At 71.3% G+C, this 57,671-nt stretch carries 45 protein-coding genes (2 of these 45 running past the window's edge); 15 read left to right on the forward strand and 30 right to left on the reverse strand.

What is annotated here, in order from left to right:
• From ABH920_RS13490 to ABH920_RS13525, 8 genes are all read right to left on the reverse strand, one after another.
• Positions 1-8,449, reverse strand: the 5' portion of a protein-coding gene (locus ABH920_RS13490) for a hypothetical protein (RefSeq protein ID WP_370349274.1). Its footprint begins 6,596 nt before the window's first position; the window shows 8,449 of its 15,045 coding nt (coding positions 1-8,449); it begins with the start codon at positions 8,447-8,449; its stop codon lies beyond the left edge, outside the window.
• Between the two features lies 1 nt (position 8,450).
• On the reverse strand, positions 8,451-8,837 hold the full coding sequence (locus ABH920_RS13495; RefSeq protein ID WP_370349275.1) for a WXG100 family type VII secretion target: 387 nt from the start codon (positions 8,835-8,837) through the stop codon (positions 8,451-8,453).
• On the reverse strand, positions 8,834-9,247 hold the full coding sequence (locus ABH920_RS13500; protein WP_370349276.1) for a YbaB/EbfC family nucleoid-associated protein: 414 nt from the start codon (positions 9,245-9,247) through the stop codon (positions 8,834-8,836). The genes ABH920_RS13495 and ABH920_RS13500 overlap by 4 nt, the downstream gene beginning before the upstream one ends.
• 466 nt (positions 9,248-9,713) lie before the next feature.
• Positions 9,714-10,604 carry a hypothetical protein gene (locus ABH920_RS13505; RefSeq protein ID WP_370349277.1) on the reverse strand — a complete coding sequence of 297 codons (891 nt, stop codon included), beginning with the start codon at positions 10,602-10,604 and terminating at the stop codon, positions 9,714-9,716.
• 2 nt (positions 10,605-10,606) lie between these two features.
• On the reverse strand, positions 10,607-11,302 hold the full coding sequence (locus ABH920_RS13510) for a hypothetical protein (protein ID WP_370349278.1): 696 nt from the start codon (positions 11,300-11,302) through the stop codon (positions 10,607-10,609).
• Entirely contained in the window at positions 11,302-11,928 is a 627-nt protein-coding gene (locus ABH920_RS13515) for a hypothetical protein (RefSeq protein WP_370349279.1), read from the reverse strand. The genes ABH920_RS13510 and ABH920_RS13515 overlap by 1 nt, the downstream gene beginning before the upstream one ends.
• Positions 11,929-11,978: 50 nt before the next feature.
• A complete protein-coding gene (locus tag ABH920_RS13520) occupies positions 11,979-12,275 on the reverse strand; it encodes a WXG100 family type VII secretion target (protein WP_194921713.1) in 297 nt (98 codons plus the stop codon).
• A gap of 76 nt (positions 12,276-12,351) precedes the next feature.
• Entirely contained in the window at positions 12,352-12,696 is a 345-nt protein-coding gene (locus ABH920_RS13525; RefSeq protein ID WP_370349280.1) for a WXG100 family type VII secretion target, read from the reverse strand.
• Between the two features lie 128 nt (positions 12,697-12,824).
• On the opposite strand from ABH920_RS13525, the gene ABH920_RS13530 reads away from it, so the two are divergent.
• Positions 12,825-13,520: a response regulator transcription factor gene (locus ABH920_RS13530; RefSeq protein ID WP_370349281.1), complete on the forward strand. Its 696-nt coding sequence runs from the start codon at positions 12,825-12,827 to the stop codon at positions 13,518-13,520.
• 82 nt (positions 13,521-13,602) lie between these two features.
• On the opposite strand, the gene ABH920_RS13535 is transcribed toward ABH920_RS13530, so the two are convergent.
• Genes ABH920_RS13535 through eccD form a run of 3 tightly spaced genes read right to left on the reverse strand, consistent with a single transcriptional unit; the run spans position 13,603 to position 17,902 of the window.
• Positions 13,603-14,886 carry a hypothetical protein gene (locus ABH920_RS13535; RefSeq protein WP_370349282.1) on the reverse strand — a complete coding sequence of 428 codons (1,284 nt, stop codon included), beginning with the start codon at positions 14,884-14,886 and terminating at the stop codon, positions 13,603-13,605.
• Positions 14,887-14,917: 31 nt separating this feature from the next.
• On the reverse strand, positions 14,918-16,324 hold the full coding sequence (gene eccB, locus ABH920_RS13540; protein WP_370349283.1) for a type VII secretion protein EccB: 1,407 nt from the start codon (positions 16,322-16,324) through the stop codon (positions 14,918-14,920).
• 3 nt (positions 16,325-16,327) lie between these two features.
• Complete coding sequence (gene eccD, locus ABH920_RS13545) at positions 16,328-17,902, reverse strand: type VII secretion integral membrane protein EccD (RefSeq protein WP_370349284.1); 1,575 nt, start codon at positions 17,900-17,902, stop codon at positions 16,328-16,330.
• Between eccD and eccCa the strand changes: the two genes are divergently transcribed.
• The 3 genes from eccCa (at position 17,895) to ABH920_RS13560 (ending at position 26,731) form a co-directional block, all read left to right on the forward strand.
• The gene (eccCa, locus tag ABH920_RS13550) at positions 17,895-22,046 is read left to right on the forward strand and encodes a type VII secretion protein EccCa (protein WP_370349285.1); all 4,152 of its coding nucleotides are present in this window, start codon (positions 17,895-17,897) and stop codon (positions 22,044-22,046) included. The two genes, eccD and eccCa, sit on opposite strands and share 8 nt — an antisense overlap.
• 11 nt (positions 22,047-22,057) lie before the next feature.
• Entirely contained in the window at positions 22,058-23,326 is a 1,269-nt protein-coding gene (locus tag ABH920_RS13555) for a S8 family serine peptidase (protein ID WP_370349286.1), read from the forward strand.
• Positions 23,327-23,392: 66 nt separating this feature from the next.
• A complete protein-coding gene (locus ABH920_RS13560; RefSeq protein WP_370349287.1) occupies positions 23,393-26,731 on the forward strand; it encodes a protein kinase in 3,339 nt (1,112 codons plus the stop codon).
• A gap of 43 nt (positions 26,732-26,774) precedes the next feature.
• On the opposite strand, the gene ABH920_RS13565 is transcribed toward ABH920_RS13560, so the two are convergent.
• The 3 genes from ABH920_RS13565 to ABH920_RS13575 form a co-directional block, all read right to left on the reverse strand.
• A complete protein-coding gene (locus tag ABH920_RS13565) occupies positions 26,775-27,338 on the reverse strand; it encodes an ArsR/SmtB family transcription factor (protein ID WP_370349288.1) in 564 nt (187 codons plus the stop codon).
• Between the two features lie 129 nt (positions 27,339-27,467).
• Positions 27,468-27,728: a DUF397 domain-containing protein gene (locus tag ABH920_RS13570; protein WP_370349289.1), complete on the reverse strand. Its 261-nt coding sequence runs from the start codon at positions 27,726-27,728 to the stop codon at positions 27,468-27,470.
• Positions 27,729-28,748 (reverse strand): helix-turn-helix domain-containing protein, encoded by a 1,020-nt coding sequence (locus tag ABH920_RS13575; RefSeq protein WP_370349290.1) that lies wholly within the window; start codon positions 28,746-28,748, stop codon positions 27,729-27,731.
• 168 nt (positions 28,749-28,916) lie between these two features.
• Here ABH920_RS13575 and ABH920_RS13580 point away from each other — a divergent pair, with 168 nt between their 5' ends.
• Entirely contained in the window at positions 28,917-29,624 is a 708-nt protein-coding gene (locus ABH920_RS13580) for an ATP-binding protein (protein WP_370349291.1), read from the forward strand.
• Here the strand turns inward: ABH920_RS13580 and ABH920_RS13585 are convergent.
• The 4 genes from ABH920_RS13585 to ABH920_RS13600 all read right to left on the reverse strand — a co-directional run bounded on the left by ABH920_RS13585 (position 29,621) and on the right by ABH920_RS13600 (position 34,797).
• A complete protein-coding gene (locus ABH920_RS13585; protein ID WP_370349292.1) occupies positions 29,621-31,255 on the reverse strand; it encodes an alpha-amylase family glycosyl hydrolase in 1,635 nt (544 codons plus the stop codon). The genes ABH920_RS13580 and ABH920_RS13585 overlap by 4 nt on opposite strands.
• Positions 31,256-31,363: 108 nt before the next feature.
• Positions 31,364-32,308 (reverse strand): carbohydrate ABC transporter permease, encoded by a 945-nt coding sequence (locus ABH920_RS13590; protein WP_370349293.1) that lies wholly within the window; start codon positions 32,306-32,308, stop codon positions 31,364-31,366.
• 3 nt (positions 32,309-32,311) lie between these two features.
• Positions 32,312-33,256 carry a carbohydrate ABC transporter permease gene (locus ABH920_RS13595; RefSeq protein ID WP_370349294.1) on the reverse strand — a complete coding sequence of 315 codons (945 nt, stop codon included), beginning with the start codon at positions 33,254-33,256 and terminating at the stop codon, positions 32,312-32,314.
• 98 nt (positions 33,257-33,354) lie between these two features.
• Positions 33,355-34,797 (reverse strand): extracellular solute-binding protein, encoded by a 1,443-nt coding sequence (locus ABH920_RS13600; protein ID WP_370349295.1) that lies wholly within the window; start codon positions 34,795-34,797, stop codon positions 33,355-33,357.
• A gap of 258 nt (positions 34,798-35,055) precedes the next feature.
• On the opposite strand from ABH920_RS13600, the gene ABH920_RS13605 reads away from it, so the two are divergent.
• Positions 35,056-36,117 carry a LacI family DNA-binding transcriptional regulator gene (locus ABH920_RS13605; RefSeq protein WP_370349296.1) on the forward strand — a complete coding sequence of 354 codons (1,062 nt, stop codon included), beginning with the start codon at positions 35,056-35,058 and terminating at the stop codon, positions 36,115-36,117.
• 2 nt (positions 36,118-36,119) lie between these two features.
• Here ABH920_RS13605 and ABH920_RS13610 read toward each other — a convergent pair whose 3' ends face one another.
• Positions 36,120-36,359 (reverse strand): type II toxin-antitoxin system RelE/ParE family toxin, encoded by a 240-nt coding sequence (locus ABH920_RS13610; protein WP_370349297.1) that lies wholly within the window; start codon positions 36,357-36,359, stop codon positions 36,120-36,122.
• Positions 36,356-36,655, reverse strand: a complete 300-nt coding sequence (locus tag ABH920_RS13615) for a type II toxin-antitoxin system Phd/YefM family antitoxin (RefSeq protein ID WP_370349298.1) — start codon at positions 36,653-36,655, stop codon at positions 36,356-36,358. The genes ABH920_RS13610 and ABH920_RS13615 overlap by 4 nt, the downstream gene beginning before the upstream one ends.
• A 121-nt stretch (positions 36,656-36,776) precedes the next feature.
• On the opposite strand from ABH920_RS13615, the gene ABH920_RS13620 reads away from it, so the two are divergent.
• Complete coding sequence (locus ABH920_RS13620) at positions 36,777-37,433, forward strand: GntR family transcriptional regulator (protein ID WP_370349299.1); 657 nt, start codon at positions 36,777-36,779, stop codon at positions 37,431-37,433.
• On the opposite strand, the gene ABH920_RS13625 is transcribed toward ABH920_RS13620, so the two are convergent.
• The gene (locus ABH920_RS13625; protein WP_370349301.1) at positions 37,430-38,623 is read right to left on the reverse strand and encodes a CaiB/BaiF CoA transferase family protein; all 1,194 of its coding nucleotides are present in this window, start codon (positions 38,621-38,623) and stop codon (positions 37,430-37,432) included. The two genes, ABH920_RS13620 and ABH920_RS13625, sit on opposite strands and share 4 nt — an antisense overlap.
• A gap of 49 nt (positions 38,624-38,672) precedes the next feature.
• On the opposite strand from ABH920_RS13625, the gene ABH920_RS13630 reads away from it, so the two are divergent.
• Positions 38,673-39,848, forward strand: a complete 1,176-nt coding sequence (locus ABH920_RS13630) for an acyl-CoA dehydrogenase family protein (protein WP_370349302.1) — start codon at positions 38,673-38,675, stop codon at positions 39,846-39,848.
• Positions 39,849-40,066: 218 nt separating this feature from the next.
• Positions 40,067-41,275 (forward strand): D-alanyl-D-alanine carboxypeptidase family protein, encoded by a 1,209-nt coding sequence (locus tag ABH920_RS13635; RefSeq protein ID WP_370349303.1) that lies wholly within the window; start codon positions 40,067-40,069, stop codon positions 41,273-41,275.
• A gap of 51 nt (positions 41,276-41,326) precedes the next feature.
• Here the strand turns inward: ABH920_RS13635 and msrB are convergent, their stop codons facing one another.
• The 9 genes from msrB to ABH920_RS13680 all read right to left on the reverse strand — a co-directional run bounded on the left by msrB (position 41,327) and on the right by ABH920_RS13680 (position 52,552).
• Positions 41,327-41,770, reverse strand: coding sequence for a peptide-methionine (R)-S-oxide reductase MsrB (gene msrB, locus ABH920_RS13640; RefSeq protein WP_370349304.1), 444 nt, complete (start codon positions 41,768-41,770; stop codon positions 41,327-41,329).
• A gap of 388 nt (positions 41,771-42,158) precedes the next feature.
• Positions 42,159-43,619 (reverse strand): polysaccharide biosynthesis protein, encoded by a 1,461-nt coding sequence (locus tag ABH920_RS13645; RefSeq protein ID WP_370349305.1) that lies wholly within the window; start codon positions 43,617-43,619, stop codon positions 42,159-42,161.
• A 25-nt stretch (positions 43,620-43,644) separates the two neighbouring features.
• Positions 43,645-44,367 carry a response regulator gene (locus ABH920_RS13650; protein WP_370349306.1) on the reverse strand — a complete coding sequence of 241 codons (723 nt, stop codon included), beginning with the start codon at positions 44,365-44,367 and terminating at the stop codon, positions 43,645-43,647.
• A gap of 116 nt (positions 44,368-44,483) precedes the next feature.
• Positions 44,484-45,230, reverse strand: coding sequence for a LuxR C-terminal-related transcriptional regulator (locus tag ABH920_RS13655; RefSeq protein ID WP_370349307.1), 747 nt, complete (start codon positions 45,228-45,230; stop codon positions 44,484-44,486).
• Positions 45,230-47,353: a sensor histidine kinase gene (locus ABH920_RS13660; RefSeq protein WP_370349308.1), complete on the reverse strand. Its 2,124-nt coding sequence runs from the start codon at positions 47,351-47,353 to the stop codon at positions 45,230-45,232. Before ABH920_RS13660 ends, ABH920_RS13655 begins: the two co-directional genes overlap by 1 nt.
• Positions 47,354-47,674: 321 nt before the next feature.
• Positions 47,675-49,492, reverse strand: coding sequence for an ABC-F family ATP-binding cassette domain-containing protein (locus ABH920_RS13665; RefSeq protein WP_370349309.1), 1,818 nt, complete (start codon positions 49,490-49,492; stop codon positions 47,675-47,677).
• Positions 49,493-49,554: 62 nt separating this feature from the next.
• A complete protein-coding gene (locus ABH920_RS13670) occupies positions 49,555-49,860 on the reverse strand; it encodes a hypothetical protein (RefSeq protein ID WP_370349310.1) in 306 nt (101 codons plus the stop codon).
• Positions 49,857-50,066: a hypothetical protein gene (locus ABH920_RS13675; RefSeq protein ID WP_370349311.1), complete on the reverse strand. Its 210-nt coding sequence runs from the start codon at positions 50,064-50,066 to the stop codon at positions 49,857-49,859. The genes ABH920_RS13670 and ABH920_RS13675 overlap by 4 nt, the downstream gene beginning before the upstream one ends.
• Before the next feature lie 71 nt (positions 50,067-50,137).
• Positions 50,138-52,552: a DEAD/DEAH box helicase gene (locus ABH920_RS13680; protein ID WP_370349312.1), complete on the reverse strand. Its 2,415-nt coding sequence runs from the start codon at positions 52,550-52,552 to the stop codon at positions 50,138-50,140.
• Between the two features lie 296 nt (positions 52,553-52,848).
• Here ABH920_RS13680 and ABH920_RS13685 point away from each other — a divergent pair, with 296 nt between their 5' ends.
• The 6 genes from ABH920_RS13685 to ABH920_RS13710 all read left to right on the forward strand — a co-directional run.
• Entirely contained in the window at positions 52,849-53,190 is a 342-nt protein-coding gene (locus ABH920_RS13685; RefSeq protein WP_015796998.1) for an anti-sigma factor antagonist, read from the forward strand.
• 99 nt (positions 53,191-53,289) lie between these two features.
• The gene (locus ABH920_RS13690; protein ID WP_370349313.1) at positions 53,290-53,841 is read left to right on the forward strand and encodes an ATP-binding protein; all 552 of its coding nucleotides are present in this window, start codon (positions 53,290-53,292) and stop codon (positions 53,839-53,841) included.
• Positions 53,842-54,138: 297 nt separating this feature from the next.
• A complete protein-coding gene (locus ABH920_RS13695) occupies positions 54,139-56,577 on the forward strand; it encodes a sodium-translocating pyrophosphatase (protein ID WP_370349315.1) in 2,439 nt (812 codons plus the stop codon).
• Positions 56,578-56,696: 119 nt separating this feature from the next.
• Positions 56,697-57,191 (forward strand): hypothetical protein, encoded by a 495-nt coding sequence (locus ABH920_RS13700; protein WP_370349316.1) that lies wholly within the window; start codon positions 56,697-56,699, stop codon positions 57,189-57,191.
• Complete coding sequence (locus tag ABH920_RS13705; RefSeq protein WP_370349317.1) at positions 57,188-57,541, forward strand: hypothetical protein; 354 nt, start codon at positions 57,188-57,190, stop codon at positions 57,539-57,541. The genes ABH920_RS13700 and ABH920_RS13705 overlap by 4 nt, the downstream gene beginning before the upstream one ends.
• A gap of 57 nt (positions 57,542-57,598) precedes the next feature.
• On the forward strand, positions 57,599-57,671 hold the beginning of the coding sequence (locus tag ABH920_RS13710; RefSeq protein WP_370349318.1) for a methyltransferase. It continues 1,418 nt past the right edge of the window; 73 of the gene's 1,491 nt are visible here — the first part of the coding sequence; the start codon lies at positions 57,599-57,601; its stop codon lies beyond the right edge, outside the window.

Genomic DNA, 57,671 nt, shown 5'->3' on the forward strand with positions numbered 1-57,671 from the left:
TGAACGCCGATTCCAGGCTCGCGGCCTCGGTGCGCGTGCTGTTGCCGCTGCCGGTGATGCCGACGCTGGCCGAGCCCTCGGGGGATTTCGCAGTGCCGACCAGGCTGGACGGCAGGCCGCCGCCGCGACCGGTGGTGACGCCCTGCTTCACGGTGTGGCGCGCGACGGTGTCCATCTTCAGGCCGGCGCGGGAAGTGCTCGCCTGGGTCAGGGTCTTGGCTTCGGCGTGGGCGCCGAGGGTCAGGGTGACCGTGGCGCCGTCGTGGTCCTTGGCGGTGATCGACATGCTGAGCCCGGCTCGCCGCAGCGGGTCGGAGCTGTGCAGGGCCGCCACGTTGTGCGGCGAGGACAGCTCGCTGAAGTAGGCGTCCACCTCACCGCGGGCCTTCTCGTCGAGCGTCAGGCCCTTGTCATGCAGGCCGGTGAGGAATCCGTGCTTCAGCTCGTCGCCGTACCCGGTCCGCTCGCCGAGCAGGTGGTCGACGGAGGGGTCGTCCAGCGGCTTGGTGACGGCGTGCGGGGTCGCGTCGAAGCCCTCGGTGGCGGTCAGGTGGTCCTGGATCCGCAGCTCGACGGTGTGGGAGGGGCCGTCGGCGGCGGGCACGTCCTGGACCCAGTGGCCGGTCGCGGAGTCCGTGACCTCTATGTGCACGTGGGTCTCGACGGTGTGCCGCCGGGTGCCGTCGGAGGGGTCGAGGTAGATGTCGCCGCCGAACGCCTCCGAGGAGGTCAGCTCCCGGCTGCGGATGCGGGACGTGCCGGTGTTCGCGCCGATGCTCAACGGGCCGAAGCCGGCCTTGACGCCGCCGTCGACGGTCAGCGTGCGGCTGGTGCTGTGGCTGCCGCCGCCGTCGTCGCCGGTGCGGAACATCCGGCTCTCGTTCTTGGCGGTGGCCGCCGAGTCCTCGACCGGCTCCGGCGCGGACTTGAGCAGGGCTTTGAGACGCACGTCGTAGGCGTGGCCGTCGCGGGTCACGCGCAGCGTCAGGCCGCCGTCGGTCATCGCGCCGAAGCCCTCGCGCAGCTCGGTCGGCAGGCCGACCTCGAAGTGCAGCGGGCCGCGGCCGGGGATCAGGGCCCGAAGCCGGGTCTCGATCTGCTCGTGGCCGCCGAAGTCGGTCGGGGTGAACAGACCGGGGAGCTTCTTCGCGAGCGTGCGCGAGGTCGCGATGTGCTCGGCCGGGAGGTCGTGGCCGAGGGGCGGGCGCGGGGTGTCGACGCCGTGCAGCCGGCCGTGCATCGGCCCGGCGAGGAAGTCCGGGTTCTGATACCTGCCGTCGCCGTTGCCGGCCGCGGACAGGAGCCGCTTGAAGGAGTCGGCGGGAGCGCCGACGTCATTCCCGAGCGGACGCAGGCGATCGCCGAGCTGCTTGTAGAACGCCTCGGGGTCGGCCTGGCCGCGCCGGTCATAGGAGGAGTGCGCGAGCTTGGCGACCTGCATGGCGCGGCGCATGTTCCGGGTGGTGCGGGCGTCCGGGTTCACCGGCGCGTGCTCGCCGAAGGCGTGGTAGTAGAGCAGGGCGGCGTCGCGCTCGATGGCGTGCCGGTCGGACCACGGGACGTACGCCTCGTAGCGGACCCGCGACCAGGGTGCGCGGACGAAGTCGCCGTCGTCGTGGACCAGTGCGCCGTCCAGCGCGCTCAGGCTGCCGGTCTTGCGGGCCCGGGTTGCCGCCGCCGCGAGGGTCGCCACGCCGGTCTGGACGTCGTGCTCGGGGCCGAGGAGCTGGTGCACGATGTCGGTGAAGTTAGAGAGCTGAGGTTCGCGGCGCGGATCGGTGAAGTCCGGGAACTTCTTGAGATTGACCGCGGCGAGCTTCTTCAGGCCCTCGGGCGGAACGTAGCCGCCGAGGCTGTCGGACAGGGCCTTGGCCTGGTCGTCGGTGAGCTCGGTGCGGGGCGGCAGCGGGGTGGTGCGCGCGGGACGCGGCGCCGATGTGGTGGCTGTGGTGGCGGCGTCGCGGGACTCGAGGTGGCGTGTCATGGCGGACGCGGACAGCTGCTCGTGCGGGTGCGCCGCCTGGAAAGATCCGAGGTCGGTGCTGAGGCGCTGGACGAATTCGAGCTGGGACTCGTCGCCCGCGCGGTGCAGGCCGAGCTGGCGGCCGAGGTCTTCCAGGTCGGAGTAGCGGATCGGGCGCTCCAGCGCGGCAGCGTGCGCGGGGAGCACTTGGCGGTGGGTCTCGACCGCCTTCCACAGGGCGCTGAGTTCGGTGAGGTGCGTGCCTGGCGAGGCGAAATCGGGGTGGAGGCCGATCTCGTCGGCGACGGCGAGGACATTGGTCCAGGTGTCCGCCTCGCGCTCGGTCGGCGTGCGGTCCGCGATGAACGAGTGCGGGGCCGGCGTGACCGTGGTGGCTTCCCGGTCGATGCGCGACGGCTGTACGACCTCGTGCGTCTGGTGGGCCGAGGCGGACGCGCTGTCGGAGTAGGCCGAGTCGTCCGAGCGGCTGCGCGGATACGCGATCCCCGGCGGCTGCTGGTCCCGTCCGCCGTGCTGCGAGCGCAGCCGCGAACCGGACAGCACATGAAGAGCCTGATTCACCTCGGTGCCGGCCGGGGCGTGCTGGAACATCCACTGGACGGTGTCCGGGGTGAGCACCTTGTCGAGCGCCTCGCGGGCCGTCTCCGACACCTCGAACGCCTTCTCGCTGTCCCCGCCGGTCTGGCCCATCAGGTGGCGCCAGTCGTTCACGATCTTGCGGGTGGCTGGGTCCGAGCTGGCCAGGGTGTCGCCGAAGGGGCCGGCGAGGGCACGGCTCAGGACGGTCAGCGCGGGCTTGCGGCCGAGGTAGTCGTAGCCGGCGTCGTCGAGGCGGATCGGCGTGCTGTGGACGCTGCCGTCGGGGTTCAGGCGGTTCGGCGTGAACACCCGGTACGCGCCGTCGGCCTCCTTGACCGGCCGGTAGGTGCCGTCCGGGCGGCGGACCAGGGTGCTGGCATAGGGCTTGCCGTGGCCGACGCCCCACACCACCGTGTTCGGCGCCTTCACCTCGACCCCGAGCAGGTCGGCGAGCTGCTGCGCGAAGCCGTGGTCGTGCTCGCCGGTGTTGCAGGCGATCAGCCGGATCGGGCGCGGGTTGTTCTGCCACTCCGGGGTGTGCCGAAGCAGGTTGGCCATGTCGCGCGCGGACAGAGTCGCCTTGCCGACGTGGACCTGCTGCGGCGAGCCGTGCAGGATCACCGAGAAGTGGCCGGGGTCGGCCAGCATCGTCGTGGACGTGTGGTGGGTCTGCATGTCGTGCTGGGACTGCGGGTCGCGGATCCAGATGCCGCTGCCGTCGGGGCGCGTTTCGACGTACTCGGCGCGGAAGCGGTCGGCCTCGGCGGGGTGCTGGAAGGCGGCCAGGTCGCGCTTGTCGACCTCGGGGTCCGGGCCGTACTTGCGCAGCTCGTCGGACAGGCGGCGGTGGAAGCGGGACCCCTGGACCGACGTGCGCAGGTCCTCGGGTTGCAGGTGCGCGATGTTGATGTGCAGCTGACGCAGGATGCTGTGACGCTGGGGGTGCTCGGTCGCGTTGCCGCTGTGGGTGATCAGGTCGCGGAAGTCGGCCGGCGTCAGGTGCGAGACCAGCGGGCCGAGTTCGTCGAACTCGCGCAGGGTCTCGGCGGCGTCGTCGTGGAACCACTTCAGGGTTTCCGGCGGCTCCGGGTAGGGCCGCGAGTACTGCGCCTCGGCCGGGTGCTGCCGGGTGTTCTGGGCCAGGTCGTCGATGGTGAGCTTGCCGGACTCCGGACTCAGCCGGTAGGCCCGGTCGGCCATGCCGAGCGTCCAGGCCCTCGGGTCTGTGACGGTCCCGAGCTCAGGGTGCTGGGAAGCGAGCTCGTCGCGGAACCCGGCCAGGTCGTGCAGCGTCAGCGGCCGGTCGGACATCCCGTGCCCGGGCGTCCTGCGGTAGAGGCCGACGAGTTTCCACAGGCCGCGTTCCTGCTGGTCGGACAGGCCTCCGAGCTCCTTGCCGAGCGCCATCACGTCCACCGCGCGGTCCCAGCGCTCGTCGTGCTGCGCCGCGGAGAGCTTGAACAGCTTGCGGGACGGCGGACGCGGGCTCATCCGGCCGGCGAACTTCTCAGGGTCCTGACCTTCAGGGATGGCCTTCAGGTAGTCGAGGCGGCGCTTGTAGCCGTCCGGCGTCAGCTGGCCGCGGCGCGTCAGAGCGGTGTGGTCGGCGAGCAGGCCCTCCAGGTGTGAGGCGTCGTAGTTGCCCTCATGGCCGTTGCGGTACTCGGTGAGGTCGCGCAGCGCCTTGGGCGCCCACAACGGGTCGGTGCGGCTGTCGCCGGGCGAGGTGAAGTGCAGCAGGTCGAGGACCTTGTCGGCCTGGTGGATCTGGTCCGCCGACGCCAGCCGGGCCTGGCCGAACAGCATCTTGTGGACGCGGGAGATGTCGCGGGCGTCCTCGGGGGAGACGTCCCGGAGGCCGGCGCCGGTCAGGTCCCGGTGCAGCTCGGCGTCGGGCGGGAGCCGGAAGTCGTGGCCGACCGCGGTGTGGACGGTGCCGTTCGGGAACAGGCCGCTCTCGTGCAGATAGGCCTTGACCGAGCGCGGGACCGACTGGTTCCGGCCGATCGGGTCGCCCTTCTTCGACGGCGTCTGGAAGTGGCCCGAGACGACGATGTGAGGCGGCTCTTCGGTCGGCCAGGTCTCGTGCATGGTGTGCAGGACCGCGTGCCAGACCTGTTCCCGGTGCTCGGGCGCGGCCTTGTCGATGACGTCCATGACCGACGGCAGATGGAGAACGCCGTTGCGGTTGACCGCCTCGCGGTGCAGGATCGCGACCGCGGCCTTGACGGTCTGCTCCGGCTCGAGATGGACGGGCGCGCGCTCGGGCGCGTGCCCGGTCGCGGGCTTCGGCGCGGTGTCGCTGAGCCAGCTCGATTCCGAGCCGGCTTCCAGGTGCTCCTTGGTGATGGTCCGGAACCACTGGCGCGCGCCCATCCAGTCCTCGGGCGCCCCGGCTTTGCGGGCCAACGCGTCGAAGTGCCAGAAGGTCGGGCCGGTGCGCGCGATGACCTCGGTGCGGACGTCGCGGCTGGTGAACCGGGACGCCTCCTGGTCGGGCCGGGCGATCGCGAAGTGCTCGGGCTTGCCCTTGGCGGCGTTCTCGGTGAGCGTGTCGACCAGCGACTTGGCGTAGCGCTCCTTCAGGCTGGCGCGGTAGTCGCGCACGATCCGGTTGCCCGGCGGCGCGACGAACGCCGAGTTGTTGACGCTGGCGCCCAGCTTGGAGATACCGAACTGCTGGTGCTCGGTGTCGGCCTCGATCTCCTCGACGCGTTCGCCGAGCTTCTCGGTGGCCCGGTTGTCGCCGTCGGTGTAGACGCCGCCGAAGCGGTGCAGGATGTCCAGGCGGAGCAGGTCGCTGGCGCCGGCGTAGCCGGATCCGGTGGTGCGGGCGCGTTCGGTGGCGATCTCGGTGTGCAGCTCGGCCCGGTCCTCGCCGGCGAAGACCTCGTCGACGCTGGCGAGCTTGACGTGGTGGGTGCCGGCCCAGTCCAGCATCTGTTGGATCTGTTCCTGGCGTGGCGTGCGCGGGGCGTTCTCGTCCAGCGCGCGGAGCTCGTTGATCTCGCCGCGCGGGACGTCGGTCCACAGCACGGCGGTGAAGCCGCTCTTGTCGGCGTTGGACCCCATGGTCTTCATGAAGTTCGCGCGGTCGCCGCCGTCGGCGTGCAGCGGGCCGCCGAGCCAGATGCTGTGCAGGACCTTGGGGATCCGGGGCGGATCGTGGGGGGTGCCGGGGCCGCTGAACAGGGTGTCGAGGCCGTGCGGCGGGCCGTCCGGGCGGGCCAGGTCGACGGCGTCGAAGAACCTCGGCTGGTTCTCCGTCGGCAGGTCGTCGAGGTGCAGCCCGGCGAGGAAGGCGGGCTTGTCCGGGACGGTGCGGATGCCCAGGACGTCCGGGCCGGCGGTGTGCTCGAAGCCGTCGGGGGGCGGGAGCGCGGTGCCGTGCGGACGGCCGGCGCGCTGCATCAGGTTCGCGGTGTCCGGGGACGGGTTGCGCGGGGTGGCCGGGCGCGGTGTGCCGGTGTGGGCGTCGACGCCGAGGCCGGTGTCTGTGTGTTCGTGCCCCGCGCCGCCGGCCAGGCGGTGCAGGGCGTTGCTGACGGAGCCGGTGGGGCGTCGGGCGACGGCGCCGTGGCCGCCGCGCGAGGAGACCGGGACGCGGGAGCGCCGGGTGCCGCCGGAGCCGGTGGTGGTGTGCGGCTTCTCGGTGGCGTCCGAGGGGGTGCTGTGGCGCGGCTTGCCGGACGGTTTCGACTCCGGGCGCAGGGCTCGGTAGTGGTTGCGGCCGTCCTCGGTGGTGACGCGGTGGATGTAGACCCGCTTGGAGCTGTCGCCGTTGAGGTGGAAGGCCGGCTTGTCGTCGCTGACCACGACGACGTCCAGGCCGAGAGTGTGGGCGACGGCTTGGAGCATTTCGCCGCCGAGGGGGGTCTCGGCCAGGGTCCGCTCGCGGATCGCGTAGTCGAGGAGGTCGCGGTGCTGGGGGACGTCGCCGCCGGTTTCGACCTTCGCCTTGGCGTAGGCGGCGAGTTGGGCCATGCCTTTGTCGCCGTCGGCGGAGTAGTGGTTTTCGAGGGCGGACAGGACGGTCGCAGGGTCCTGTCGGAGGCGGTTGTTGAGTTCCTGGACGGGGTCGGTGACGCGGCGTTCCGGGAAGCCTGTGAGGTTGCGGTCGGCGGTGCGTGGCGGCGTCGGGCCGGCCAGGTCGAGGGCGTCTATATGGGAGCTCGACGAGGCCTTCGGCGGGCCGATGCGGTCCAGGACGGTGCGGGCGCCTTCGGGGGAGAGCTCGCCGAGCAGGACGTCGGAGCCGGGGCGGGTGTCAGTGCTCTTCGACGCGACCTGGTCGGCGATGCGGTTGCGGAACTCGCGCATGTCGCCGGGGTCGTTCAGGTTCAGGCCCTCGGCGTGGATGCTCTTCTTGGCCACGCCCTGGCTGAGCGCCGAGTCGGCGAGGGAGGCGACGGTGCAGTCGCCCTCGCCGGCGACCTCCTTGGAGACGAACTTCTCGCCGCCGCTGCCGAGCGCCACGCGGACTTCCGGGGGCTCGCCGCCGACGATCGGCTCGCCGGTGGTCTGGCGCGGGTCGTAGACGCCGCCGAGGTGTTCGACGGTGCCGTCCGGGTGGACCATGCGGAAGCCGCTGCCGCCGTCGGTGCCGGGGACGCGGATCGAGCCGTAGGGGCCGGTCTCGACGGCGCCGTGCGGGACGACGATGTCCACGCCCTTTGCGGCGGCGAGGTTGCGGATGCCGTCCAGCTGGGCCGGGGGGACGTCTTCGAGCACTGCGATGCGCGGCTTCGGGGCGCCTTCGGGCTGGTTCTCCAGGGCCTTGTCGATGACCGGGGCGAGGCGTTCGTGGATCGGCGGGGTGTTCTCGGGGTGGGTGACGTTGGGGTCGCCGTACCAGACGGTCTTGCTGCCGTCGGACGCAGCGGGCTGGCGGCGGATGGTGAAGGAGAAGTCGTTGGTGCCGGTCTTGTCGTCGGCGTAGGCGGTTTTGGGGCGGACCCAGCTGTCCCCGTTGAGGAAGTCCTCGTTCATGTGGAAGTCGTCGAACGGCTTGACCTTGACGCCGGGGGCGTGGTGCAGGCCGCCCATCGCCGCGCCGAGCGCCGCGCCCTGGAGCAGGCTCAGGCCGTCGATCGGCTGGCCGTTGATGCCGTCCATGATCAGCGAGGTCACGGTGTTGTTGGCGACCTGGGTGGCCATGTTGGCCCACTTCGGCGGGGCCCAGACGAGCTTGGAGGCGTCGGTCACGCCGGCCTCGGCGCTCTTGAAGAACTTGGGGGCGCCCTTCATCAGGGCGCCGGTGAGCGCGCCGTCGACGGCGCCGCCGATGGCGCCCATCTCGATGGTGTTCAGCGACAGGTTGCTGTCGAAGCCGGCGCGGTCGCGCTTGATGAGGACCTGGTAGCCCTGGACCGCGAGGTCGCCGGCCTCCATCATCGCGGTGTTGGTGACGACCTTCTCGACCATCTGCGTGAGCAGCTTGGGCACGGTGGTGCGGATCGCGGCGATGCCGGCCTCGGCGATGGCCATGGTGGCGCCGAAGGTCTCCGGGGCGTTGGCGATGGCCTCGGCGATCATCGGGGCCATGATCGCCATGTTGATGACGGCGGTGCCCTTGCTGTACTCGCACTGCAGGGCGGCGTCGTGGATCTGCACGGCCATCGCGCGGGCGCCGGTGGACATCCCGGGCATGCCGTTGTTGACGACGTCGCGGAGGTTGTCGGTGTACTGCGTCATCGCCGGGCCGGAGTTGGAGACGTTGGCCCGGCGGACGGTGTCGACCATGTTGGAGTTGACGTCGTCGATGCGGTTGCTGAAGTTGCCGACCTGCTCGCCGAACTTGGCGATCTTGTCCTCGTCGGCGTCCGGCCATTCGGAGCCGGTGAGTTTGAACAGCCAGCGGAGCGGCTCGGGGAGGTCGATGCCCATGTCAGGGTTCGGAGTGCGGGGTGGTGTGGGGGATGCCGGTGCCTGAGCCGCTGCCCGTGCTCGGCGGCAGGCCGAGTCCGGAGCCGAGGTTGGTGACGCCGCGCAGCGAGGCGTCATCGGTCGCGCGGTAGTCGGAGGCCATCTTGACCATGCCCAGGCTGATGCCCTGGACGCCGTCACGGGCGTCGCGGACACTGTCGGCGAGATTGCGGACCTGCGTGACGTAGTTCTCGCGGAAGCCCCGGCTGAAGTCGTCGTTGCCGATACCGATGTCGCCGGCGAGCAGGGCGTAGAGCTCGTCGTGCACGGAGGTCATGTCGGCGACGTGGCCGTCGAAGGCCTTGCCGTGCCGCTCGAGGTCGTCGGGATCGGCCTGGATCTCGGTCATGACGGACCCCCACGCAGAAACTCGGAGATGTCGAACTTGCCGGCCATGATGTCCTCGAAAGGCAGCACAGCCCCCTCCCGCACCGGCGCCATGGCCTCGGCGACCTGCGCCGCGTACTCGGCCCGCGCCGCGCTGACGGTGTCCAGCAACAGCCGCGAGAGCTCGGCCGGCGCCATGTCGCGATACGCGGTGGTGTGGAAGGTGAGCTCGGTCAACGCACCGCCGGCCCCCAACCCCACGCTCACCGACCGATCCCGCGACCGCACACTGACCGCGAGCTCCGCGACCCGCCGCTGCGCATCGGCGATGACCGCCATGCGACGTTCCGAGTCGGCGACGAGCTCCGCGAGCTTCGCGCGGTCGAACGCCAGGCCCGGATGGCCCGGGGGGACGTGGTCGGCGGCGGTCATGAGCGGCCTTCGGTGGGGAGGGGGAACTCGGGCGGGAGCTCAGCGATGCCCGGCGAAACCATGAGGTGGTCGCGGGCGCTGGCTGGGCAAGAGTAGCCGGGCTTGGCGCGGCGCGTAGATGGCGATGCCTGGTGTGCGCCGGTGGCGAGGTTGTCGCGGAAGGTTGGTGCGGCCAGCGGTTGTGGGGCGCTGCTTGCTGCGCGCGGGCGGTTGGGCTCGGCCAGGTATGCGGATAGCGATGCCTGGCGTGCGCCGGCGGCGAGGTTGCCCCGGACAGCTGGTGCGGCCTGCGGATCGCGGTCGCTAGTGGTGTGCGAGTGGCCGTGCTTGGCGAGGCGTGCAGATGCTGCTGCTGGACAAGAGCTGGCGGCGCACCAGGATGCCGCGCGCGGCCGGTGCTTCGGCGCGCGCGACAACGCTGAGGCCGCGGCCCGGGTGGGGGCCGGGCCGCGGCTGGTGGTGTTGTTCATCGGCGGGGGGTGGGGTCGGGGATGGTGCCGAGGATGCCGATGGGGGCGTCGCTGTTGGCGCCCCAGACTTCTTCGTCTTCGGTGAGCCAGGTGTTGTGTTCGCGTTCTTTGTTCTGGCCGGGTGCTCCGTTGCCCATGCCGCCCATGCCGCCCATCGGGGGCATGGCGCCGGTGGCGCCTTCGGCGTTGCGGGCTGCGGCTGCTTCGTCGGCCGCGGTTTTGGCTGCCAGGTCTGCGGCGTTGGGGTCCAGGTTGGGGCCGTTGGTGCCGGTGAAGTTGCCGGCGCTGCCGGTGCCGGAGTTGGGGCCTCCTGTGCCGAGGCTGCCGAGGGCGCCGGGGCCGAATGCTCCGCTGCCGAAGGTGCCGCTGCCGCCTCCTCCGCCGCCGGTGCTGAAGGTGTCGCGGGGGAGGGATGAGAACTCGGACTGCGGGGTGCGGATGCCGGACAGGAGGCTGTTCGGGGGTGGGGTGAAGGTGTCGCCGCCGCCGAACTTGCCGGAGCCGCCGATGCCTCCGCCGCCGCTGCCGCCGCCGAAGCTGCCCGAGCCGCCTCCGCCGCCGCCGCCGAAGTTGCCCAGGCCGCCTCCGCCGAGACCGCCGCCGCCGCTGCCGCCGCCGAAGCTGCCGGAGCCTCCGCCGCCGAGCAGGTTCTTGTTGCCGCCGGGGCCGCCGCCCAGGTCGCCGCCTCCGCCGCCGCCGAAGCTGCCCGAGCCGCCGCCTCCGCCGCCGAGGTTGCCGCCTCCGCCGAGGCCACCGCCGCCTCCGAGGTCGCCGCCGCCTCCGCCGCCTCCCCCGCCTCCGTCGCCGCCGCCGTCGCCGCCCCCGTCGGGGCCGGCGGTGATGTTCGGGTCCTTGTACTTGGCGTTCGTGATGTTGAAGAAGACCATGGCTACTCGTTGAGTGCGGTCAGCGCCGCGTCGTAGGCCTGGACCATCGCGTCGCCGGCGCCGAGCATCGTGCCGGTGTAGCTCAGGTCTCCGCTCAGCGTCACCGGGGTGTTGCGGTCGTGCCCGTCCTCGTAGGTGGAGCCGGACCAGATGAACGCCGCCGCGTCCCCCATCGCCTGGTTCATGTGCGCGATGTGCAGCAGGTTGTTCGGGCCCGCCTCGTTGTACTTGTGCATCTCCGTCGACAGCGCGGTGACGTAGTCCGTGAACGCCTTCAGCGTCGTCTTGAACGCGTCGGCCGCCGGCCCCTTCCAGCTCTGCAGAATGCTGTCGCGCGCGGCGTTGACCGCCGTCACGTAGTTGTCGAGCATCGTGCGGATGGTCAGGACCGCGTAGTGCGCCGTCTCCAGCGTCAGCGGCTTGGCCCAGGTCCCCTCCGGCGGCAGCGCGCCGTACGAGCCGTCGCCGCAGCCGCCGACGATCGCCGTGATGGCCTGGTTCCACGTGTAGCCCGCGAAGCCCTTGCCGGTCGACGGCGCCGTGGTGTCGTCGTGCCGGTCGCTGGAGCCGGGCGGGTTGCCGACCGTGACGTTCAGCGTGTAGCTGCAGTCCGAGCTGGAGCTGGTGGACGTCGTGCTGGTGACCTTCGGCGGCGGAGGCGGGGTCTTCTTCGGCGGCGGTGTGTACTGGTCAGCCATCAGGAGCCCCCGTTTCCGTTGCCATTCCCATTGCCGTTCCCGTTTCCGGTCCCGCCATGGTTGTTCAGGTAGTTGCTCAGGTTGTCCTGCAACGCGCTGCCCAGAGCCTGCAGGTCGGTCTCGATCTGCTGGTCGCCCTTGTCGTAGTCGTCGGCGACCTTCTTCAGCGTGTCGGCCAGCATCGACACCATCGTGTAGAGGTTGCCGTCCGACATCTGCGTGCTGTTCGGGTCCTGGATCAGCTTCGTGTACATCGTCGACAGCTGCGTGTCGACGGTGTTCTTCAGGTTGTACGCGCTCGGGATGTAGCTGTCGTCCTTGGCGTAGCCGGGCAGGATCCCGACCGCGGTGACGTCCGGCCCGGCCATCGCGCTGCCCTTGCCGGAGCTGCGCCCGGAGTACAGGTCGTAGCGCAGCGGCGCGCCGGCGTAGCCGCCGGTCGCCGAGCAGTCCACCAGCCACGAGGGCCCGGCGGTGAACAGCCCGCCGTCGGCGGTCAGCGTGTCCGAGAACCACTGGGCCAGGGCCCGGATGGCGTCGGCGTCGGCGGCCACGGTGCCGATGGTCGGCCCCGGGATGGCGGTGTGGGAGCCGACGTTCCAGCTGTCGCCGGAATCGGTGGTCACAACCCTCTCCTAACTCTCGCGCTCACGGACTCGCTCGGGAATCAGGGTTCTCAGTGGCCCATGGTCTGCCACCGCTTGGTGGCCGTGTTCTCGGTGTGCACGATGCTGTCGGTGATGTCGTTCAGCTTCACGCCGAAGTGCGACAGCAGCTCGTTCATCGAGTTCGCGGCGCGGTCCCAGTTCGCCTTCTGCGCCTCGTACTCGTCGCCGGCCGGGCCGGTCCACGTCGACTTCAGACGGTCGCCGTAGGACTGCAGCGCGACCAGGCGGTCCTCGATGTTCTTGCTGGCGGTGCCCAGGGTGCTGACGAGCTGGGCCATGTTGTCGGTGTTGGCGACGAAAGCCATTACGGTCTCCTAGCGGTGCGTCGGTGGTCGCTGTGTGGGAAGGGGGCGGCGTACTACAGGGCTGTGCGAGGGCGGATCACATGCCCAGCAACGCCCTCTGGGCCGCCGTGTAGTCGTTCCCGCCGCCGCTGATCGTCTTGACGGCGTCCACCGCCCACGCCTCGTTGTCGGCGTAGTCCTTGGCGCTCGCGCCGAGCACCTCGCGCATGGTCTCCAGCGCCTTGCAGATGTCGCCGAACTGGATCAGCCACTCGTCGAACAGCTCGCGGTACTTGGTCGCCGCGTCGCTCTGCCACTGCATCGCCTCGTGGTCGGCGCGGACCGGCGCGACGTAGGAGTTCAGGTCGTCCAGGGCGGACGAGAACTCGCCGGCCGCCCGGGCCATCGCTTCGTGTTCGTGCTGGAGAGTCGGGTCCACCATCGCGGGCTCCTGTTGTCTGATCGTTCCTGGCGGTCGTCCTGGGAATCCCAGCAGCCGCCGAGGATGCCCAACAAGGGGGCGTCCGTGAGATGTTGAGCAAATGGTGAGCCACACGCGAAAGTGGTCTCATGAGAGTTCTGGTGACCGGCCTGGGCCGTCGGCGCAGCCGTACGGTCAGCGGCGGTCTGGCGATCCTCGGGTTCGAGGTGCGTGAGACCGACGCGGACGCCGATCCGCGGGTCGCGGCGGATGTGGTGCTGCTGGACTGCGGCGTGATCGACAACGAGGTGCTGGCGTACTGCCGCCGGCTGCGGCGCCGCACCCAGGCCCCGATCATCGCGGTGACGCAGCGTGTGGACCTGCAGGCCTGGCTGCGCGGCCACGAGGCGGGGATCGACGACTACGCGGTCCAGCCCTTCGGCCTGCAGGAACTGGCCGCGCGGCTCCGGCTGGCGGTCGCGCCGGGCCGGGAACAGCCGGCGCCGCCGGTCCCGGCCGGCCCGCCGCGCCGGCTGACCGCCGGACCGCTGGTCGTGGTCGAGGACTCGCGCGCGGTCACGGTCCACAGCACCCGCGTCGACCTGCGCCCCAAGGAGTACCAGCTGCTGGTCGCGCTGATGCGCCAGCTCGGCCGCGCGGTGCCGCGCGAGGAGCTGATCAGCGCGCTGTGGCCGGCCGGCTGGGAGGGCGCGGAGCGCTCGCTGGAGGTGCACGTGGCCTCGCTGCGGGCGAAGATCGCGCTGCCCGGCCTGATCTCCACGGTGCGTGGGGTCGGCTACCGGATGGTGACGCCGGAGTCGTTCCACCGGCTCACGGCCGCGTGAGGTGACCCGGCGTGCCCCACTCGCCGGGTCGGCCCACAGGCTTTGTCGTGAAGGTCACAGTCACGAAGATCACATCGGTCGGTCAGGCCGTGCACTGGAGCTCGGCCGCCGAGATCCCGTAGCGCCAGGCCGTGGGGAAGTCGACGCCGTGGTCGAGCAACCGGAGTTTGACCGTGTTGCCGCCGACGTTGACCGTCCCCAGCGGGACCCACTGTCCGTGCGTCGTGTTCTGATTCACCGTGAAACTGGTCACATAGGTGTCGGCGGCGCCCTCGGAGACCTGGTACTCCGCCGCGGTGCCGCCGGTGTCGGTGGCCTTGCCGTCCCAGGGCACGTAGACGCTCACGGCGCAGGACGCGAACCCCGCGGTGCCGCTGCCGAAGGACCATAGCGCGCGGTTACCCGCGTTGTTCGCGTCACCGGACAGCGGCATCGACTGCATCGAGCCCTTGCAGCCGCCCCAGCCGCCGCTGCTGTTGCTGCCCCAGCCTGATCCGGAGCCGGACCCCACAGCGTCGTAGCCGCCGCCGGGCAGGCTCGGGCAGCCCGGGCCGGTCACCAACGTGACGGTCGCCGGCGGCGGTCCGGACGGCGGGGTCACGGGGCCGCCGGCGGACGACGAGGCCGGCGGCGGCACCGGGGCGGACGGGACGCCGGGCGCGGAGGAACTGCGCTGCGGCATGCCCGGACCCGAGGACTGCGGGGTGCCGGGCACCGACGAACTGCCAGTGGGCTTCGGCGCGCCGGGCGCCGACGGGGAACCGGTGGTGGCGCCGGGGTACTTGGCCGTCGACTGCCCGGTCTGCCACACCCACGGGGATCCGCTGGCGGCGCTGCTGGCATAGCCTCCGCCGTTGTCGTCGCCGCTGGAGACCTGTTGGCCGATCAGGCCGGCGGTCGGCGCCGCCGACTTGTCCTGGCCCTTGCCCGAGCCGCCGCCGACGGTCGCGGCGACCGCGCCGCCGACCACCAGGACGCCGGCGACCGCCGCCGCGATGAGGCCCTTGGAACGTCCCGACGCGCCGACCGGAGAAAGCCGCACGGTGCGCGCCCGCGGGTCGGCCGGCACCGGGCCGCGGCGGTCGGGGACGTCGAGATCGACCTCGTCGTCCGGGACGGCCCCGCCCGCGGTACGCGAGCTGGTGACGGCGATGCTGTCGACATCGGCGTCATCGGCGTCATCGGCATCGGCGGCCGCACCGGGAGGCGCGATCTGAAACGGGCTGGCTATCGGTCTGGCGGCGCCGGCGTCCCCGGTCGCCGAGGCGTCGATCAGGTGGCCGTGCGCGGGTGGCACCTCCGGGGCCGGGTTCTCGGCGTCGGGCAGGGGAACCGTGTCGCGCTCGGTCTGGTCGTCATCCGCCATCGGCGCTTCCTCCTCGCTGGTGTCGGGCCGATCATGGCGCTGACACGGTAGCGGGCCTAGGTGTACTGGCGTCAGCCGCGTCGAGCGCGGGTCCTTCGGGGAACAGGTCGAGGATCGTGGCCGGGACCGCCGTCGGGGCCGCCGAGGCGTAGCCGAGGCGGCCGAGGTCGTCCTTGGCGGCCACCGGGAAGCGGGTGCCGGCGGCGGTCAGCAGCTGGGCCACGCCGCCGGCCGTCGAGGTCGCGAGCGCGCCGTCGCCCGGACGCACCAGCACGCGGTCCGCGTGGCCGTTCGTGCCGTCGGTGGCGCTCCACGCGCCGGCGGCGTCCACGGCGGCCGTGGTGACCGACCGGATCCGGTACGCCGGAGTCGCCGCCGCGTCGGTGCCCGGCGTCTCCTCGACGCACACCGCGCCCGCGCCGCTGGTGGCGCCGGTCAGGCCGGAGCCGACCGCGAGCGTCGGCAGCGCGGCGGGCAGGTCGCCGGGAAGAGCGGCGGTCACCTGGTTCTGCTCCTTCGCCGCCACCAGCCGGTTCGGGTCGAGCGGCTTCGGCGCCGGGGAGCCTCCGGCCCGCAACAACGCGGCCTGCGTCGGGGTCACCGGGGTCAGGCCCTGCGCGGTGACCACGTACTCGTAGCTGCCGCTCGCGTCCTGGTAGGTGTACAGGTCCCCGACGGTCCCGAGAGTGCCGGAAGCGGTGCGCGCACCGACGCTCAGCGGCGCGATGTCCGACCCGGCGGGTACGGCGTTGAGCCAGGCCGCGCCGACGATCGTCGGCTGCGCCGCGGTCATCTGGAACGCCGTCATCAGGGGCAGGGGCGCCTTCAGCAGATGCCGCTTGCCGCCCCAGACCAGGTAGCGCGTGTCGTTGGCGCCACCGTTGTCGACACCGACATAGACCGCCTGGCCGTCGGCGACATCAGCGCCCGCGACCTCGACACCGAGCGTGGCGGAGACCTGGGCCTTGCCGCCCGGGCCGGCCGAGGAGCACACCGTCCACGGGCCGCCGGTCAGCGCCGAGGGATTCGGGACGTCCGCGGGCGCGCCGATGATCCCCACCGGAGTCCCGCGCGGCACGTCCTTCAGCGCCGACGCCGGCACGGTGCGCACCGCGTACTTCGGCAGCGCCAGCATCGCCGAAGCCTGGTTGAGCACCTGGTGCAGCACGCCGCCCGTGTAAATGTACTGATTATAAGTACCCTGTTCCACGACCACCGACTGCCCGTCCTGCCACGAGGAATCGGCCTTCGGCGAGATCAGCCCGACCACCGCCGCCCCGCCGATCCCCAGCACCCCGGCCGCCGTCCCGAGGAACAGCCCGGCCTTCAGCCGCGCCGCCGGCGGCTGCGCGGTGCCCGCGTCCCCGCCGACCAGCCCCGCGGTCAGCCGCCGCACCATGAACTTGTGGGCCTGAAGCTCCTGCCGCCGAGTCGCCACGGCTCAGCCCGCCAGTCCGCGCGCCCAGCCGAAGGCGCCGAGCACCCCGAGCGCCAACGGCACCAGCGCGATCAGCACGAAGTACTCGGAGATGTCGGCGGCGCGCGCCGCGTACGGCGGGTCGTCGGTCTGCGGCTTCGGCCCCACCGAGGCCGCGATGAGCCCGATCACCAGGGTGGCGACGGCGATCCCGGCGGTGGTGGCGACGGCGCTGTGGGTGTGCGCGGCGGCGGACGCGCGCCAGGCGGCTCCGGCGAGCGCGAGCATGCCCGCCGTCTGCATCAGGAGCCTGAGAGCTGTCCGGGCGAACACGCGCGCCCGGAGCAGGAAGGCGACACCGAGGTCGGCGGCGGCGATCGCGCCGAGGGCGCCGTGTCCGGCGCTCAGGGCCGCGCCGCCGGCGGCGAGCGCTCCGGTGCCGAGGAGGAAGGCGCCCATCAGCCGGTCCACGCGCGCCGAGGTCTCCCACAGGTTGGCCTGCTTCCGGGCGGGCAGGTCGACCTGGATGCGCTCGGCGGTGGCGGGCAGGGCCGGAAGCCGTTGCCCGGCAAGGCGGAACGCGAGCCGGGGGACCGCCAGGACGAAGCCGAGCCCGAGCACCGCGGCGATCACAGCAGTCTGCGACAGTGCGCGGTGGAAGCCCACGCCCAGCGCCCCGGCCACGATCGTGCCGACCGCGACGATCGCCGTGGTGGCGAAGGGCTCCAGGCCGCTGGCGCCGAGCTCCGGCTCGTCGAGCACGGCGGTCCCGCTCGGCGTTCGGCGCGGTGCCGTGGACGCTGCGGTTCCGGCCTTGGCGCCCGGGCCCTTTCCAGCGGCTGCCGTGCGTCCAGCCGTCCCACCCGCGCCCACCGCCCCGGCGCCGACCACCGAACCGGCACCGACCGCAGCCGCAGCGCCCGCCGATGCCAGCAGCGCTGCGGCTCCGGCCCACAGCGCGGCGGCCGATTCCGGATGCGTCATGGTGTGCGCGAAGGTGTCGGCCGCGAGCCAGCCGCCGAGTGCGGCCCAGCCGATGGCGGCGACGCCCAGCGCGGTCGCGGTCGTCCGGGATCCCATGATCCGGCCGGCGACCGCGGCGGCGATCAGGATCAGCGCCGCGAGCGCGCCCGCGATCCCGGCACGCTGCCCGATCGGGCCCGCCCCGGCCGCCACGCTCGCCGCGCCGGCGGTCAGCGCCACGGCGCCGAGTACCGGTCCGGCCCAGCGGCCGGCGGTCTCGCGCAGCCGGTCCTCGCGCTCACGCACAGCGGTGGCCAGTCCGTCAACCACGTCGTCGAAGACGGCCGTCGGCGCGGTGGCCCGGCGCGGCCGCAGGTACAGCGTCTCGCCGTCGAGGATCTGCAGTTCGGCCAGGGTGCGGGCGGCCGACAGCGGCGCGCCGCCGACGCGTTGCAGCACCCAGCCGTCGTGGGCCAGGCCGGCGTCGGCCAGTTCGGGCCCGGCGAAGCTCAAGACCGCTGGTAGGAAGTCCGCCAGCGGGACGGCCGTCGGCAGGGCCAGTTCCAGCACGTTGGCGGGGGTCGCGATGGAGAGGCGGCACAGATCGGCCTCAGGCAGCGTGGCTCGGATGCTCAACGTCCCGCTCTTCTTTCCTTTGCACACCGGTCTGGACGAGTGCTCGACTATCGCGGGTCGTGTGACCAGGCCGCCAGAGGAAGCAGAGCTGACGTTGAGCATCCGTGAGTACCGGCCAGTGCCGCGTCGCCCCGCACCGCAGTTTCCTCAAGGTGAGATCGCTTTCCAGGAACCGCCGGCGATCCCCGAGCCGGTGTCCGGAGGTCTGGGACAAGCGGTGATGGTGCTGCCGATGGCGGCCAGCAGCGGCGCCATGGCGATGATGTTCCTGCAGCCGGGTGCGCGGGCCACCAACTATCTGGCCGGCGGCATGATGGCCGTGTCCTCGCTGGGGATGGTAGGCACGCAGCTCGGCCGGGGCGGCGGCGACAAGAAGGCCAAGCTGTCCGGGGACCGCCGCGACTACCTGCGGCACCTGGACCAGAACCGGCGCCAGGTGCGCAAGCACATCGACGCCCAGATCAAGGCCCTGGCCTGGCGGCACCCGGACCCGGCGGCGCTGTGGTCGGTGGCGATGAGCGGCCGGCTGTGGGAGCGCGGCCCGGCCGACCGGGACTTCGCCGAGGTGCGGCTGGCGACCGGGCCGATGGCGCTGGCGGTGAAGATGGCGCCGCCGCAGACCAAGCCGATCGAGGACCTGGATCCGGTGTCGGCGAACGCTTTGCGCCGGTTCCTCCAGGCCTACAAGACCATTCCGGACCTGCCGATCGCCGCGAACCTGCGGGCGTTCGCACGGGTGGCGTTCGACGGCGACGGACCCGCCACCCGGGCCGTGGTGCGCGCCCTGCTCACCCAGCTCGCGGTGTTCCATAGCCCCGAGGACCTGCGGATCGCCGTGCACTGCGGCGACACCACGCGCGAGCGCTGGGAGTGGGTCAAGTGGCTGCCGCACGCCCTGCACACCTCGGAGGTCGACGCGGTCGGCCGGGTGCGGCTGATCAGTGACAGCTTCGCGGACCTGGAGCGGCTGCTCTCTCCTGGCGACTTCCGCGAGCGGGGGCCGCATGATCCGAGCGCGGCGCCGACCTCGCGGGAGCCGTTCACCGTGATCCTGCTGGACGGCGGCGAGCTGCCGGCCGACCACCGTGCGCTGCGCAGCGGGTACCGCAACGCCGTGCTGCTGGACCTGACCGGAGCGGCCGTCGGCCCGGACGTCCCGGTGGCGACGCTGCGTCTGCGCGCGACGCGCGAAGGCGCGGACGCGGCCCTGGCCACCGTGACCTCGGACCGGGCCGGCGGCGAGGATGTCAGCCCGCTGGGACGCGCCGCGACGCTGAGCACCGCCGAATCCTCGGCCACGGCACGGATCCTCGCGCCGCTGCGCGTGACCGGGGCCGGGGACGCCGGCGGACGCGGCACCGGCGACATCTCCTTCACCGGCCTGCTCGGCATCCGCGACGCCCGCGCCCTGGACCCGGCGCAGGTCTGGCAGCCGCGCCCGAACCGGGAGCGGCTGCGCGTCCCGCTCGGCCTCACCGAGCAGGGGCTGCCGGCCGAGCTGGACATCAAGGAGGCGGCGCAGGGCGGGACCGGGCCGCACGGCATGATCATCGGCGCCACCGGGTCCGGCAAGAGCGAGCTGCTGCGCACGCTGGTGCTGGCCATGGCGGTGCGGAACGATCCGGAGATCCTGAACTTCGTGCTCGTCGACTTCAAGGGCGGCGCGACGTTCCTGGGGCTGGACAAGCTGCCGCACACCTCGGCCGTGATCACCAACCTGGCCGACGAGCTGCCGCTGGTGAAGCGCATGTACACGGCGCTGCACGGCGAGATGGTGCGGCGGCAGGAGCTGCTGCGCGCCGCCGGGAACTACGCCTCGCTGCGCGACTACGAGGCGGCGCGGAACTCCGGGGTGCCGCTGGCGCCGATGCCGTCGCTGTTCCTGGTGGTCGACGAGTTCAGCGAACTGCTCGCCGCGCACTCGGAGTTCCTGGAGCTGTTCGTGATGATCGGCCGGCTGGGGCGCTCGCTCGGCGTGCACCTGCTGCTGGCTTCGCAGAGGCTTGACGAGGGCCGGATCCATGCTCTGGAGGGCCACCTTTCGTACCGCGTGGGCCTGCGGACGTTCTCGGTGGCCGAGTCGCGGGCCGTGCTCGGCGTCGGCGACGCCTACGACCTGCCCTCGACGCCTGGCCACGGGTTCCTGCGCTGCGGCACCGATCCGTTGATCCGATTCCGCGCGGGATACGTGTCAGCACCGTACGTCCCGCCGAAGTCCGGCGAGGAGGCTGAGGATTCGGGGCGCTATCACGTGATCCGGTACCGCTCGTCGTACCTGGCGCCGCGCGTCGCCCCGCAGACCGAGGAGGCGGAGACGGAGGCCGAGGAGGAGTTCACCAGCCCTCCTATCTCCGAGACCACGCTTCAGGTCCTCGCCTCGCGGATGCAGGGGCAGGGCCGGCCGGCGCACCGGATCTGGCTGCCGCCGCTGTCCACGCCGCCGACCCTGGACGCGCTGCTGCCGGAGGCCGTCGCGGCGCTGACCGGCGGGCTGCCGAACCCCGATCCGCGGGCGACGCGGTACGGCTCGCTGGCCGGCGCCGCCAGTCCCGCGCGCGGCGTGAGCGGGCCCGACGGCACCCTGCTGGCGGTGCTCGGCGTCACCGACCGGCCGTTCGAGCAGCGGCACGATCCGTTGGTCGCGGACCTGGCCGGGGCAGCGGGGCACGTCGCGGTGGTCGGCGCGCCGCTGTCCGGCAAGTCGACGATGCTGCGGACGCTGATCAGCTCCCTGAGTCTGCGCTACACCCCGCGCGACGCCCAGTTCTACTGCCTGGACTTCGGCGGCGGCGGGCTCACCGCGCTGTCGGACCTGCCGCAGGTCGGCGGGGTCGCCGGGCGGCTGGAGGGGGAGAAGGTGACGCGGACCGTCGCCGAGGTGTCGATGCTGCTGGCCGAGCGCGAGCAGGCGTTCGCCGCGGCCGGCGTCGGGTCGATGGCGGAGTACCGGCGGCGCCGGCGGGCCGGGGACTTCCCGGACGACCCGTTCGGTGATGTCTTCCTCGTGATCGACGGCTGGTTCACCTTCCACCAGGACTACGAGCGCCTGGAGCCGGCGATCCAGGACATCGCCGCGCGCGGGCTCGGTTTCGGCGTGCACCTGGTGATCACGGCGGCGCGCTGGACCGAGGTGCGGCCGTGGCTGCGCGACCTCATCGGGACCCGCCTGGAGCTGCGGCTCGGCGACCCGATCGACTCCGAGGTGAACGCCGCGCTGGCCAAGGAGGTGCCGGCGATCCCGGGCCGCGGCCTGACCTCGGGGCGGCTGCACTTCCTGGCGGCGCTGCCGCGCATCGACGGGGATCCGGACTCCGCGACGCTCGGCGAGGGCACGCGGGACCTGGTCCGGTACGTCACCAAGGCGCACCCCGGGCAGGCGGCGCCGCCGGTGCGGATGCTGCCGACGCTGCTGCCGGCCGCCCGGCTGGCGCAGCCGGCGTCCCGGACGGCGGTGGCGCTGGGCTGGGACGAGACGCGGTTGCAGCCGGTGCTGCACGATTTCGCGGCCACCGCGCACCTGATGGTGTTCGGGGAGAACGAGAGCGGGAAGACGAACCTGTTGCGGCTGGTGGCCAAGGCGGTGACCGAGCGGGCCGAGCCGAAGGAAGTCAGGGTTCTGCTGGCGGACACGCGGCGCCGGCTGCACGACGCGGTGCCGCCGTCGAAGCAGCTCGGGTACGCGGTGACGGCCGGCGCGCTGGAGGAGCTGCTGAAGGAGATCACTCCGGTGCTGCTGCAGCGGGTGCCGGGGCCGGACGTGGAGCCGGCGCGGCTGCCGCTGCGGGACTGGTGGAGCGGGCCGGAGCTGTATGTGGTCGTGGACGACTACGACCTGATGATCGGCAGCCGCGGGACGCCGCTCGGGCCGCTGCTGGAGCTGCTGCCGCAGTCCGCGGAGATCGGGCTGCACCTGGTGCTGGCGCGGTCCACGGCCGGCGCGGCGCGGGGGATGAGCGATCCGGTGCTGCGGCGTCTGTGGGAGCTGAGTACGCCGGGGCTGTTGCTGTCGTGCAGCAAGGACGAGGGGGTGTTCCTCGGGGACGCGCGGCCGATGCGGTTGCCGGCCGGGCGGGCGCAGCTGGTGAGCCGGCGGAGCGGGACCATGGTGGTGCAGACGGCTTGGGCCGGCGAGGACGCGGCGTGAGTGTGAGCGGCATGAGTGTGGGCGTGGGCGGCATGAGTGCGGGCGCGGGCGCGGGCGTGGCCGCTGGCGTGAGGCGGGTCTTGTCCTGCGGGATGTTGAGCGCGCTCGTCGCAGGTCTCATCGTCGTGCCGGTCGGTGGACCGCCCTCGGCGGCGGCTGACGACTGCTCGCCGTCGGTGCAGGCTGTGCCGGTGACCGCGCAGGTGCCGTGGGCGCAGACCGCTTTGCGGTTCGGGGATCTGGCGCCGTTCGTCGGATCGGGCCCTCGGATCAAGGTCGCGGTGGTCGATTCGGGGATCGACGTGGGCGCGCCGCAGCTGGCCGGGGCGGTGGACGTCGCGGACAGCGTGTCGCTCGTCGATCCGAAGACGTATCCGGCGACGGCCGACGCGCTCGGGCACGGAACGATGGTCGCCGGGATCATCGCGGCGCAGGCCCGGTCCGGGTCGGGGGTCGTGGGGCTGGCGCCGTCGGTGGTCAGCTTGTTGTCGATCCGGACGTACAAGACCTGCGAGAGCGAGGACGCGCCGATCGCCCAGGGGATCCGGGAGGCGGTGGCGCGGGGCGCGAAGATCGTGAACGTGTCGGCGGGGAGTTCGACGAACTCGCCCGACTTGGCTTCGGCGGTGCGGGACGCTCAGACTGCGGGGGTGCTGATCGTGGCCGCGGCGGGGAACCTCGGCGCGCAGCAGGACGGGAATCCGCCGCAGTATCCGGCTGCTTATCCGGGGGTGGTCGCGGTGGCGGCGGTGGGGGCGGATCGCGCGGTGACGCCGTACTCCGAGCACGGTGCTTATGTCGGGATCGCTGCGCCCGGCGGGTCTTCGGACGCGCCGTTGCTGGGGATCGGGCCGGCGGACAACGGGACGCTGGCTTCGGGGATGGGGACGTCTTTCGCGGCGCCGTACGTCACGGCCACCGCCGCGCTGGTGTGGAGCCGGTATCCGTCGCTGACGGCCGCGCAGGTGCGGCAGCGGTTGTACGCGACGGCTGATCGGATGGCCGCCGGGGCTCCGGATGCCTTCTACGGGTGGGGGATCGTCGATCCTTATGCGGCGTTGACTTCGGTGTCGACTCCGGCGCCGGCGACCACGCCGCCCCCTGCCGTGCCGGCCCCGCTTCCGTTCGCCGCGGCTCCGGTGAAGCAGGATTTCACCGGCCGGGCTTTGGCCGTTGGCGGAGGCGGGATACTGTCCGCCGGGGGAGTCGCCGGTGCTGCTTGGTTGGCCCGGCGCCGCAGGCGTGCCATGCAGCCGCTGGATCCCTCTGGAAAGCTCTGACCTATGGCTTGAGTCTGACTGAGTCCGACTTGAGGCTGTCCGACACGATTCTTGGGGAACGGCGTTATGTGGGGTGAGGGAACCGTCCTGGCCGGCCGGTACCAGCTGCGCCAGCGGATCGGCGGCGGGTCGATGGGCGACGTGTGGCGCGCCCTGGACACGGTGCTGGGACGCGAGGTGGCGGTCAAGATCCTGCTTCCGGCGCTGCTGGACGACGCCGGCTTCGCCGCGCGCTTCCACACCGAGGCCCGGGTCCTGGCGGCGCTGAGCCACCCCGGCATCGTGTCGGTGTTCGACTACGGCGAGGCGGACGACCCGCGTACGGCGTTCCTGGTGATGGAGCTGATCACCGGCCGCCCCCTGTCCGACCTGCTGGACGAGAGCGCCCCGCTGACGGAGGCCACGACCCTGACGGTGGTGGCGCAGACGCTGGAGGCGCTCAAAGCGGCGCACGACCAGGGGATCGTGCACCGCGACGTGAAGCCGGCGAACCTGATGCTGCGCGGCGGCAGCGTGGTGGTGACGGACTTCGGCGTCGCGCGCACGGCCGACGCCCGCCGCCTGACGGCCGTGGACGTGGTGCTCGGCACCGCGGTCTACGCGGCGCCGGAGCAGGCCCGGCACACGGCGGTGACGGCCGCGGCGGACCAGTACGCGGTGGGGGTGATCGCGTACGAGTGCCTGACCGGCACACCGCCCTTCGACGGCGGAACCCCGCTCGGGATCATGATGAAGCACCTCCAGGAGCCGGTACCGCCGCTCCCGGAGACGGTGTCGGAACCGGTACGCGAGCTGGTGATGCGGGCCCTGGCGAAGGACCCCGAGGCGCGGTTCGCGAGCGCGCGGGAGATGGCCGAGACGGCCCGCCGGCTCGCGGCGCGGGGCGTGCGCGCGGCGGGGGCGGCGCGGATCGGGAGTCCGGGGGACAGCTTTCAGGTGGGGGTTGATGTCGCGGGGGTGGCGGCTGCGGCGGGTGCGGCAGCGGGTGCGGGTGCGGGGGCGCGGGTGGATGGCGACTTTTTGTCGTTCACGGTGGTGCCTCGGGGGTTTGGGGATGAGGGCGATGGTGATGGCGGCGTTGACGGGGATGGCGCGGAGCTGAGCTCGGCTGCCGGTGCCGGTGCTGGCGGCGGTGTGGTGGCGGGGTCTGCGGGGGAGATCGCGCCGGCTTGGGCTTCTTATGTGGTGCGGCCGGAGGCGGAGGGGACTGACTGGGCCTCGTTCACGGTGGGTGGGGCCGGGGAGGAGACGGTGCCGCTGCCGGATGGTGAGGCGGAGGTCGGCGGCGGCGCGGTGGTTGAGGCCGGTGGACCGGCGGCCACGGTGCGTGGCGCGGCGGGCGGCGAAGCGGCTGGCGTGGTGGCTGGGGCGCGTGGCGGGGTGCGAGGTGGAGCGGGGCGGGTGGTGCCTCAGGACTCGTTTATCGCCGGCGTTGAGGTGGATGCCGGGGAGGGTGCCGGTCAGGCCACCGGAACCGCCGCAGCAGCCGCTGCAGGAATCGGAACCGGCGCCGCAGCAAGAGCTGCAACCGGAGCCGCAGCCCGAACCGGCGCCGCAGCTGGAGCTGCAACCGGAGCTGTGGCAGGAGCCGCAACCGGAACCGGCGCCGCAGCTGGAGCTGCAACCGGCGCCGCAATCGGAACCGGCACCGCAGCAAGAGCTGCAACCGGAGCGGTGGCGGGAGCCGCAACCGGAACTGGCGGTGTGGCTGGAGCTGGCGAGGCGGCGGAAGTCGGCGGGGCTGCGCGAGCGGGTGTTGCTCGGTGGCGGAGTCGGACCGTGCCGGAGGACTCGTTTACTTCGGGTGTTGAGCTGGATGCGGCTGTCGAGAGTGAGGCCAGTCGGCCTGCGCGTGGCGGATTGGCCGGTCGCTGGCGCAAGCGTGGCCAGCAGCCAGCCGGAACGCCGGCAGGCGACCCGACAGAGGCGAGCGAGCAACCAACCGGCAGCCCGGCTGCGCTGAGCAGTCGGCAGACAGGTGCGGGTGGCGGGGCGGTGCGGGCGGTTCCGCAGGATTCGTTTACCGCTGGCATACCCGAAGGCTCGATCGCTGAGCCACAGCCAGCCAGCCCGGCAGAAGAGAGCGGCCCGCAAGAAGGCGATCTCCCGAGCCCGGCAGACGCTGGCGGCGAGCCCGAAAATGGTGCCGTCCTGGCTGCCGAGCAGGCAAACAGCGCGCTGGCTGCGGAGTCTGGCGGCGAGCAGGCAAATGGTGCACTGGCTGCGGAGCTGGTCGGCGGGCTGGCAGGCGGCGTACCCGGCGCGGCGGCCGGTGAGTTAGTCGCGGGTGAGCCCGAACCAGGGCCCGAACCAGAGCCTGAGCTCAAACCTGAGCCCGAACCCGAGCCGAAGATCGAGGCGATCCCGATCCCGCACATCGCGCCTGGCCACGCGATGCCGCTGGACTCCTTCAACGCGGGCGTCGAGCTGGATCCGGTCGAGCCTGATGCGGGCAGTGGCCGGGTCGTGCCGCAGGATTCGTTCACCGTCCTCGGCGCCGATGATTCTGAGGGTCCCGATGGGCCTGATGGCCCCGACCTCGACTTCCCGCATCAGCCGATGCAGCCCGGGCGGCGGCGGGCGATCGTGCTGGCGGCTGTGGGTGCGGTTGTTGTCGTGGGGATTGCGGTCGCCTATCCGCTTTCGCACAGCGATAAGGCGTCGACGGCGGCTGTGGTCGGGGCGACGCAGGCCACGTCGAGTGCGTCGGGTGCCGTGTCGACTTCCGATGTGAGTGTCACGTCCGTTGTCTCCGAGACGTCGACCATCGTCGTGAGTTCGTCGGTGACGAGTGCGGCTGCGAAGCCTTCGGCGACGGCTTCGGCGCCGGGGCGGTCGAGCAGTGCGCCCGGGAGGCCCGCGCCGACGAGTTCGGCGGGGTCGTCGATGGCGTCGCGGCCGTCGGCGACGGTGGGGGGTACGTCCGCGTCGAACGTGCCGCCTCCGCCGGTATCGGCGTCGACTTCTGCCGCCGTGCCGCACAAGTCGGGGTACGTCACCAACGTCGGGGACAGCGATGCGATCGATGTCTTCGGGACCTCGGCCGGGGCGCCGATCTTCGGCGACGGTGCGCAGCTGACCGTGGAGCCGCCCGCGGGGCGGGCCGGGCAGAGCTTTCAGGCGACCGCGTTGACGTCAGGTGGGCAGACGGTCTACGAGTTCGGCGACGGGCTGGACACCAACCAGTTGATCGACGGCGCCGGGGGCAAGGTCTCGTTGCTGCACGGTGGCGGCGCCACGACGCAGATGTGGTGGCTGTCGCAGGACTCGAGTACGCCGAGTGGTGCGTTCTACATCAACAACCAGGGTGCCGGGCAGTGCTTGACGGACAACGGGCCGTCGAACGCGTTGTCGCTGAAGCCCTGCGTGGTCGGGAACAAGGCGCAGCAGTGGTACCTGCCGTGAGGCGAAGCGTGGCTGGCTTGGCCGGGACGGCCGACGCGGCTGTTCAGAGGTCGTAGGGGATGCCGCGGACCGCGTGCTCGGCGTGCCCGACGACCTCCTCGACCAGCCGCCTGATGTGCCCGCCGCGCAGCCGGTAGAGCCGGGCGCGGCCGTCGGCGCGCTGTTCGACCAGGCCGCCGAGGCGGAGTTTGGCGAGGTGCTGGCTGGCCGCGGTGGGGGTGCAGCCGGCGGTCTCGGCCAGGGCGCTGACGCCGAGTTCGCCGTCGCGCAGGGCCCAGAGCAGGCGCAGGCGGCTGGGTTCGGCCAGCAGGTCCAGGAAACCGACGGCGGTGTCCACGACCGGGTCGGGCAGCGTGCGCTCGGCGGAGTCGGCGTGGTCCGGATGGTGGTGGTCGGAGCCGGAGCCGGAGCCGGAGCCAGAGCCAGAAGCGGAGCCAGAGCCAGAGCCGGAGGCGGCCGAGGCGGCGCGCGAGTCGGCGGGAGCCCCGGCGAGCGAGTCTCGGGAATCATGCGGGTCGCTGCTGTCGGCGGCCGAAGCGCCGTGGGAGCTGGCGTCACCGGTGGAGTCGTCGGCGCGGGATTCGGGCTGCTCGCCTGGTTGGGGCATGGAGGCCATCCTCTCACCTGCGCGGACGTCCGGCGTCCGGAGCTCCCAGCCACTGTGCCACCGAAAAGCTCACCCCCGCTGCAGGACGGGCCCCGCGCCGAAGCGACGGAACGGGACCCTGGCCGCGGCTCAGCCGGTCGGCTCGAACTCCTCGGCCTTCACCCCCGCGACGAAGGCCGCCCACTCCGTGCGCGAGTACACGATCACCTCGGCGTCGGGTCGCCGGGAGTGGCGTACGCCGACCGAGCCGTCGGCCAGCATCGCCACCTCCACGCAGTTGGTGGCGCCGTTGCTGTGGCTGCTCTTGCGCCACGCGGCGCCGGTCAGGAGGGTCTCGTGCGGGGCGGCTCCGTTCTCAGGGGTCGAATTCGGTGTTGCGCTGGTGCTCAACTAGCTCTCCATCTTCGTCAGCAGGTCGGCGAGCCAGAGCGCCGACCGTTCGGGGGAAAGCGCCGCGGCACGGAGCTGGTCGAACACCGACGCGTAATTGCGCACCTCGTCGACGGTCTCCAGGAAATGCGTTCGCGTCAGGTTGTCCAGGCATACCACGTCGTGTTCCAGAGGATTACCGAAGCCTACAATCGCGAAGGGTTCGTCAAGTCCTGAATATGCGCCTGCTGAATGGGTGATGATCTGGATGATGATATTAGGGCGGCGGGATTCTTCGATGACGCGTTCGATCTGACCTCGCATCACCTCGCGTCCTCCCACTCGCTGGCGCAGCGCGCCCTCGTGCATCACCACGCGCAGCCGCAGTGGATCCGTGCCGCCGAGCATGCGCTGTCGGGTGCGGCGTACGGCCACCAGGGCGTCGACGTCGAGTGGTTCGGCCCGTATCCGCCAGGCCTCGGCCAGGGCGCGGGTGTAGTCCTCGGTCTGCAGCAGGCCGTGGACGAGTTGCACGGTGTGCGCGTCGATCGACGTCGCCGCCGCCTCGACACTGATGTAGTCCGCGTAGGGCTCAGGGATGGCCCGCCGGTAGTACTGCCACCAGCCCTTGTCCCTGATCTGGCCGGTCAGGTTGAGTAAAGTCGTCCGCAGCTCTTCGTCGACGACCCCGTAGACGTCCAGCGCGGCCGAGACGTCGATGCGCCGCAGCCGGCCCTGGCCGTTCTCGAGCCGGGACAGCGTCGAGTCCGAGATCTCCAGCCGCTCGGCCGCGCCCTGCAGCGTCAGGCCCGCGGCCAGCCGGAGCCGGCGCAGGGCCGCGCCGAGCCGGCGGCGGCGGATCGGCGGCGCCGACGGGCCCGCCGGGACCCGGGCCGCGCGCTCCACCGGGTTGCCGGGTTCGGCCGGGGCGCCGGGCTTTCGCGCGCCGCCGTGTTCCTCCGGGCCGCCGGGGACGGGTTCGTGCGGGTCGCCGTCCGGCGCGGTTCCGGTGGCGGGTCCGGGAACGTCTGCGGATGTCATCGCCAACCCCCTGCGGTTCGCTTTTGCGATGCAGGCCATTGTGCCCGAACCGGCCGCGGCGATTTCACGGATTCCCCTGCGGGGCCCGCGCCCTGGGTGGGATATTTCATTGTGGGGTGCGCGCTGGGGGAGATGGAATCGCGCAGACATCGATGATGTGAGGCCGTCATGCAGCAATTACGCCACCCCGCCCCGGCGGCGTGCCGCGTCGCCGGAACGGGCGCCGGCGGCGGGGTGGCAGTCCGAGGCACGGCGGTCGGCTCCGAGCCGGCCCCGGATGCCCCGGCATCGCAGAACACTGCTCTGTACTGGACGTTCCCGGGCTCGGCCCTGGACGTGAGCCTGTCCCGGCGCTGGCTGGCCGCCGCGGTCGAACAGGCCTGGGGTGCCGGGGACGACGCCGACCGCGTGGTGCTGGCCTACAGCGAGATCGCGACCAACGCCGTGGTGCACGGCACCGGGCCGGTCACGGTGTCCGCGCGGATCCGGCCCGGCGCGGTGACCTGCGAGGTCGGCGACTGCTCGGCCCTGGCCCCGCAGCACCGGCACGCGACCGGGGAGGACGTCCGCGGCCGCGGGCTGGACCTGATCGAGTGGATCGTGGACCGGTTCGGGGTGGCCGTCGGCGAGGCCGGCAAGACCGTGTCGTTCGAGGTTGGACGTCATGCCGGGCATCACTCCGGAGAGGACGCCGGGTCCGGGAGAAGTCCGCTGCCCCGGTCCGGCCCGGGTCCGGTCGCGCCGACTGAATCAGTCCTCGAATCCGCCCGCACGCCACGACCCGGCCCCGGACCGAAGTCCGGAACCGGGTCGCGAGAGAACTCCGTCGGCGGGTCTGCGGGTGGGTCCGCCGACGGAAAGCAGGAAACCGGCTAGCGGGCGATCCAGACGGCGGTGTCGGCCGGAATCCGGCCCTCCGCCGTCAAAGGCCCGCTGGCCAGCAGCACTCGGCCCGCGACCGGCTGGTCCGACGGTCGCGGGCCGAAGTTCACCGCGCACACGAATCCGGGTCCGCGCTCGAAGGCCAGAACCCCTTCGGGCGCCGGGAGCCAGGCGAACGGCCCGTCGCCGAGCCCTTCGGTCTCCCGCCGCAGCCGCAGGGCCTTGCCGTACAGCGTCAGCATCGACGTCGGATCGGCCAGCTGGCCCTCGGCCGTGTAGTCCTTCCACGCCTCCGGCTGCGGCAGCCACGGCTCGGCCGAGGCCTGCTCGGGGCTGAAGCCGAACGGCGGCTCGCTCCCGGACCACGGCAGCGGCACCCGGCAGCCGTCCCGGCCCGGGTCCGCCGGGTTGCGGCCCTTGCGCTCCCACATCGGGTCCTGGCGCAGGTGGTCGGGGATGTCCTCGACCTCCCACAGCCCCAGTTCCTCGCCCTGGTAGATGTACACCGAACCGGGCAGTGCCTGGGTCAGCAGGGCCGAGGCCCGCGCGCGCCGCGTGCCCAGATCCAGATCGACCGGCCGGCCGAGCTGCCGGGCGTAGATCGCGAACGACGTGTCCTCGCGGCCGTAGCGGGTCACCACGCGGTCCACGTCGTGGTTGGACAGCACCCAGGTCGGCGGGGCGCCGACCGGGGCGTGCAGGCTCAGCGTCTCGTCGATCACCTCGCGGAGCTTGTCCGCCTCCCAGGCGCAGCCCAGGTAGGGGAAGTTGAAGACGGTGTGCATCTCGTCCGGGCCGAGGTAGCGGGCCAGGCGCGCGGCGTCCGGCAGCCAGATCTCGCCGATCAGGACCCGGTCTCCGTCGTAGGAATCCGCGACCGCGCGCCAGGAGCGGTAGATCGCGTGCACTTCCTCGCGGTCGACGAACGCCGAGTCGTCCTCGCCGACTTGGTCCGGCAGCGCCGGGTCCTTGACCAGCAGCGCTGCCGAGTCTATGCGGAAGCCGTCGGCCCCGCGGTCGAACCAGAACCGCAGCACGTCCTCGAACTCGGCCGGGACGTCCGGGTGCTGCCAGTTGAAGTCCGGCTGGGCCGAGTCGAACAGGTGCAGGTACCACTCGCCGGGCTCGCCGTCCGGTTCGGCGACCCGGGTCCAGGTCTGGCCGCCGAACATGCCCTGCCAGTTGGTCGGGGGCAGCTCACCGTCCTCGCCGCGGCCGGAGCGGAACCAGAAGCGCTCGCGCTCCGGCGAGCCGGGCCCGGCGGCCAGGGCCGCGGCGAACCAGGGGTTGGCCGCCGAGGTGTGGTTCGGCACGATGTCCACGACCACGCGGATGCCCAGCGCGTGCGCCTCGGCGATCAGCGCCTCGGCGTCGGCCACGGTCCCGAACAGCGGGTCGATGACGCGGTAGTCGGTGACGTCGTAGCCGCCGTCCGCCTGCGGGGACAGGTACCAGGGGTTGAACCACACCGCGTCCACGCCGAGCTCGGCCAGGTACGGCAGCCGGGCGCGGACGCCGGCCAGGTCGCCCATGCCGTCGCCGGACCCGTCGGCGAAGCTGCGCGGGTAGATCTGGTAGATGGCGGCCGAGCGCCACCAAGGCGCTGGGGAAGTATGCGCGGACACCGGGAACCTGCTCTCTAGTACGTGAAGCAGACACGACGGCGGGACAGCCGACGGTAAGGACAGGGGGACGTTTGACGGTCGTCTGTAGTCGGTGACTTCAGGGCCCTGTCAGCCCTTGACACCGCCGACCGTCAGGCCGGCCATGATGTTCCGCTGGAAGAACAGGAACAGCACGATCGTCGGGATCGAAGCCAGGAACAACCCGCCGACCAGCGCGTTGTCCGGCATGGAGGTGGCGGCGGTGTTGACGCCGACGTTCAGCGTCTCGTGCGCCGGCACGGTGATCAGCGGCCACAGGAAGTCCTTCCAGACCGCGACTATCGCGAAGATCGAGATCACCCCGAGGATCGGCCGCGAGATCGGCAGCACGATGCGCCACAGCGTGCGCAGCGGGCCGGCGCCGTCCACGGCGGCCGCGTCCAGCAGGTCGTTGGGGATGGAGTCGAAGAACCGCTTGAGCAGGAACACGTTGAAGGCGTTGGCCACCGTCGGGAGCCAGATCACCCAGGGCGTGTTCTGCAGGTTCCAGTGCACCAGCGGCAGGTCCAGCACCGTCAGGTACTGCGGGATGACCAGCGCCGCGGCCGGGATCATCATCGAGGCCAGCATCAGGGCCAGGATCCAGTTGCCGAAGATCGGCCGGAGCTTGGACAGCGAGTAGGCGGCGCCGACGCAGAAGGTGAGCTGGAACAGCAGCGCGCCGCCGGCGTAGACGACGGTGTTCCACAGCAGCTGCGCCATCCCCAGGCGGTTCCACGCCAGGCTGAAGGCGTGCGTCGAGGGGTGCGAGGGCAGCAGCACCGGGGGGTTGCGGACCAGTTCCTGCGAGGTCTTGAACCCGCCGGTGGCCATCCAGAACAGCGGGCCGATGAACACCAAGGTGGCCAGCACCAGGGCCACGGTCAGCGCGATCCAGTAGAACCGCTTGCCCCGCGTCGTGCTCAGCTGGGTGCGGGATATCAGCGTGCGGTGGTAGGTCGGCGCGGTCTTGGGCTTCCTGGCGCGGAAACGATTTCGGGTCAACAGGACCCGGCTCGCGGTCTGCTGGGTCATCTCTCAGTCCTCGCTTCCGCGTCGTTCCAGCACGATGTAGATCGCGGAGAAGCAGGCCAGCACCAGCAGCATGATCACGCCGAGTGCGGCCGCAGTATTGAACTTGTTGTAATTGAACGCGTAGTTGTAGAGCAGGTAGACGACCGTTGTCGTCGATCCTTCGGGCCCGCCGCCGGTCAGTACGAACGCCTCGGTGAACATCTGCATCGTCGCGACGATCTGCAGCATCGCCATCAGCGACAGGATCAGCCGGGTTTGCGGGATGGTGACGTGCCGGATTCGTTGCAAGACGCTGCAACCGTCCAGTTCGGCCGCTTCGTACAGGTCGCCCGGAATCCCTTGCAGCGCGGCCAGGTACACCAGCGTCGCGGTGCCCATGTTGCCCCACGTCGAGACCACGACCAGGGAGGGCATCGCCGAGGACTTGGACGCCAGCCACTGTGACTTGGGCAGGTGCAGGATGTGCAGCGCCTCGTTGAACAGGCCGAACCCGGGGTCCATGAAGTACTTGAACAGCAGGATGCCGGCCACCGGCGGCAGCATCACCGGCAGGTAGACCAGGATCCGCAGATACCCCTGCGCGTGCCGGAACTCGTTGACGACGATGGCCACCGCGAACGGTGCGGCGAAGCCGAACACCAGGGCCAGGCCGCTGAACTCCAGCGTGTTGCGCCAGGCCTGCCAGAACTCGGGGTCGGCGGCGACCTGGCGGTAGTTGCCCAGGCCCACCCACGTGGTCTGGCCGCGGTGCACGCGCTGGAAGGACATGATGATCTCGCGGATCATCGGGTACCAGGTGAACAGTGCGAAGCAGACCAGCGCGCCGAACAGGAACGCGTGGGCCCGCAGGTTGCGGCCGGCGGCGCGACGCAGCGCCGTCCACGTCGACTGGCTGCCGCCGCGTCTCGTGGTGTCCTGCAGCCGCTCTGTGGCCAGGGCGTAGGCCATCGTGTCGACTCCGTTTCCTTGTTTCCCTCAAGCGCTCCGTGGGGGCGGCCGGTCCCCGTCCCTCAACAGGGACCGGCCGCCTGCCGCGGATCGCGGCGTTACTGGTTGGCCAGGATCGAGTTGACTTGCGACTCGGCGGTGCTCAGGAGCTTGGCCGGATCGGCGTTGGCGTTGGTCATCGCCGCCGACATCGCGGTGTCCAGGACCTTGTAGAGCTGCTGCGCCGCCGGGGGTTCCAGGACCGGCGCGATCGGGTTGTCGACGAAGTCCGTGTACTGGTCGATGGGCAGCGTCGCCGAGGTCTTCAGGTCCGACTGCACCTGCGTCATCTGCGCGGACGACGGGTTCCAGAAGAACTTCTGCGGCAGGCCGATCGCGACCGGCTTGTCCGGAGCCGCCAGGGCCTTGTCACGCGCGAAGTCGAACTGGCCCTTGCCCGGGGTCAGGTACTCGAACGTGATCCAGGCGATCTCCGCCTTGATCTGGTTCGGGGTCAGACCCTTCTTGAAGTAGTACAGGTCGCCGCCGGCCAGGGTGCCGGTGGCCGGCCCCGTGCTGCCCGGGATCGGGCCCATGCCGTACAGCTTCGGGTCCGCGCCGAGGACCTCGACCAGGTGCTGGATCACGTCCGGGGCGCCGAGGAACATCCCGACCTTGCTGGTGGCCAGGGGCGGGAAGGCGTCGGCCCACTGGGTGACCGGTGTCGGGCCGATGCCGCCGTCCTTGAACCGCATGTCGTGCAGCCGCTGCAGGACCTGCTTGCCCTGGTCGGTGTTGAAGGCGGCCTTGGTGCCGTCGGAGTTGACCATCTGGCCGCCGAGGCTGTCGATCTCCCCGGCGAAGTGCCAGCCGCCGGTGTTGCCGCCGCTGTAGTCCTCGTAGCCGCTGACCCCGCCGCCGAGGGCGGAGATCTTGGCGGCGTCCGCCTCGACCTCGTCCCACGTCGTCGGCGGCTTGTTCGGGTCCAGGCCGGCCTTCTGGAACAGCGAGCGGTTGTAGATCAGGCCCTCGGTGTAGAAGTTGATCGGCAGCGAGTAGGTCTTGCCGCTGTCCTGCAGGTTCTGCTTCACCCCGGGGAGCAGCTGCGACCAGCCCGGGACGGTCTGGTCGTTGACGTAGGCGCTGATGTCGGTCGTGTCGCCGGAGTCCAGGACCTGGTTCTTGTCCGTGAAGTAGGCGTGGAAGGCGCCGGTCTCGTTGTGCGCCTTCAGGCTCGCGGTGAACTGCGGGGGGTCCTCGACCTGGCCCACGTAGGGCTTGGCGTTCACCGTGACGTTCGGGTACAGGATCTTGAACGCCTGGAGGTCGTCGGCGTAGGCGGCCTTGTTCGCCGCCTGGTCCGCCCCGGGCGCGCCGTCGATGGTGATGGTCACCGTGGCGTTCGGGTCCAGCGGCTTGCCGTCGGCGACGCCGTCGGCGGAGTTGCCGGAGCCCTTGTTCGAGGAGCCCTTGCTGGAACTGGACGAGCAGGCTGCGCCCGCCATGGCTATACCGGCCGCCGTGACGAGCGCGACCATCGTGCGTGATGCGTTGCGTTTCATGCGTTTCACCCCTTCGTTCGTTGTCTGGGGAGGTGCCGTGCCGCAGTCATCGGCGTGCCGCGAAGGTACAGCCGTAAACAGGCGACTGCAAGAGTCTGATGAAAAATCGAAAGAACACGACTAGGTTACGGATGATCCACTCAGCCCTCTGACGGCTGGTCGCGGCGTCACCGGAGGCTTGCGGACGGATCTTGGAATCTTGCGCGAGTTGGCGCGAACCCATCGCGTTCTTACCGATTTCCGTTCTACTCTTGCGGTATGACGAGCAGACTCGCCGAGGTGGCGCAAAAGGTGGGGGTCAGCGAGGCCACGGTGAGCCGGGTACTCAACGGCCGACCAGGGGTTTCCGAGAGCACCCGCACGGCGGTGCTGACCGCGTTGGACGTGCTGGGGTACGAGCGGCCGACGCAGCTGCGCGGCGAGCGGGCGCGGCTGATCGGGCTGGTCCTGCCGGAACTGCAGAACCCGATCTTCCCGGCGGTCGCCGAGGTGGTCGGCGGCGCGCTGGCGCAGCGCGGCTTCACGCCGGTGCTGTGCACCCGCACCGCCGGTGGCCTGTCGGAGTCCGACTACGTGACGATGCTGCTGGACCAGCACGTCTCCGGCGTGGTCTTCGCCGGCGGCCACTTCGCCGAGGACGAGGCCCCGCACGAGCACTACCACCTGCTGCGCGAGCGCGGCATCCCGGTGGTCCTGTTCAACGCCGCGGTGGAGCACCTGGAGCTGCCGCAGGTCTCGACGGACGACGCGGTCGCGGTGGAGCAGGCCTTCGCGCACCTGGCGTCCCTGGGGCACGAGCGCATCGGCCTGGTCCTGGGCCCGGAGGACCACGTCCCCTCGCGCCGCAAGCTGGCCGAGTACCGCACGCAGTGCGAGAAGTACGGCCGCACGGTCGACGAGACGCTGATCGAGCACGCGATGTTCGCCCTCGAGGGCGGCCAGGCGGCGGCCTCCCGGCTGCTGCGCGTCGGCGCCACCGGCATCATCTGCGCGAGCGACCCGCTGGCGCTGGGCGCGATCCGCGCGGTCCGGCGCGCCGGCCTGCGGGTGCCGCGGGACGTGTCGGTGATCGGCTACGACGACTCGGCGTTCATGAACTGCACCGATCCGCCGTTGACCACGGTGCGTCAGCCCATTGAGGCGCTGGGGCGGGCCGCGGTGACGCTGCTGGTGAACCAGATCGAGGGCGCCCGGGTGGCGGCGGAGGAGCTGTTGTTCGAGCCGGAGCTGGTGGTGCGGGGGTCGACGGGGTCTGTGGTGGGGCGCGGGGGCGGGATTGAGGTTGACGGGGAGGAGCTGGTGGAGGTGGGGGAGGGGTAGGGCTAGAGGGCGGTGCCGATCTTCCACACGGTGATGGTTGTCGTGCCGTCGTCGTTCGGCTCGGCGGCGATCTCGTAGGTGATCCGGAGCCAGCCGACGTGGAGGCGGCCGACGCTTCCGTGCTGCGGTTGGGGATTGCTTCGGAGATCGTTGAGCGAGGCGTACACCGCGCGGCGGTCGTCGGCGTCCAAAGAGGCCAGGGCGCGAGCGGTGACGTCGTCGAGGATGACGCGATAGGTCATGTGCCGCGCGCCGCCTTGGTGACGATGGTGTCGAACTCCTCGAACGGCATGTTCGTCATGTCGCCGATGACGACCGGCGGCTTGCCGGACGCGGCGGCGGCGGCCTTCGCCTCGGCGATCTCCCGGGCGATCTCGGCGGCCTCCAGGCGGGCGAACTCTTCGGCGTCCTCGGGCGAGATGAGGACGGCGGCGGGCCGGCCGTGGTCGGTGATCGCGATCCGCTCGTGGCCGTGCCGGGCGCGAGCGGCCAGTTCGCGCAGCTGTCCACGGGCCTCGGTCATCCCTATCGTCATCATGCCCACAGTGTACGCAGTGCTAAAAGTGCGCACATTGCGCGCCCGTCGGATACCGAGCCGCCCCACCCCTGCGTGCTACCGTTTTGGATCCAGTTCCGGGCAGTTCAGGGTGGGAGGCGTTGTGGCCGAGGTGGGGTCGCGGCCGCCGACCGCGCAGCAGTTCGTGTTGGCCGAGGTGCGGCGGGCTATCACCGCCGGGGAGTTGGTGCCGGGGTCCGCTATCCGGCAGGAGGCTTTGGCCGAGCGGTTGGAGGTCAGCCGGGTTCCGTTGCGGGAGGCCTTGAAAACGCTTGAGGGCGAGGGCCTTGTCACCTATCGAGCGCACCGGGGGTATCGGGTCGTCGAGTTGTCGATGGCTGACCTGCGCGAGGTGTATCGGCTGCGGGAGATTCTCGAGGCTGAGGCGGTGCGGGCCGCGGTGCCGTTGCTCGATGACGCGGTGTTCGGGCGGCTCGAAGCCGCGCAGGCTGAAGTGGAGCGCGCCGCCGAGGAGGGTGCCGTCACGGAGATGGCGGCGGCCAATCGGCGCTTCCACTTCGCGCTGTTCGAGGCGGCGGGGATGCCGCGGTTGGTGCGGATCATTGGCACGCTGTGGGACAGCACTGATGCCTACCGCTCCCTCTACTACGCCGGCGATGAGAACCGGCGGCACGTCGTGGCCGAGCATCGGGCCGCGTTGGCGGCGCTGCGTGCCGGGGACGCGGAGGGCGCCGTGCGGTGGTTCGATCGGCATCGCGCCGCCGCAGTGGAGACACTCGCGGGACAGATAGAGAGTTAGTCCAGACGCTGAGCCAGCCACTGCCGGATGGCGCCGCCGTCGGCGTCCAGCGCGGGTGGCGCGGCTCGGTAGGCGGCCGGCGTCGTACTGAAGCGCACCGGATGCGCGGTCTGCCGTACGCCTCCGACCTCCACCGCCGCGTCCAGTCCCAGCCGGTCGGCGAGCGCGAAGGCGTCGGCGACGTCGTTGATCGGCCCGCACGGCACGCCGGCCTCCGTCAACGTTCTGAACCACTCCTCCGCAGGCCGGGCAGCCAGCCGCTGGTTCAGTTCGGGGATCAGCGCGTCGCGGTGCGCGACCCGCGACGTGTTCGTCGCGAAGCGCGGGTCGGCGGCGAGCGCCGGCGCGCCGAGCGCTGTGCACAGGCTGTGGAACTGCCGGTCGTTCCCGGCGGCGATCACCATCGGCCGGTCGGCCGCGTCGAAGACCTCGTACGGTGCGATGCTCGGGTGCCGGTTCCCCATCGCGCGCGGCACCACGTCGGCCGCGAGGTACGCCGAGGCGTGGTTCACCAGCCCCGACAGCAGCGACGTCAGCAACGACACCGACACCCGCTGCCCCTCCCCGGTGGCGTCCCGGTGCCGCAGCGCCGCCAGCACGCCGAAGGCCGCGTGCAGTCCGGTGATCACGTCCACCAGCGCCACGCCCGCCTTCGTCGGCTCGCCCGGCTCCCCGGTGACGCTCATCAGGCCGCCGACCGCCTGCGCCAGCAGGTCGTAGCCGGGCAGGTCGGCGCCCGCGCCGTCGCCGAAGCCGGTGATCGAGCAGTAGACGACTCCCGGGTTCTGCTCCCGCATCCGGTCGTAGCCCAGGCCCAGACGTTCCATCGTGCCGGGCAGGAAGTTCTCCACCACCACGTCCGCGCGCCGTATCAGCTCCTGTGCCAGCGCCACGTCCTCCGGCGACCGCAGGTCCAGCGCGATCGAGCGCTTGTTGCGGTTCACCCCCAGGAAGTACGTCGCCGTTCCGTCGGCGGCGAACGGCGGACCCCAGGCCCGGGTGTCGTCCCCGCTGTCCGGCCGCTCCACCTTGACCACGTCCGCGCCGAGGTCGGCCAGCAGCATCGTCGCGTAGGGGCCGGCCAGGACCCGGCTGAAGTCCGCGACCAGGAGGCCGTGCAGGGCCGGGGTCGGGACCTGGGCCGGGGCTGCGTTTTCGGCCGGGGCCGCGGCTGGGTTCACGGCGTTCATGGCGGCCACCATACTGGATCCAAAATCCATTCTGTGGTGGAGTAGCCCCATGCCCTCGAAGCCTGTGTCCCCCCTCGACCTCTTCGCGATCGACGGCCTCCTGGACGACGAGGAGCGCGCCATGCGCGACCTGGTCCGCTCCTACGGCGCCCGCGAACTGCGCCCGCACATCGCCGACTGGTTCGAAGCCGGCGCGCTGCCCGCCCGCGACATCGCCCGCGGCCTGGGCTCCCTCGGCGTCCTCGGCATGCACCTGCACGGCTACGGCTGCGCCGGGACCAGCGCCCTGACGTACGGCCTGGCCTGCATGGAGCTGGAGGCCGTGGACTCCGGCCTGCGCTCGCTGGTCTCCGTGCAGGGCTCCCTGGCCATGTTCGCGATCTGGCGCTACGGCTCCGAGGAGCAGAAGCAGACCTGGCTGCCGCGCATGGCCGCCGGCGAGGCGATCGGCTGCTTCGGGCTGACCGAGCCCGACTTCGGCTCCAACCCGGCCGGGATGCGCACCACCGCCAAGCGCGAGGGCGACGGCTGGATCCTCAACGGCACCAAGATGTGGATCACCAACGGGTCGGTCGCCGACGTCGCCGTGGTGTGGGCCGGGACCGAGGACGGGATCCGGGGCTTCGTCGTGCCCACCGACACCCCCGGGTTCAGCGCGCCGGAGATCAAGAAGAAGCTCTCGCTGCGTGCGAGCGTCACCAGCGAGCTGGTGCTGCAGGACGTCCGGCTGCCGGCCGACGCGATGCTGCCCGAGGCCGCCGGCCTGTCCGGCCCGCTCGGCTGCCTGGACGAGGCGCGCTTCGGCATCGTGTTCGGGGCGCTCGGGGCGGCCCGCGACTGCCTGGAGGCGGCGATCGCCTACACGCTGGACCGCGAGGTCTTCGACCGGCCGCTGGCCGGCTTCCAGCTCACCCAGCAGAAGCTCGCCGACATGGCCCTGGAGCTCGGCAAGGGCATGCTGCTCGCGCTGCACCTGGGCCGGCTGAAGGACGCCGGCAAGCTGGACCCGCGGCAGGTGAGCCTGGGCAAGCTGAACAACGTGCGGGAGGCGCTGGCCATCGCGCGGGAGTGCCGGACCATCCTGGCCGCCAACGGGATCACGCTGGAGTACCCGGTGCTGCGGCACGCCAACAACCTCGAGTCCGTCCTCACCTACGAGGGCACGAGCGAGATCCACAGCCTGGTGATCGGCCGGGCGCTGACGGGGGTCTCGGCGTTCGTGTGAGCGTCGTGTGAGCCTCGTGTGAGTGCGGCGCGGGAGCGTCCGGACTCGATCTTGTAGGGCGCTGATGCTTGGTCGCGCACTGTCCGTTGAATAGTGTGTGGGGCGTGCTGAGCAGTGAGCCACCGAGGGCTGATGAGGGGGACGGCGTCGGCGGCGGGCGTCACGCGTCCGGCGGGACCGGGGTTTGGCGGGGCCGCTCGGCTGGAAACCCGGCAGGCATGCGCGGGTCACTGCTTCGTCGGAATGTCACTGTCGCCGCGGCGTGCGCGGCGCTGATCGCCGGGGGTGCCGGCGGCGCGGTCGCCGCTCCCGCCCCGACGCCGACGCCGACCGCTCCCAGTTCCACGCCGCTCGGGCCGACGGTGACCAGTCCCGGCACGCCGCCGATCCCGCCGGACGTCCAGGCCGGGTCGTTCGTGCTGGCCGACGAGGCGACCGGCACGATCCTGGCCGAGCGGGCCCCGCACGAGCGGCTGCGCCCTGCCTCGACCCTCAAGATCCTGACAGCCCTCGCGCTGATGCCCCGCCTGGATCCGGCGCAGGTCCACCTCTCCGTGCCGAGCGACATCGCGGCGCTGGCCACCACCGAGCCCGGCGCGAGCGCGGTCGGCATCAAGCCGGGGCTCTCCTACCGGGTCTCCGACCTGTGGAACGCGGTGTTCCTGCGCTCGGGCAATGACGCCATCGCCACGCTGGCCGCCATGGCCGGCGGCGAGGGGCAGACCGTGAACCTGATGCGCCAGACCGCGCAGCGGCTGCACGCGAACGACACGGTCGTGGTCAACGCCGACGGCTACGACGCCGACGGCCAGGTCTCCAGCGCCTTCGACCTGGCGCTGATGGCGCGCGCGGGTTTGCAGGACCCGGGTTTCCGCGCCTACTGCTCGCTGGAGCGCGCCAAGTTCCCGTCGGTGAACGGCACCACGTTCGAGATCGACAACGAGAACCGGCTGCTCGGCAAGTACCCGGGCATGATTGGGGTGAAGAACGGCTACACGTCCTTGGCGCACCACACCTTCGTCGGCGCCGCGCAGCGCAACGGCCGCACGCTCGTGGTCTCGGTGTTCGACGCCGGCACCGACATCTACCAGCAGACGGCGAAGCTGCTCGACTGGGGCTTCGCGGTGCCGGCGGCAGCGGCCGGGGTGGACCAGTTGGCCGCGCCGGATCCGCTGCAGAAGTCGACCGTTCCGGACGAGACGTTGCCGCCGCCGGACGCGCTGCACGCGAAGAAGCGCGATGCGCTGGAGGGCAACGACGGGAGCATCCCGACGTCCGCTGCCGCCGCCTCGTCGCCGCACAAGGGCGGCGGCTCGACGGTGCTGGGCGACGCGTTCGAGACGTTGCTCTACGTGCTCGGGTTCTTGGTGTGCGCGGTCGTGGCGTTGCGCGCGCGGGTGTTGTGGAAGCAGCGCAAACAGCGGTGAGGTTTTTGGCTTGTGGGGCTTTTGGCTTGTGATGCTCTTGGCTTGCGGGGCTCAGGACGCCGAGGCGGAGGACGCCGACGCCGCCGCTGATGCGGACACCGACTCGCGCAGGAACAACCCGATCGAGTTGACGCAGTAGCGCCACCCGCCGAGCTCCTCGGGCGCGTCCTGGAACAGGTAGCCGAGGTGCGATCCGCAGGTGGCACAGCGGATCTCGGTGCGCAGCATGCCCTGCGAGCGGTCCTCGTGCGTCTCGACGAGGTCTTCGGTGATCGGGCCGGAGAAGGCGGCCCAGCCGCACTCGGCGTTGAACTTGGACTGCGAGCCGAACAGCGCGGTGTCGCAGCCGCGGCACAGGTAGATGCCCGGGTCGTCGTTCTCGACGTAGGCGCCGGACCACGGGTTCTCGGTTCCGAACTCGCGCAGGGTCTTGTAGGCGGCCGGTCCCAGGTGCTGCCGCCACTCTGCCTCGGTGCGCTCGACCTTGTACACCATGTAGTCGAGCCTACTCATGTGACGCGCGGGCGCCAGCGTTTTGGAGATGCGTTACGGACGGCGGCCTGCTCCTGGGAGTGGTTTTCGGAAACCCCCGGGTAGCGCCTCGAACTGGGCGAATGTATGTACGAACTCGTATTCGCCGCAGGCCTCGGGGAAAGGCACTGCGGCGAATCAGGCGCCGAATGCGCCGGCGGGGAGCGTCAGCCGAGATGCCCGCCGACGGTATCTCCACCGCGGCCAGCTGCTGCGTTCATCGCGGCGGGAAAGGTGTAGAACGGGTCCGTAGCGGATCCGGGGCCGGAGTGGTTCCCGCGCACCGGGGAATCCGATCATCGGCGTATGTGCTTCGACGCCCTACGGTCGATCAGGATCTTGATTCGTGGGTTCAGCGCGGTCGATCGGGGCTCGGCTTGGCCAGTTTCGCCAGCATCTGCCGTACTTTCGGGTCCCGGTTCTTCTCGGCGGCCTTGTAGAGCTTGTCCAGGCGGTCCGGGAGGTCGGCGTAGTCGGCGGGCTGGGTTGGTTCGGCGGGCCGCGTGGGCTCGGCCGGCCAAGGGTTCTTCGCCTTCTGCGATGAGCTGACGCAGCGGATCGGCACCTCGGGCAGCTTGTACTGTCGTGTGAAGCGCTCGACCACGTCGGCGATCCGGGTCGGCGCGCCGAGGTCGGGGGTGGAGACCTCGCCGCCGGTGGCTGTGCGAGCGGCTTCCAGTGCCAGGGCGACGGCTTCCTCGACGGTGGCGAAACGGCGCGTCGCGTCCGGGTGGGTGATGGTGACCGGGCCGCCGGCGCGGATCTGGTCGGCCAGGACGGTCAGGAGCGAGGCGTGGGCGTCGAGGGCGTCGCCGACGCGTACGGCGGTGTAGACGGTGTTCGTGTGCTTCTTCGCGCTCTTGGCCGCGGCGGCGCGGATGACGGCCTCAGCCGCTCGCTGAGAGGCGCCGAGCATCGTTGCCGGATCGGCGTCGGTGGAGATCCGTACGAAGCGCTCTGTGCCGTGCCTGGCGACCGCGCGGACGAGGTTGTCGGTGCTCAGGACGTTCGCCTTCACGCCGAGGCTCGGGCGGCGCTCCAGGACCGACGCCTGCCTTGGGCCGGCGGCGTGGAAGACCACCTCGGGGCGTAGGTCGCGGAAGGTGCGGTCGGTCTGGTCGCGGTCGGAGAGGTCCGTGGTCAGCAGGGTGGCGTACAGGTCGGGAGCGAGGTGGTGCATGGCGGATTCGTCGCCGTCGAGGAGGAACAGCTCGCCGGGGTTGAAGGCGTGCAGATGGCGGCTGAGTTCGGCGCCGAGGGCGCCGCCGGCGCCGGTGACCAGGACCCGTTTGCCGGTGACGATCTCCTTGACCTCGGGGGAGACCGCGTGCGGTGCCGGGCCGTCGATCAGCGCTCTGATGTCCAGGGGGCGCAGGTCGGAGGCCGTCGCTTCGCGGGGCAGGTGGGCGGCGTGCCACGGCAGGTAGCGGACGACGGCTCCCGCGCCGGTCGCCGCGGCGGTCAGTTCGCGGGCCCGCGCGGTGGGCAGGCCGGGGATCGCGAGCAGTACGGCTTCGGCCGCGTGCTCGGCTACGAGGTGTGCCAGTTCCGCGAGCGTGCCGAGGAGAGGCATGGCGGGTTCGGGCTGGGCTTCGCTATTGGCGAAGGGGTCGCGGGCGTCGTCGACGAAGCCGATCGGGCGGAGTTCCTGGCCCTCGGTGCCGTGTGGGCCCGCTGCGTCGCGCAGCTCCCGAGCCAGCGCCCGGCCGGCCCGTCCTGCGCCGACGACCAGCGTGCGCAGCGTGGCGGGTGGCCGGATCCACGAGGCGGGTCCTGGGGACCCGTCCCATGGTGATTCGGCCTGTCCGGTCATCGTTCCTCGCGGTGCCTGGCGCCGGTCAGCGGGGGTCTTCCCCGATTCCGGCGCGTCGGGCCACCGCCACGGCGGCCAGCGTGGAGTGTACGCCGAGCTTGCCCAGGACGTTCTGCATATGCGTGCGGACCGTGTTGGGCGACAGGAACAGGTGCTGGGCGATCGAGGCGCGGGTCATGCCCGAGACCATGCACTGCAGGACCTCGCGCTCGCGCGGGGTGAGCGCGCCGACCAGGGTCTCGTGCTCGTTGCGCTCCTGCTCGGCGGCCATCAGGTCGCTCAGGACGTAGGTCAGCAGGCGGGGCGGGATGTGCGTCTCGTCGCGCAGGACGCCGCGGACCACCTGGAGCAGGTGCTCCACGGAGCCGTCCTTGGCGACCCAGGCGTTCACGCCGCCGCGGACCGCCTCGGCGACCCGCTTCTCCTCCTCGCCGGCGGTGACCATGACGATGCGCACGTCGGCATGGCTGGCCCGGATCTCGGCGGCGAAGCGGATGCCGTCGCGGCCGTCGAGGTCCACGTCGAGCAGGACGACGTCCGGCCGGCGCTCGTCGATCAGGCGGCGGGCGCCGTCGATGGTGGTGGTGGCGGCCACCCCGAAGCCGGGCTCGGCGCGCAGGCGCGAGGCCAGGGCTTCGGCGAAGGTGCGGTGGTCGTCGACGACAAGGATTCGGACCTCCCCGAGGCCCGTGACGTCGAGGCGCTCCTCGAGGCGGTCCTCGAGTCCGATCGTGGAGGCGTCAAGCATGCTCCCCATCCTTGCAAGCCGGTGGCGCGGCGCCCACCACCATGGTGTGGAGCCGCCGGTACTCCAAATGACGTAGACGCTGGTCTAGACAGGCCCGGCCGGACCAGACCCGGCGGTCACTGCGTCGCGCCGAGCCGGTCCACCGCGCCCACCCGGGCGACGATCGCCGAGGCCTCGACGCGGGAGTGTGCACCCAGCTTGACCAGCACGTTCTGCACGTGCGTGCGGGCCGTGGACTGCGCGATGTCCATGGCGCGAGCGATCTGCTTGGTCGACTCGCCCTCGACAATGCGGCGTAGTACCTCGCGCTCGCGCGGCGTCAGGTAACGGAGAGTGCGCTCGGCCTGGTCGACGTCCGGGGCCTTGAGATGCCGGACCGCCGCGCGCAACAGCTCGGGATCCACCGCCACCTCGCCGCCGGCGACCCGCTCCAGGATCTGCACGATGCCGTCGATCCGCTGGTCCTTGCGGGTGAAACCGGACACGCCGAGGTCCAGCGCGGCACTGACGATCGCCGGATCGTCGGTCGCCGAGACCATCAACACCTTGGTGCGAGGATGCCGCTCCAGCACCGCCCGCGCCAGCTCCAGGCCCGCGGTGACCATCCGGCTGTTCGGCCGCGACACCGGGAACGCCTGCTCGCCGGCGGTCGCCAGCGGCGAGGCGGCGGCGCGCGCCGAGACGGTCATCGGGAAGTGCACGTCCAGCATCAGGATGTCCGGGTCCAGGGACGCCACGGCGGCCAGCCCCTGCGCCGGGCTCGAGGTCACGGCCTCGACCTGGTAGCCCTTGGCGGCCAGCGAGGCGGCGAGGGACTCGGTGAGCAGGGTGTGGTCGTCGCAGAGCACGATCCTGGTGGGCATCAGAAAGCGCCTCCTGGGAGCAGGGAGAGCTGGACCGAGGCGACCGGCTGCAGCGCCGAGGCGGGGATGCGCGGGGGGTGGGTCAGGTTCGCCTGGGACGGGAGCTGGATCGAGGCGAGGGCGGTGTCGTCCTGACCGGTGGGGATGATGTGGAGGGGTTGGGTGTCGGAGGGGTCGAAGGTGGGGGTGGGGGGCGGGGGAGTCTGGGTCGGTGCCGGGAGCTGCGGGGCGGCGAACGCCGGTGCGGCGGCTTCGGCCTGGGCCTGCGGTGTGCCGGAGTGCGCCGGGCCGGTGGCGGCGAAGACATCTGCGGCGGTCGGTGCGGCGGCGGGGAGCTGCGGGGCCAGAGGCTGCGGTGCGGCGGGTGAGGCAGGCGCGGTGGGGACGGCCGTGCGCGCCGGCTGCGAGGCGGCGGCCTCGGCGGGCGCCTGCGGGCGGGCGTTCCGGCGCTCCGCGAGCAGGCCGGTCGGGACCGGATGCGCGGCGATGTCCGAAGGCGCGTCGTAGACGCGGCGCTGAGGCTGAGGCGCGGGGTCGTTCTTCAGCGGCAGACCGAAGTAGCCGCTCTCCGCGGGGTCCGAAGACTGGTTCTTCTGCGCGGAGACGCCGAAGAAGCCGCGGTCGGTCGCCGGCCGGTTTTGCTGTGCCGGCAGTCCGAAGTAGCTCCGGTTCGCAGGAGCCTCCGACGCCACGGCAGGCGTCGCGGCGATCGCGTCCTGCTCCACCGCCCGGGCGCCGAACAGGTTTCCCCGGTCTGCGGGCCCGCCGATCGCCAGCTGCTCCGGCGTGCCGGAGATGGCCATCGGCTCCGGCCAGGCGCTGGTCCGCGTCACGAATGCGTGGCCGCCGGTCAGCGTGTGGCCTGCCGCTGCGACGGTGTGACCCGAGGTCGGGAGTGCGTGCCCGGCGGCGATGTCGTCCACGTCCTCGAAGTCGTCCTCGGCGAGGTCTTCGAAGTCATCAATGTCGTCAATGTCGTCGAGGTCGTCGAAGTCCGCCAGCGCCCGGTGCACGTTGCCCGCCGCGAGCTCCGCGGCCAGCTGGCTCAGCGAGATCTCGCCGTGGAAGGTCTTGGTCAGTTCGTCGTCGGCGCTCAGCGGGCGGATCGGGGTGACCGGGAGGACCAGGCGGACCAGGGCGCCGCCGAGCGGTCCCTCGGCGAACTCCACCGAGCCGCCGGCGGCCTCTATCGTGCGGCGGACGACCGCCAGGCCCAGGCCGTGGCCGGCCGGTATGTTGCCGAAGCCGGGGCCGCTGTCGTCGACCTCGATCACCGCGCGTTCGCCCTCGGCGGTCTCGAAGCGGCGGACGGTCACCTGGACGCGGCCGGAGTCGCCGGCGGCGCGGGTGCCGTTGGACAGGACGTTGCCGAGTGCCCGTTTGAACAGCACCGGGTCCACCGTCACGTGCAGCGGGTCCTCGGCCGCCGCCAGGGCCAGGTCGCCGTCGAAGGTGGCCCGCCAGCGCTCCACGGACTCCGCGGCCAGGCCGGCCACGTTGCACGGCACCGGCTCGCCGAGGCCGTCCACGCCCTGCTTGGCGTCGTCCAGGAACTGGCGGACCGTCGCGGATATCTCCTCGGTCTGGGACATGATCTCCTGCAGCACGTCCCGGACCCGCTCGGGGACGTCCGGCCGCAGTTCGGCGGCGGAGGCCAGCATCAGGATCGCGGCGACCGGCTGGCGCAGGTCGTGGCAGACCTCGCGGACCCGGTCCAGGGGGATCGCGGTGCCGCCGTCGGCGTACAGGACCGCGTCGCGGCGGTGCGAGCCGTGGTAGCGCTCGAGCTCCGCCCCAGTGGCTCCGGTGGTTCCGGTCGTCCCGGCCTCGATCGCTCCGATCGCTCCGGCGGCTCCGGGAGCGCCAAGCACTCCGAGCGCTCCGAGCGCCGTGGGCGATCCGGCCGCGGAGGGATCAGCAGAGGGATCAACGGAGAGACCGGCAGCAGCAGCCCGCGCGGCCCGCGCCGCCTTGTCCGCCGCCTCCTGGGCCCGCAGCTCGCGCAGGTCGAGCAGCACGGTCTCGTCCGTGCCGCGGATGTACGGGTCCTTCGACCCGCCGGCGCCGCCCGCCGGTCCGCTCATGTCGGCGCCGGGCGTGGTGGTGTCCGTGGTCGTGCTCATGATCGTCCCCCACCCCAGCGGTTCCGGGCACGGTCCGACGCGCGGCGGATCGGACATGCGGCCCCGGCGGGCCGTGCGTCCGCGTAGCCTGCCACGCGCCTCCCCCTTGCTCCGGCCGCCGGGCGAACCCCGCGGCCATCATCGACGTTACGCCGGCGGACCACGGGCGAGCAGGCGGGACGCGACGGATCACGCGATGGGAGCAACCGGCCGGCCGGCGGGCGTACGCCGTCCGCGGTCCTGCCCTCCCACCCCGAACCCGGCGGGCCCCCACGACCCACCCGACCGGTTCCCCCGGTCCGGCTCGAGGTCGATCCCCGTCTACTCGGAGAGTGAGAGCCACTCATCCTCTAGACGGAGACGTTCCTCATGCAACTCGCGTAGCTTAGCGTCCGCATCGGCCGCTGCGAGATAGTCTCCCCCAATCCGGGAGAGTTCCTCATGCAGGGCGGCCTCCAACTCGGCGATCTTGTCCAGGCGCCGTTCGATGCGCGCCAGTTCCTTCTTGGTCGCACGGTCCTCGCGAGAGCCCGCACCACCGCTCGACAGGTTTGACTGCTGGGCGGGCGCTTTGGTTGTGCGGGAGTTGGAAACGTCTGTGGCGCGCTGCTCACGGTAGGCGAGGTACTCGTCGACGCCGCCGGGGAGCAGCCGGATCCGGCCGTCTCCGTAGAGCGCGGCGACCCGGTCGGTGGTGCGCTCCAGGAAGTAGCGGTCGTGGCTGACCACGAGCAGCGTGCCGGGCCAGCCGTCGAGGATGTCCTCAAAAGCGGTGAGGGTGTCGATGTCCAGGTCGTTGGTGGGCTCGTCGAGCAGCAGCACGTTCGGGGCGTCCATCAGCAGCCTGAGCAGCTGCAGCCGGCGCCGCTCGCCGCCGGACAGGTCGCCGACCCGGGTCCACTGCTTCTCGCCGGCGAAGCCGAACCGCTCCAGCAGCTGCCCGGCGGTCAGGGTCTTGCCCTTGCCGATCTCGACCGTCGAGTGGACCTTCTCCACCGCCTCCAGAACGCGCCAGGTGGGGTCGATCTCGGCCACTTCCTGCGACAGGTGCGCCGGCTTCACGGTGACGCCGGTGACCACGCGCCCGGAGTCCGGCTGCGCCTCGCCGAGCAGCAGCCGGACCAGCGAGGACTTGCCGGAGCCGTTGACGCCGATCAGGCCGAGCCGCTCGCCGGGGCCGAGCTGCCAGGTGACGCGCTGCAGCAGCTGCTTCTGCTCATCGCCGTCGCCGACCGCGTAGGACACGTCCTCCAGCTCGTAGACGGTCCGCCCGAGTCGGCTGGTCGCGAACTTCTGCAGCTCGGTGCTGTCCCGGGCCGGTGGCTCGGCGGCGATCAGCTCGTTGGCCGCCTCGATCCGGAACTTCGGCTTGCTGGTCCGCGCCGGGGCCCCGCGCCGCAGCCAGGCCAGCTCCTTGCGCAGCAGGTTCTGCTTGCGGTCCCACTCGGCGTCGGCCTGCCGCGACCGCTCGGCGCGGGCCAGAACGTAGGCCGAGTAGCCGCCGTCGTAGTCGAGCACCTGCCCGTTGACGACCTCCCAGGTGCGGGTGGTGACGGCGTCCAGGAACCAGCGGTCGTGGGTGACGGTGAGCAGCGCGGGCTTGGCGGTCGCCAGATGCCGGGCCAGCCAGGCGATGCCCTCGACGTCGAGGTGGTTGGTGGGCTCGTCGAGCAGCAGCAGGTCGTGCTCGTTGATCAGGGCCTTGGCCAGCGCCACCCGCCGCCGCTCGCCGCCGGACAGCGGCCCGATCCGGGTGTCCATGCCGTCCGGGAAGGCGGGGAAGTCGGTGCCGCCGAACAGCCCGGTGATGACGTCGCGCACCCGCGCGTCGGCCAGCCACTCGTGGTCGGGCCTGTCGGCGACCAGCTCGTGCCGGATGGTCGCGTCCGGATCCAGGCTGTCGTGCTGCCCGACGAAGGCGATCCGCAGCCCGCCGGTGTGCGTGACGCGCCCGGAGTCGGGCTCGTCGAGCTTCGCGAGCACCCGCAGCAAGGTCGACTTGCCGCCGCCGTTGCGGCCGACCACGCCGATCCGGTCGCCCTCGGACAAGCCCAGCGAGACTTTGTCCAGGAGGGTGCGGGCGGTGTAGGCCTTGGAGACGTTCTCCAGGTTGACGAGGTTGACAGCTTGGGGTGCCATTCCGACAACGCTACCGGGTGGTGGCGGGGGCGATGGTCACACGTCCGTGAGATCGATCTCGGCTACAGACCGAGGACCGCGCGCAGGGCCTCCTCGACCTTGCCCATGTCGGCTTCGTCGACGGAGCCGAGCCGTCGGGCGCCGGCGGCCGGGTCGAACCGGGAGGCGCGCATCTGGGCCAGGTTGAGGGCGAACGCGCTGGCCGGGACCGGCTGCTTGAGCTCGACCGACAGCACGGTGTCGGGGTACTGCCCGGCCGGGTGCAGGACGACGGCGACCGCGGCGCCCAAGGCGGCGGTCTCGTTGATGGACACCACCAGGACGCGGGGCCCGTCGCCGGCGGTATCCCAGACCTCGGCCCGCCTCACCCGGCGTCCCCGAGGCCGTCGGGCATCAGGACGTCGTACTCGGACAGCGTCGCGATCGCCTCGGCGATCTCGTCGCGGCGCACCTGGGCCTCGGCGGCTCGGTTGATGTAGGCCGTGACGTTGCCGCCGGCGTTGCGCTCTATCCGCGAGGCGAGATCGATGGGGAACGTGACCGTGATCCGCTTGTACATCTCTTTCGCCGCCATGTTCAACAGCATAGAGCACATCAGATTTGATGCGTAGCCGCGCAGCAGAATCCGCGCATGACACAGCGCGTCTAGTTGCTTGAGGCGGCCTGCTCCAAGACCAGGTTCAGGAGCCGCCCCGCCCCCGCCTTGTCCAAGGGGTTGTTCCCGTTCCCGCACTTCGGCGACTGCACGCACGAAGGACACCCCTCCGCGCACTCGCACGCCGCGATCACGTCCCGCGTCGCCGTCAGCCACGCCACCGCCGCCCCGTAGGCGCGCTCGGCGAAGCCCGCGCCGCCGGGGTGGCCGTCGTAGACGAACACCGTCAGGCGCTCGGTGTCGGGGTGCATCGGCATCGAGACGCCGCCGATGTCCCAGCGGTCGCAGGGGGTGAACAGGGGGAGCAGGCCGATGGAGGCGTGTTCGGCGGCGTGGGCGGCGCCGGCGCTCATGGCGGTGTCGAGCTCGGCGTCGCGGAGGGCCGCCGGGTGGACGGTCCACCAGACCGCGCGGGTGCGCAGGATGCGTTCCGGGAGGTCCAGGGGCTTGGTCTCGATGATCTGGCCGGTGCCGGCCTTGCGTTTCAGGTAGGAGACCACCTGGGTGCTCACCTCGACCGAGCCGAAGTGCAGGGAGGCGTCGCCCCAGTCCTGGGTCTGCTCGGTCTCCAGGATGGCTACCTGGACCACGTCCCGGGCCATCGTGGTGTAGTCCGGGTTGGCGCGGTGGACCAGCGCTATGTTCTGCTCCAGGTCCAGCTTGTCCACCAGGTACGTGTGGCCCTGGTGCAGGTACACGGCGCCGTCGTGCACCGTCGAGTGGGACGCGCTCTCGTCCACGGTGCCGAGCAGGCGGCCGGTCTGGTCCTCGACGATGCGGACCGTCGGGCCGCCGGTGCCGCGCAGGTCGGTCAGGGCCGAGGGGCGCTCGCGCCGGGTCCAGTACCAGCCGGTGGGCCGGCGGCGCAGGTACTCGCGGCGAGTCAGGTCGGTCAGCAGGGCTTCGGTGGCGGGGCCGAAGAGCTCCAGGTCCGATTCCGTCAAGGGGAGTTCCGCGGCGGCCGCGCAGAGGTGCGGCGCCAGGACGTACGGATTGTCCGGGTCCAGGACGGCGGCCTCGACCGGGCGGTCGAAGATCGACTCGGAGTGGTGCACCAGGTAGGTGTCCAGCGGGTCGTCGCGCGCGATGAGGACCGCCAGCGCCCCCTGCCCGGCGCGTCCGGCGCGCCCTGCCTGTTGCCACAGAGAGGCGCGCGTACCGGGGAACCCTGCCATGAGCACGGCGTCGAGCCCTGCGACGTCCACGCCGAGCTCCAGGGCCGTGGTGGCGGCCAGGCCGACGAGCGCGCCGTCCAGGGTCGGGTCCATATGCAGAGCGGCCTCTAGAGCGCGGCGTTCAGTCTTGAGATATCCGCCGCGATACGCCGCGATGCGCTTTCCATAGCCCCTGCGGCGCTCCTCCAGATAGTCGCGCGTCTGCATCGACACCTGTTCGGCACCGCGTCGGGACCGTGTGAAGACCACTGTGCGGACGTCGTCCAGGACCAAGTCCGTCAGCAGATCCGCGGCCTCCGCTGTAGCGGAGCGGCGCACGGGCGCTCCACGCTCCCCGATAAGGGTCGTCAGAGGGGGTTCCCAGAGGGCGAACACCAGCTGGCCGCGCGGAGAGGAATCGTCAGTGACCGCCGAGACTTCGACGCCGGTGAGCCGCGAGGCCGATACGGCGGGATCGGCGGTGGTGGCCGAAGCCAGTATGAAAGTCGGACTTGATCCGTAGCGCGCGCAGATACGGCGCAGTCGCCTTAGGACCGCCGCTACGTGTGAGCCGAAGACACCTTTATAGGTGTGGCATTCGTCGATGACCACATAGCGGAGCTTCCGCAGGAATGACGCCCAGCGTGCGTGTCCCGGCAGAAGTGAGTAATGCAGCATGTCCGGATTGCTCAGAACGTAGTTCGCATGCTGACGCACCCAGTCGCGCGCCTCAGCGTCCGTATCGCCGTCCAACAGCCCGGCGCGGACCCCCGGTACGTCCAAACGAGTGAGACGCCTGAGTTGGTCCGCGGCCAACGCCTTCGTCGGCGCCAGGTACAGGGTGGTGCCGGCGTTCTCGCGGATCGCGGTCAGCGCCGGCAGCTGGAAGCCCATGGACTTGCCGGAGGCGGTACCGGTGGCGAGCGTCACATGCCGTCCGTCCCGGGCCGCCTCGGCCGCCGCGACCTGGTGCCGCCAGGGCCGGGGCACGCCTCCGGCCTCGCGGAACCCGTGCACCACGGCTTCGTCGACCCACTCCGGCCACTCGGCGTGCTCCGCGTCCCGGGCCGGTACCACGCGCACATGCGTCACACGTTCAGCGCGCGACGCGGGAACCGAGATCAGTCTCTCCAGCGTTGGTTGGACAGAACCGGACGCGGAACCTTCCGGGATACCGGCATCCGACCCGGGTGCCGGTGTGGACACACCACCCGTGTCGGGGTTTTGCTGGTAAGGAGGAGTCGGCGACATCGCAGTCCAGTATCCGACAGTACGGCCGACTCCATGCCCGAATCCCGACGCGAAATCCGAGCGACCATCCGAAACGACATGAACTTCCGACGGCGCGGAGCACTCGCCTCCCCGCTAACGGGGCCAGTACGGCGCACCATTAGAGGGCACTTGACGCGAATCGTGGCCGAGTGTCACCCCGAGGTGATTGACTGTGCTCAAGCCCTGACCCGGGTGAAGCTGTACTTTGTGTTGCCGAGGACACACCTTTTCTCACCCCCGCCACGGCGGGAAGGCACCGATTTTGGAGGCCGGCAGTGGACCTGAAGCTGGAGACGCGAGACGAGAACGGCCGGACGATCGTCAAGGTCGGCGGGGAGATCGACGTGTACACCGCCCCGAAGCTGCGCGAACAGCTGGTCGAGCTCGTCGGTGCCGGGAAGTACCACCTGATCGTGGACATGGAGGACGTCGACTTCCTCGACTCCACCGGGCTGGGCGTCCTGGTCGGCGGGCTGAAGCGGGTGCGGGCGCACGACGGCTCGCTGCGCCTGGTCTGCACCCAGGAGCGGATCCTGAAGATCTTCCGGATCACCGGTCTGACCAAGGTGTTCCCGATCAGCGACAGCGTGGAGCAGGCCGTCACCGCCGTCGACTAGCGGACACCGGCGGGCCGCGGCGCGGGAGACAACCACGCCGGCCAGGCCCGCCAACCCCGGCCATCACATCCCGCACTTGTTCCTAAGGGGTCTGCCAACATGGATGCGCAATCGTCGGCCGTCGGCACGGTGGCCAAGACGGAGAGCGCCACGGCCGTTCTGCTGCGGTTCACCCCGCAGCCCGAGCATGTCCGGACCGCGCGCCTGGTCGCGGTCGCCCACGCCCGCCGGGTCGGCGTGGAGGCCGGCCTGCTCGACGAGGTCCGCCTCGCCGTCGGCGAGGCCTGTTCCCGGGCCGTGGGCCTGCACCAGCGGCACTGCCCGGGCGAACCGGTCGTGGTGGTGCTGGACGCGGTGGACGAGTCCGACTCCGGCCTGGTCGCCGACCGGTTCGTGGTGACGGTGGCCGACAAGGTCTCCGGCGCGGTGCCGGGCCAGCGCGACGGGGCCGCGGCCGCCGCCGACGAGGAGGCCGCCGCCGAGGCGGCCGGAACCGAGGCGACCGCCGCCGCGCAGGACGACGACGAGGAAGACCTCGACGACGCCGAGATGGGCCTGGCCGTCCTGACCGGGCTGGTCGACGACCTCGACATCACTTCCGGGCCCGACGGGGGCTCGGTCCGCATGGGATGGCCCGTCAAGGACTTCTGAGCACTTATATGAACACCGGTTCGAGCCGCCGGCACAGGCTCAAGTAGGCTCGCAGTAGTCATCGCGGCGGAGCGCCACCATCCCTGGGCGCTCCGCCGATTTCGTGGGCATCGCCCCACTTCATGCGACGCTTGCATTCACCAAACCGAGTGAAAAGTGTCCTTCATCACATAGCGATCCGTGAGGTCGGCGAAACGATCTGTTGACCGACCTCGGGTTTTCGCGCGTAGACTCCCCTGCCATTGGCTGTGATCTGAGTTACAGCGACGGAATACGGATCGTCACAGTGGAGGACGCATGCCGCAAATTGCGGACAGCGGCTCGACGGTGATCCCATTGGCCGGGGGCAACCTCGCCTGGATCTTCGTGGTGGCCGTGATCGCCCTAGGTGCGCTTGGCGTCGCCGGCATCCTCGTCAAAGAGGTGTTGGCGGCAAGTGAGGGCACAGAGAATATGAAACGCATCGCGGCCGCGGTGCAAGAAGGCGCGTCCGCGTACCTCGCGCGGCAGTTCCGTACGCTGGCGATCTTCGCAGCCGTGGCCTTCTTCCTGCTGCTGGCGCTGCCCGCCGACGACTGGTCGCAGCGCATCGGCCGCTCGGTGTTCTTCCTGGTCGGAGCCGCCTTCTCGGCCACCACCGGGTATGTCGGCATGTGGCTGGCGGTGCGCTCCAACGTGCGCGTGGCGGCCGCGGCGAACGAGTCAGGCTCGCCGCGCGCGATGCGCATCGCGTTCCGCACCGGCGGCGTCGTCGGCATGTTCACCGTGGGCCTGGGCCTGTTCGGCGCCGCGGTGGTGGTGCTCATCTACAAGGGCAACGCCCCGAACGTGCTGGAGGGCTTCGGCTTCGGCGCGGCCATGCTGGCCATGTTCATGCGAGTCGGCGGCGGCATCTTCACCAAGGCCGCCGACGTCGGCGCGGACCTGGTCGGCAAGATCGAGCAGAACATCCCCGAGGACGACCCGCGCAACGCCGCGACCATCGCGGACAACGTCGGCGACAACGTCGGCGACTGCGCGGGCATGGCCGCGGACCTGTTCGAATCCTACGCGGTGACGCTGGTCGCGGCGCTGATCCTGGGCAAGATCGCCTTCGGCACCCAGGGCCTGGTGTTCCCGCTGCTGGTGCCGGCGCTCGGCGTGATCACCGCGGTGATCGGCATCTTCGCGGTGTCCCCGCGCACCGGTGACAAGAACGCGATGGCGGCGATCAACCGCGGCTTCTTCATCAGCGCCGTGGTGGCGGTGATCCTGGTGGCGATCGCGGCGTTCACCTATCTGCCGGACAAGATCTCCAAGCTGGACCGCGTCGATCCCAGTGTGCTGACCGACGCCGCGACCAAGGACCCGCGGCTGATCGCGCTGGGCGCGGTGGTGATCGGCATCGTGGTGGCCGCCGTCATCCAGGTGCTGACCGGGTACTTCACCGAGACCACCCGGCGGCCGGTGCAGGACATCGGCAAGACCTCGCTGACGGGGCCCGCGACCGTGGTCCTGGCCGGCATCGGGATCGGGCTGGAGTCCGCGGTGTACTCGGCGCTGCTGATCGGCGGCGGCGTGTTCCTGGCGTACCTGCTCGGCGGCGCCTCCCTCACGCTGTCGCTGTTCGCGGTAGCCATGGCCGGCACCGGCCTGCTGACCACGGTGGGCGTCATCGTGGCGATGGACACCTTCGGCCCGGTCTCGGACAACGCGCAGGGCATCGCGGAGATGTCCGGCGACGTCGGCGAGGAGGGCGCGAAGGTGCTGACCTCGCTGGACGCGGTCGGCAACACCACCAAGGCGATCACCAAGGGCATCGCGATCGCGACCGCCGTGCTGGCCGCGACCGCGCTGTTCGGGTCGTTCACCCAGAAGATCACCGAGACCGTCGCCAAGGTGCACAACCCCAAGCTGGGCAGCCTGGAGCAGTCGCTGCAGTTCGGCGGCGTCCTGAACGTCGGCGACCCGCGCAACCTGTTCGGTCTGATCATCGGCGCGTCCGTGGTGTTCCTGTTCTCGGCGCTGGCGATCAACGCCGTGTCCCGAGCCGCCGGCGCGGTCGTGTACGAGGTCCGCCGCCAGTTCCGCGAGATCCCCGGGATCATGGAGGGCACCGGCCGTCCCGAGTACGGCCGCGTGGTGGACATCGTCACCACCGACTCGCTGCGCGAGCTGGTCACCCCGGGTCTGCTGGCGGTGATGGCGCCGATCGCGGTCGGCTTCACCCTCGGCGTCGGGGCGCTGGGCTCCTACCTGGCCGGCACCATCGGCGCCGGCGTGCTGATGGCGGTCTTCCTGTCGAACTCCGGCGGGGCCTGGGACAACGCCAAGAAGCTGGTCGAGGACGGCAACTTCGGCGGCAAGGGCTCCGAGGCGCACACCGCGACCATCGTCGGCGACACCATCGGCGACCCGTTCAAGGACACCGCCGGCCCCGCGATCAACCCGCTGATCAAGGTCATGAACCTGGTCAGCCTCCTGATCGCGCCGGCCGTGGTGCAGCTGTCGATCGGCACCTCGGCCAACGCCGCGGTCCGCGCCCTGATCGCGATCGTCGCCATCCTGGTGATCGTCGCCGCGGTCTGGAACAGCAAGCGCAAGTCGATCGCGGTCTCGGACTCCAACTCGGACTCGCACTCCACCCCGGTCACCGGCACCGGCGCGGCGGTCGAGGCCGCAGCCCCGGGCGCGCCCGGGGCGCCGCGGAGCGGGGACGAGGACACGTCGATGGAGGCTTCCGCGCAGTCGATCTGAGCGGTCCTCCTTGGGAGTTCTCTCCTATTAATGGGGCGCCCTCGGCCTTCGGGTCGGGGGCGCCCCATTTGAGTGATTTCCGTAGCTTGGTGCTAGACCTTTGAAGTATCTTTGAAGCCATGGGAACTGTGAGTGACTCCGTGCCGTTCTCCGAGCTGATTCAGCATCCCCGCGAGACGACCTTGCGGCTGGATCAAGCTGAGACGCTGCGCTTGGTGCGCCGGAACCAGCCGGATCTGATGTTGGCGACCGTTGAACGTGCCGAGCGGGACGCCGAGGTCTACGACGTCACGACGCGCCTGTTGGTGGGGATAATCGCGCAGGAGCCCTCGCGCGAGGTGCTTCGCAGCTCGCTGAGAGGCGTGTTCGCGTGGACGCGGTTCCTCCCGGACGACGGGGTCGACGAGTTTCTGACCGAGTTGGTCGATGTGGCCAGAGCCTCTGCCGAGCTCCGCAACCTGCGACCGGTCTCTCAGGTGATCATTGAATGGCAGCACACGGCGGAGATCTACGCGGACCCGGAGCTGTACGGGAGGCTGACCATGGAGCATTCGGCGGAGGATGACTTCGGGCCGGTGGAAGTGCCTGTGGTGCCGGAAGAGGACGATGAATGAGTCCGAAGCGTGGCGACGACGTCGCGCCTCCGCCAGTCGATGACGAGTGGCGGATCCGCTACGCGGAAACGGACACCATCAAAGGCTGGCGCGAACTGTGCAGCAAGGCTCCGCAGAATACGCGGAAAGCGTATGAGGCCTTCCGCTCGAATCCCAGGCCTACAGAGCCGACAAAGCGGCACCACCAGCTGAGACTCGAGCTGGCGTTCGTGATCAGCGACGGTGCGCGCATGGAGCACTGGCAGTACGAGGTCACCGGTGGCGGTCGGATCTGGTACTACATCGATGTCGCGAACCGGACGGTCTGGCTGGACTACGCCGGCCTCGGCCACCCGAAAGCGACCGACTGATCGGCGCCCTCGGCCTTCGGGTCGGGGGCGCCCCACGTTTCCCGCGACAATGGACCCATGGAGAACCTGCGCGAAGCCCTGATCAAGGCCGACTACACCGTCGACGGCGTTCTGGAGGTCCTCGGTCCGC

It is taken from the genome of Catenulispora sp. EB89 (assembly GCF_041261445.1).
GTDB lineage: Bacteria > Actinomycetota > Actinomycetes > Streptomycetales > Catenulisporaceae > Catenulispora.

Excerpts from the sequence above, each read along its gene's own strand:
- ABH920_RS13505 (WP_370349277.1), bottom strand. The coding sequence starts at position 10,604 with ATGGTCTTCTTCAACATCACGAACGCCAAGTACAAGGACCCGAACATC.
- ABH920_RS13510 (WP_370349278.1), bottom strand. The coding sequence starts at position 11,302 with ATGGCTGACCAGTACACACCGCCGCCGAAGAAGACCCCGCCTCCGCCG.
- ABH920_RS13680 (WP_370349312.1), bottom strand. The coding sequence starts at position 52,552 with ATGTCGCCGACTCCTCCTTACCAGCAAAACCCCGACACGGGTGGTGTG.
- ABH920_RS13610 (WP_370349297.1), bottom strand. The coding sequence starts at position 36,359 with ATGACCTATCGCGTCATCCTCGACGACGTCACCGCTCGCGCCCTGGCC.
- ABH920_RS13625 (WP_370349301.1), bottom strand. The coding sequence starts at position 38,623 with ATGAACGCCGTGAACCCAGCCGCGGCCCCGGCCGAAAACGCAGCCCCG.
- ABH920_RS13700 (WP_370349316.1), top strand. The coding sequence starts at position 56,697 with ATGGGAACTGTGAGTGACTCCGTGCCGTTCTCCGAGCTGATTCAGCAT.
- ABH920_RS13600 (WP_370349295.1), bottom strand. The coding sequence starts at position 34,797 with ATGAAACGCAACGCATCACGCACGATGGTCGCGCTCGTCACGGCGGCC.
- msrB (WP_370349304.1), bottom strand. The coding sequence starts at position 41,770 with ATGGTGTACAAGGTCGAGCGCACCGAGGCAGAGTGGCGGCAGCACCTG.
- ABH920_RS13635 (WP_370349303.1), top strand. The coding sequence starts at position 40,067 with ATGCGCGGGTCACTGCTTCGTCGGAATGTCACTGTCGCCGCGGCGTGC.
- ABH920_RS13525 (WP_370349280.1), bottom strand. The coding sequence starts at position 12,696 with ATGGTGGACCCGACTCTCCAGCACGAACACGAAGCGATGGCCCGGGCG.
- ABH920_RS13555 (WP_370349286.1), top strand. The coding sequence starts at position 22,058 with ATGAGTGTGGGCGTGGGCGGCATGAGTGCGGGCGCGGGCGCGGGCGTG.
- ABH920_RS13495 (WP_370349275.1), bottom strand. The coding sequence starts at position 8,837 with ATGACCGAGATCCAGGCCGATCCCGACGACCTCGAGCGGCACGGCAAG.
- ABH920_RS13665 (WP_370349309.1), bottom strand. The coding sequence starts at position 49,492 with ATGGCACCCCAAGCTGTCAACCTCGTCAACCTGGAGAACGTCTCCAAG.
- ABH920_RS13580 (WP_370349291.1), top strand. The coding sequence starts at position 28,917 with ATGCAGCAATTACGCCACCCCGCCCCGGCGGCGTGCCGCGTCGCCGGA.
- ABH920_RS13535 (WP_370349282.1), bottom strand. The coding sequence starts at position 14,886 with ATGGCGGATGACGACCAGACCGAGCGCGACACGGTTCCCCTGCCCGAC.
- ABH920_RS13705 (WP_370349317.1), top strand. The coding sequence starts at position 57,188 with ATGAGTCCGAAGCGTGGCGACGACGTCGCGCCTCCGCCAGTCGATGAC.
- ABH920_RS13590 (WP_370349293.1), bottom strand. The coding sequence starts at position 32,308 with ATGACCCAGCAGACCGCGAGCCGGGTCCTGTTGACCCGAAATCGTTTC.
- ABH920_RS13595 (WP_370349294.1), bottom strand. The coding sequence starts at position 33,256 with ATGGCCTACGCCCTGGCCACAGAGCGGCTGCAGGACACCACGAGACGC.
- ABH920_RS13630 (WP_370349302.1), top strand. The coding sequence starts at position 38,673 with ATGCCCTCGAAGCCTGTGTCCCCCCTCGACCTCTTCGCGATCGACGGC.
- ABH920_RS13645 (WP_370349305.1), bottom strand. The coding sequence starts at position 43,619 with ATGACCGGACAGGCCGAATCACCATGGGACGGGTCCCCAGGACCCGCC.
- ABH920_RS13690 (WP_370349313.1), top strand. The coding sequence starts at position 53,290 with ATGGATGCGCAATCGTCGGCCGTCGGCACGGTGGCCAAGACGGAGAGC.
- ABH920_RS13575 (WP_370349290.1), bottom strand. The coding sequence starts at position 28,748 with ATGACATCCGCAGACGTTCCCGGACCCGCCACCGGAACCGCGCCGGAC.
- ABH920_RS13650 (WP_370349306.1), bottom strand. The coding sequence starts at position 44,367 with ATGCTTGACGCCTCCACGATCGGACTCGAGGACCGCCTCGAGGAGCGC.
- ABH920_RS13675 (WP_370349311.1), bottom strand. The coding sequence starts at position 50,066 with ATGGCGGCGAAAGAGATGTACAAGCGGATCACGGTCACGTTCCCCATC.
- ABH920_RS13695 (WP_370349315.1), top strand. The coding sequence starts at position 54,139 with ATGCCGCAAATTGCGGACAGCGGCTCGACGGTGATCCCATTGGCCGGG.
- ABH920_RS13655 (WP_370349307.1), bottom strand. The coding sequence starts at position 45,230 with ATGCCCACCAGGATCGTGCTCTGCGACGACCACACCCTGCTCACCGAG.
- ABH920_RS13500 (WP_370349276.1), bottom strand. The coding sequence starts at position 9,247 with ATGACCGCCGCCGACCACGTCCCCCCGGGCCATCCGGGCCTGGCGTTC.
- ABH920_RS13560 (WP_370349287.1), top strand. The coding sequence starts at position 23,393 with ATGTGGGGTGAGGGAACCGTCCTGGCCGGCCGGTACCAGCTGCGCCAG.
- ABH920_RS13615 (WP_370349298.1), bottom strand. The coding sequence starts at position 36,655 with ATGATGACGATAGGGATGACCGAGGCCCGTGGACAGCTGCGCGAACTG.
- ABH920_RS13520 (WP_194921713.1), bottom strand. The coding sequence starts at position 12,275 with ATGGCTTTCGTCGCCAACACCGACAACATGGCCCAGCTCGTCAGCACC.
- ABH920_RS13605 (WP_370349296.1), top strand. The coding sequence starts at position 35,056 with ATGACGAGCAGACTCGCCGAGGTGGCGCAAAAGGTGGGGGTCAGCGAG.
- ABH920_RS13530 (WP_370349281.1), top strand. The coding sequence starts at position 12,825 with ATGAGAGTTCTGGTGACCGGCCTGGGCCGTCGGCGCAGCCGTACGGTC.
- eccCa (WP_370349285.1), top strand. The coding sequence starts at position 17,895 with ATGCTCAACGTCCCGCTCTTCTTTCCTTTGCACACCGGTCTGGACGAG.
- ABH920_RS13565 (WP_370349288.1), bottom strand. The coding sequence starts at position 27,338 with ATGCCCCAACCAGGCGAGCAGCCCGAATCCCGCGCCGACGACTCCACC.
- ABH920_RS13660 (WP_370349308.1), bottom strand. The coding sequence starts at position 47,353 with ATGAGCACGACCACGGACACCACCACGCCCGGCGCCGACATGAGCGGA.